The sequence below is a fragment of the Aurantimonas sp. A3-2-R12 genome, from assembly GCF_036016755.1.
Classification (GTDB): Bacteria; Pseudomonadota; Alphaproteobacteria; order Rhizobiales; family Rhizobiaceae; genus Aurantimonas; species Aurantimonas coralicida_A.
In genome coordinates, this window is the sequence record NZ_JAYXIH010000006.1 from 1 (window position 1) to 55844 (window position 55844).

General features: G+C 64.1%; 55 protein-coding genes and 1 other RNA gene (1 of these 56 running past the window's edge). 32 read left to right on the forward strand and 24 right to left on the reverse strand.

Annotated elements, in window-relative coordinates; translation table 11 throughout:
- Positions 1-105 precede the first annotated feature (105 nt).
- Both VSX60_RS04685 and hemF read right to left on the reverse strand, forming a co-directional pair.
- Complete coding sequence (locus VSX60_RS04685; RefSeq protein WP_327622989.1) at positions 106-282, reverse strand: DUF1059 domain-containing protein; 177 nt, start codon at positions 280-282, stop codon at positions 106-108.
- 87 nt (positions 283-369) lie between these two features.
- On the reverse strand, positions 370-1278 hold the full coding sequence (gene hemF / locus VSX60_RS04690; RefSeq protein ID WP_327622990.1) for an oxygen-dependent coproporphyrinogen oxidase: 909 nt from the start codon (positions 1276-1278) through the stop codon (positions 370-372).
- A gap of 305 nt (positions 1279-1583) precedes the next feature.
- Here hemF and VSX60_RS04695 point away from each other — a divergent pair, with 305 nt between their 5' ends.
- Complete coding sequence (locus VSX60_RS04695) at positions 1584-1856, forward strand: hypothetical protein (protein WP_327622991.1); 273 nt, start codon at positions 1584-1586, stop codon at positions 1854-1856.
- Between the two features lie 23 nt (positions 1857-1879).
- Here VSX60_RS04695 and VSX60_RS04700 read toward each other — a convergent pair whose 3' ends face one another.
- From VSX60_RS04700 to VSX60_RS04710, 3 genes are all read right to left on the reverse strand, one after another.
- A complete protein-coding gene (locus tag VSX60_RS04700) occupies positions 1880-3805 on the reverse strand; it encodes a putative bifunctional diguanylate cyclase/phosphodiesterase (protein WP_327622992.1) in 1926 nt (641 codons plus the stop codon).
- Between the two features lie 57 nt (positions 3806-3862).
- On the reverse strand, positions 3863-4642 hold the full coding sequence (locus tag VSX60_RS04705) for a substrate-binding domain-containing protein (RefSeq protein WP_327622993.1): 780 nt from the start codon (positions 4640-4642) through the stop codon (positions 3863-3865).
- 311 nt (positions 4643-4953) lie between these two features.
- Entirely contained in the window at positions 4954-5481 is a 528-nt protein-coding gene (locus tag VSX60_RS04710; protein WP_327622994.1) for a tRNA (cytidine(34)-2'-O)-methyltransferase, read from the reverse strand.
- A gap of 179 nt (positions 5482-5660) precedes the next feature.
- Here VSX60_RS04710 and VSX60_RS04715 point away from each other — a divergent pair, with 179 nt between their 5' ends.
- The 9 genes from VSX60_RS04715 (at position 5661) to VSX60_RS04755 (ending at position 14487) form a co-directional block, all read left to right on the forward strand.
- On the forward strand, positions 5661-7541 hold the full coding sequence (locus VSX60_RS04715) for an ABC transporter ATP-binding protein (RefSeq protein ID WP_327622995.1): 1881 nt from the start codon (positions 5661-5663) through the stop codon (positions 7539-7541).
- A complete protein-coding gene (locus tag VSX60_RS04720; RefSeq protein ID WP_327622996.1) occupies positions 7538-9415 on the forward strand; it encodes an ABC transporter ATP-binding protein in 1878 nt (625 codons plus the stop codon). Before VSX60_RS04715 ends, VSX60_RS04720 begins: the two co-directional genes overlap by 4 nt.
- Before the next feature lie 84 nt (positions 9416-9499).
- Entirely contained in the window at positions 9500-9754 is a 255-nt protein-coding gene (locus tag VSX60_RS04725; protein WP_327622997.1) for a type II toxin-antitoxin system VapB family antitoxin, read from the forward strand.
- The gene (locus tag VSX60_RS04730) at positions 9751-10143 is read left to right on the forward strand and encodes a type II toxin-antitoxin system VapC family toxin (RefSeq protein ID WP_327622998.1); all 393 of its coding nucleotides are present in this window, start codon (positions 9751-9753) and stop codon (positions 10141-10143) included. Before VSX60_RS04725 ends, VSX60_RS04730 begins: the two co-directional genes overlap by 4 nt.
- Positions 10144-10526: 383 nt before the next feature.
- Complete coding sequence (gene petA / locus VSX60_RS04735; protein WP_327622999.1) at positions 10527-11108, forward strand: ubiquinol-cytochrome c reductase iron-sulfur subunit; 582 nt, start codon at positions 10527-10529, stop codon at positions 11106-11108.
- A 19-nt stretch (positions 11109-11127) separates the two neighbouring features.
- The gene (locus tag VSX60_RS04740) at positions 11128-12444 is read left to right on the forward strand and encodes a cytochrome b (protein ID WP_327623000.1); all 1317 of its coding nucleotides are present in this window, start codon (positions 11128-11130) and stop codon (positions 12442-12444) included.
- Between the two features lie 27 nt (positions 12445-12471).
- A complete protein-coding gene (locus VSX60_RS04745) occupies positions 12472-13488 on the forward strand; it encodes a cytochrome c1 (protein ID WP_327623001.1) in 1017 nt (338 codons plus the stop codon).
- Positions 13489-13607: 119 nt separating this feature from the next.
- Positions 13608-13925: an antibiotic biosynthesis monooxygenase family protein gene (locus VSX60_RS04750; protein WP_327623002.1), complete on the forward strand. Its 318-nt coding sequence runs from the start codon at positions 13608-13610 to the stop codon at positions 13923-13925.
- Positions 13926-13956: 31 nt separating this feature from the next.
- Positions 13957-14487, forward strand: coding sequence for an adenine phosphoribosyltransferase (locus VSX60_RS04755; RefSeq protein WP_327623003.1), 531 nt, complete (start codon positions 13957-13959; stop codon positions 14485-14487).
- Positions 14488-14530: 43 nt separating this feature from the next.
- Here the strand turns inward: VSX60_RS04755 and VSX60_RS04760 are convergent, their stop codons facing one another.
- Positions 14531-15847, reverse strand: a complete 1317-nt coding sequence (locus VSX60_RS04760; RefSeq protein ID WP_327623004.1) for a putative bifunctional diguanylate cyclase/phosphodiesterase — start codon at positions 15845-15847, stop codon at positions 14531-14533.
- Positions 15848-15865: 18 nt separating this feature from the next.
- On the opposite strand from VSX60_RS04760, the gene VSX60_RS04765 reads away from it, so the two are divergent.
- Positions 15866-16579 carry a hypothetical protein gene (locus VSX60_RS04765; protein ID WP_327623005.1) on the forward strand — a complete coding sequence of 238 codons (714 nt, stop codon included), beginning with the start codon at positions 15866-15868 and terminating at the stop codon, positions 16577-16579.
- 563 nt (positions 16580-17142) lie between these two features.
- Here VSX60_RS04765 and VSX60_RS04770 read toward each other — a convergent pair.
- The 5 genes from VSX60_RS04770 to VSX60_RS04790 all read right to left on the reverse strand — a co-directional run bounded on the left by VSX60_RS04770 (position 17143) and on the right by VSX60_RS04790 (position 20753).
- Positions 17143-17613 carry a MaoC family dehydratase gene (locus VSX60_RS04770; protein WP_327623006.1) on the reverse strand — a complete coding sequence of 157 codons (471 nt, stop codon included), beginning with the start codon at positions 17611-17613 and terminating at the stop codon, positions 17143-17145.
- Positions 17610-18062 carry a MaoC family dehydratase gene (locus VSX60_RS04775; RefSeq protein WP_327623007.1) on the reverse strand — a complete coding sequence of 151 codons (453 nt, stop codon included), beginning with the start codon at positions 18060-18062 and terminating at the stop codon, positions 17610-17612. Before VSX60_RS04775 ends, VSX60_RS04770 begins: the two co-directional genes overlap by 4 nt.
- A 73-nt stretch (positions 18063-18135) precedes the next feature.
- The gene (gene ychF, locus VSX60_RS04780) at positions 18136-19239 is read right to left on the reverse strand and encodes a redox-regulated ATPase YchF (RefSeq protein ID WP_327623008.1); all 1104 of its coding nucleotides are present in this window, start codon (positions 19237-19239) and stop codon (positions 18136-18138) included.
- Between the two features lie 54 nt (positions 19240-19293).
- Entirely contained in the window at positions 19294-20028 is a 735-nt protein-coding gene (gene pth / locus VSX60_RS04785; protein ID WP_327623009.1) for an aminoacyl-tRNA hydrolase, read from the reverse strand.
- Between the two features lie 47 nt (positions 20029-20075).
- Positions 20076-20753, reverse strand: a complete 678-nt coding sequence (locus VSX60_RS04790) for a 50S ribosomal protein L25/general stress protein Ctc (protein ID WP_327623010.1) — start codon at positions 20751-20753, stop codon at positions 20076-20078.
- Between the two features lie 385 nt (positions 20754-21138).
- Between VSX60_RS04790 and VSX60_RS04795 the strand changes: the two genes are divergently transcribed.
- Positions 21139-22395, forward strand: coding sequence for an adenylate/guanylate cyclase domain-containing protein (locus VSX60_RS04795; protein WP_327623011.1), 1257 nt, complete (start codon positions 21139-21141; stop codon positions 22393-22395).
- 56 nt (positions 22396-22451) lie between these two features.
- On the opposite strand, the gene VSX60_RS04800 is transcribed toward VSX60_RS04795, so the two are convergent.
- The 7 genes from VSX60_RS04800 to lgt form a co-directional block, all read right to left on the reverse strand.
- A complete protein-coding gene (locus tag VSX60_RS04800; RefSeq protein WP_327623012.1) occupies positions 22452-22979 on the reverse strand; it encodes a hypothetical protein in 528 nt (175 codons plus the stop codon).
- Positions 22980-23086: 107 nt separating this feature from the next.
- Complete coding sequence (locus VSX60_RS04805) at positions 23087-24019, reverse strand: ribose-phosphate pyrophosphokinase (protein WP_327623013.1); 933 nt, start codon at positions 24017-24019, stop codon at positions 23087-23089.
- A gap of 182 nt (positions 24020-24201) precedes the next feature.
- Complete coding sequence (locus VSX60_RS04810) at positions 24202-25008, reverse strand: hypothetical protein (RefSeq protein WP_327623014.1); 807 nt, start codon at positions 25006-25008, stop codon at positions 24202-24204.
- Positions 25009-25145: 137 nt separating this feature from the next.
- The gene (locus tag VSX60_RS04815) at positions 25146-26294 is read right to left on the reverse strand and encodes a M24 family metallopeptidase (RefSeq protein WP_327623015.1); all 1149 of its coding nucleotides are present in this window, start codon (positions 26292-26294) and stop codon (positions 25146-25148) included.
- Positions 26295-26297: 3 nt separating this feature from the next.
- Positions 26298-27107, reverse strand: a complete 810-nt coding sequence (gene pgeF / locus VSX60_RS04820) for a peptidoglycan editing factor PgeF (protein WP_327623016.1) — start codon at positions 27105-27107, stop codon at positions 26298-26300.
- A gap of 44 nt (positions 27108-27151) precedes the next feature.
- Positions 27152-28261 carry a class I SAM-dependent methyltransferase gene (locus tag VSX60_RS04825; protein WP_327623017.1) on the reverse strand — a complete coding sequence of 370 codons (1110 nt, stop codon included), beginning with the start codon at positions 28259-28261 and terminating at the stop codon, positions 27152-27154.
- The gene (gene lgt / locus VSX60_RS04830) at positions 28258-29139 is read right to left on the reverse strand and encodes a prolipoprotein diacylglyceryl transferase (protein WP_327623018.1); all 882 of its coding nucleotides are present in this window, start codon (positions 29137-29139) and stop codon (positions 28258-28260) included. Before lgt ends, VSX60_RS04825 begins: the two co-directional genes overlap by 4 nt.
- Before the next feature lie 283 nt (positions 29140-29422).
- On the opposite strand from lgt, the gene VSX60_RS04835 reads away from it, so the two are divergent.
- A complete protein-coding gene (locus tag VSX60_RS04835; protein ID WP_327623019.1) occupies positions 29423-29890 on the forward strand; it encodes an EF-hand domain-containing protein in 468 nt (155 codons plus the stop codon).
- 85 nt (positions 29891-29975) lie between these two features.
- Here VSX60_RS04835 and VSX60_RS04840 read toward each other — a convergent pair whose 3' ends face one another.
- The 6 genes from VSX60_RS04840 to VSX60_RS04865 form a co-directional block, all read right to left on the reverse strand.
- On the reverse strand, positions 29976-31205 hold the full coding sequence (locus VSX60_RS04840; protein ID WP_327623020.1) for an extracellular catalytic domain type 1 short-chain-length polyhydroxyalkanoate depolymerase: 1230 nt from the start codon (positions 31203-31205) through the stop codon (positions 29976-29978).
- A gap of 228 nt (positions 31206-31433) precedes the next feature.
- A complete protein-coding gene (locus tag VSX60_RS04845; RefSeq protein WP_327623021.1) occupies positions 31434-32111 on the reverse strand; it encodes a type 1 glutamine amidotransferase domain-containing protein in 678 nt (225 codons plus the stop codon).
- A 20-nt stretch (positions 32112-32131) separates the two neighbouring features.
- A complete protein-coding gene (locus VSX60_RS04850; protein WP_327623022.1) occupies positions 32132-33169 on the reverse strand; it encodes an NADP-dependent oxidoreductase in 1038 nt (345 codons plus the stop codon).
- 64 nt (positions 33170-33233) lie between these two features.
- Entirely contained in the window at positions 33234-33812 is a 579-nt protein-coding gene (locus VSX60_RS04855) for a TetR/AcrR family transcriptional regulator (RefSeq protein WP_327623023.1), read from the reverse strand.
- Positions 33813-33939: 127 nt separating this feature from the next.
- On the reverse strand, positions 33940-35127 hold the full coding sequence (locus VSX60_RS04860) for a lytic murein transglycosylase (protein WP_327623024.1): 1188 nt from the start codon (positions 35125-35127) through the stop codon (positions 33940-33942).
- Positions 35128-35201: 74 nt separating this feature from the next.
- A complete protein-coding gene (locus VSX60_RS04865) occupies positions 35202-36014 on the reverse strand; it encodes a glycoside hydrolase family 25 protein (protein WP_327623025.1) in 813 nt (270 codons plus the stop codon).
- A gap of 323 nt (positions 36015-36337) precedes the next feature.
- On the opposite strand from VSX60_RS04865, the gene VSX60_RS04870 reads away from it, so the two are divergent.
- From VSX60_RS04870 to ftsA, 19 genes are all read left to right on the forward strand, one after another.
- Entirely contained in the window at positions 36338-37051 is a 714-nt protein-coding gene (locus VSX60_RS04870) for a DnaJ family molecular chaperone (RefSeq protein ID WP_327623026.1), read from the forward strand.
- On the forward strand, positions 37048-37836 hold the full coding sequence (locus tag VSX60_RS04875) for a peptidoglycan recognition protein family protein (protein ID WP_327623027.1): 789 nt from the start codon (positions 37048-37050) through the stop codon (positions 37834-37836). The genes VSX60_RS04870 and VSX60_RS04875 overlap by 4 nt, the downstream gene beginning before the upstream one ends.
- Positions 37837-38003: 167 nt before the next feature.
- Positions 38004-38513, forward strand: coding sequence for a lytic transglycosylase domain-containing protein (locus tag VSX60_RS04880; protein WP_327623028.1), 510 nt, complete (start codon positions 38004-38006; stop codon positions 38511-38513).
- Between the two features lie 170 nt (positions 38514-38683).
- Positions 38684-39130: RNase P RNA component class A (rnpB, locus tag VSX60_RS04885), an RNA gene on the forward strand.
- A gap of 509 nt (positions 39131-39639) precedes the next feature.
- Positions 39640-40101, forward strand: a complete 462-nt coding sequence (mraZ, locus tag VSX60_RS04890) for a division/cell wall cluster transcriptional repressor MraZ (protein WP_327623029.1) — start codon at positions 39640-39642, stop codon at positions 40099-40101.
- Positions 40098-41132, forward strand: a complete 1035-nt coding sequence (rsmH, locus tag VSX60_RS04895) for a 16S rRNA (cytosine(1402)-N(4))-methyltransferase RsmH (protein WP_327623030.1) — start codon at positions 40098-40100, stop codon at positions 41130-41132. Before mraZ ends, rsmH begins: the two co-directional genes overlap by 4 nt.
- Before the next feature lie 5 nt (positions 41133-41137).
- Positions 41138-41494, forward strand: coding sequence for a cell division protein FtsL (gene ftsL / locus VSX60_RS04900; RefSeq protein ID WP_327623031.1), 357 nt, complete (start codon positions 41138-41140; stop codon positions 41492-41494).
- Positions 41494-43230, forward strand: a complete 1737-nt coding sequence (locus tag VSX60_RS04905; RefSeq protein ID WP_327623032.1) for a peptidoglycan D,D-transpeptidase FtsI family protein — start codon at positions 41494-41496, stop codon at positions 43228-43230. The genes ftsL and VSX60_RS04905 overlap by 1 nt, the downstream gene beginning before the upstream one ends.
- 109 nt (positions 43231-43339) lie before the next feature.
- Positions 43340-44788 (forward strand): UDP-N-acetylmuramoyl-L-alanyl-D-glutamate--2,6-diaminopimelate ligase, encoded by a 1449-nt coding sequence (locus tag VSX60_RS04910; protein WP_327623033.1) that lies wholly within the window; start codon positions 43340-43342, stop codon positions 44786-44788.
- Positions 44785-46260: a UDP-N-acetylmuramoylalanyl-D-glutamyl-2,6-diaminopimelate--D-alanyl-D-alanine ligase gene (locus VSX60_RS04915; protein ID WP_327623034.1), complete on the forward strand. Its 1476-nt coding sequence runs from the start codon at positions 44785-44787 to the stop codon at positions 46258-46260. The genes VSX60_RS04910 and VSX60_RS04915 overlap by 4 nt, the downstream gene beginning before the upstream one ends.
- Positions 46257-47339 (forward strand): phospho-N-acetylmuramoyl-pentapeptide-transferase, encoded by a 1083-nt coding sequence (mraY, locus tag VSX60_RS04920; RefSeq protein WP_327623035.1) that lies wholly within the window; start codon positions 46257-46259, stop codon positions 47337-47339. Before VSX60_RS04915 ends, mraY begins: the two co-directional genes overlap by 4 nt.
- A gap of 4 nt (positions 47340-47343) precedes the next feature.
- Entirely contained in the window at positions 47344-48756 is a 1413-nt protein-coding gene (gene murD / locus VSX60_RS04925; RefSeq protein WP_327623036.1) for a UDP-N-acetylmuramoyl-L-alanine--D-glutamate ligase, read from the forward strand.
- On the forward strand, positions 48753-49907 hold the full coding sequence (gene ftsW, locus VSX60_RS04930; protein ID WP_327623037.1) for a putative lipid II flippase FtsW: 1155 nt from the start codon (positions 48753-48755) through the stop codon (positions 49905-49907). Before murD ends, ftsW begins: the two co-directional genes overlap by 4 nt.
- A gap of 233 nt (positions 49908-50140) precedes the next feature.
- Positions 50141-51235: an undecaprenyldiphospho-muramoylpentapeptide beta-N-acetylglucosaminyltransferase gene (gene murG / locus VSX60_RS04935; RefSeq protein WP_327623038.1), complete on the forward strand. Its 1095-nt coding sequence runs from the start codon at positions 50141-50143 to the stop codon at positions 51233-51235.
- Between the two features lie 34 nt (positions 51236-51269).
- The gene (gene murC, locus VSX60_RS04940; protein WP_327623039.1) at positions 51270-52685 is read left to right on the forward strand and encodes a UDP-N-acetylmuramate--L-alanine ligase; all 1416 of its coding nucleotides are present in this window, start codon (positions 51270-51272) and stop codon (positions 52683-52685) included.
- Positions 52685-53644: a UDP-N-acetylmuramate dehydrogenase gene (gene murB, locus VSX60_RS04945; RefSeq protein WP_327623040.1), complete on the forward strand. Its 960-nt coding sequence runs from the start codon at positions 52685-52687 to the stop codon at positions 53642-53644. The genes murC and murB overlap by 1 nt, the downstream gene beginning before the upstream one ends.
- Before the next feature lie 145 nt (positions 53645-53789).
- Entirely contained in the window at positions 53790-54713 is a 924-nt protein-coding gene (locus VSX60_RS04950) for a D-alanine--D-alanine ligase (RefSeq protein ID WP_327623041.1), read from the forward strand.
- Positions 54701-55615, forward strand: coding sequence for a cell division protein FtsQ/DivIB (locus tag VSX60_RS04955; protein WP_327623042.1), 915 nt, complete (start codon positions 54701-54703; stop codon positions 55613-55615). Before VSX60_RS04950 ends, VSX60_RS04955 begins: the two co-directional genes overlap by 13 nt.
- Positions 55612-55844 carry the start of a cell division protein FtsA gene (ftsA, locus tag VSX60_RS04960; RefSeq protein ID WP_327623043.1) on the forward strand. 1096 nt of this gene lie beyond the right edge of the window, so only the first 233 of its 1329 coding nucleotides appear in the window; the start codon lies at positions 55612-55614; its stop codon lies beyond the right edge, outside the window. The genes VSX60_RS04955 and ftsA overlap by 4 nt, the downstream gene beginning before the upstream one ends.

Genomic DNA, 55844 nt, shown 5'->3' on the forward strand with positions numbered 1-55844 from the left:
GATCTCTGGCGTGCAGTCGGCAACATCTGCGACCTGTTCGAGCCCGAAGAATGTTGGAACTACCTCAAGGCCGCTGGCTATGTTGCTGATTAATCGCCTGACGCTCTAGTTCAACAGCTCTTGGGTCTTCATCCGGAACGAATCCAGCATCGTCAGTGAAATCCGATCGACGCCGAGTTGCTTGGCCTGGACGACGGCCCGCCGGACCACTTCGGCCTGGCTTTCCGCGCGGATGACACGATGGCAGCCGGGAATGATGCCGGCACAGTCTAGTTCGTACATGAACGATCCTCCCTGATCAGCTACACATACGATTCGCGAAACGCCGAATCAATGAAACACCTTTACATTTCGTTAAAAAATTACAAGTCAGGGCCACTTCACAATCGGCGGCATCGACGACAGGATCGAGGCGACGTTGCCACCGGTCTTGAGGCCGAACAGCGTGCCGCGGTCATAAAGCAGATTGTATTCGACATAGCGGCCGCGGCGGATCAGCTGCTCCTCCCGATCCGCCTCGGTGTATGGCTGGACGACGTTGTGGCGCACGATGTGCGGATAGACCACCAGAAACGCCTTGCCGACGTCGCGAGTGAAGGCGAAGTCGGCGTCCCAGCCGCCTTGCTCCTCGGACGAGTGCAGCCAATCATAGAAGATGCCGCCGACGCCGCGCGCCTCGCCCCGGTGCGGCAGGTAGAAATATTCGTCGCACCATTCCTTGAAGCGGGTGTAGTCGGCGACATCCCCGTGCCGTTCGCAGACGAACTTCAGTGCTTTGTGGAAGGCGAGGGTGTCGCGATCGTCGTCGGTGCGGCGCCGTTCGAGCGTCGGGGTCAGGTCCGCGCCGCCGCCGAACCACTGCCGGGTCGTCACCACCATGCGGGTGTTCATGTGGACCGCCGGCACATTGGGATTGCGCATATGGGCAATCAGCGAGATGCCGGACGCCCAGAAGGTCGGATCCTCCTCGGCGCCGGGGATCTGCTTGCGGAACTCCGGGGAGAATTCGCCAAAAACCGTTGAGGTGTGGACGCCGACCTTCTCGAACACCCGGCCGTGCATCATCGACATCAGGCCGCCGCCGCCATCGCCCTCCCGCGACCATTCGGCGCGTTCGAAGCGGCCGGCCGCGAGCCCGGTTTCTTCGCCGAATTCAGCCTCGATCTCCTCGAAAACGCCGCAGATTCGATCGCGCAATACCTCGAACCAAGCCTGTGCGGTTGCCTTTTTGGCTTCGATGTCGTCCGGCAGCCCTTCAGGCAGGTTCGGCTGTTCCATGGGGTGTCACTCTCATGCGTCGGGGCTGGGCCCACGATCCATCCTTTTCACGGCACGGCGCTGGACATTTCCCCGGCGGTGCCACCTGTTGCAGGGCAATGGCATCCGGCAGCCGCCCGCGCAATGCCAAGTTCATGAAGCGGCAAAAGGGGTTTGCCAAACCTAGCGGAAAAGCTGCGCAAAAGATCGTCCGAATTTATGGCCCAGGCTGCTCGCCATGTCGCGGCATGGGCGCCGATTCGCAAAAACCACGGCGGGCCGCTATCTTTTCCGTCCGTGTCCGATTGCGATCACAGAGATAGTCCATGTCCCGGCTTATCCGCCCGCCGCTCGACGGCCTTGCCAAACGCCTGCACGAAACCCGCGACGATAGGGCGGCGGGACGGATTCGCGGGCAGGGCGGCGACAGCTTCGTGCGCGAGACCTTTAAGCTGCCGCGCGAGGCCGCGCGCACCAAGGCGCGGGAGTGGTTCGACCGCTATCCCAAGGCTGCCTACTGGACCTCGGTGGAAAGCTGGCGGCAGCTGCCCGAGGGCGAGATCGAATTCACCATGCGCCGGCTGCCAAGCGCCGACTGAAGCCTGAGCCGACAAAAGGCGGATTAAGCGCCCGCTACCTCCGTAGGTGCGGAAAAGGAGACGCCTTTCGCAGCGTCGTCCTCCCGCGCGTCGTCCTTTGACGAAGCGCTTGTACTGTCCGCCACGGCTCTCCTGCCGGCGGACGGGGCCACAGCTGTTGCATCGCCATTCTGAAAGGATTGAACGAGGGCGTCGATGTGCTCGCCGGCCATCGGCCGCCCGAAGTAAAATCCCTGAACTTCCTCGCATCCCTGCGCTCTCAACAGGTTGGCCTGCTCGATCGTTTCGACGCCCTCGGCGTTCGATTTCATGCCGAGGGCCCGGCCCAGACTGATCACAGCGTTGATGATACTGTCGGCGTGATCGTCACGGCCCATATCGGCGATAAAGGATCGGTCGATCTTGATCTTGTCGAAGGGAAATCGCCGGAGATAGCTCAAGCTGGAGTAGCCTGTTCCAAAATCGTCCATGGCGATCTTTACGCCCAACTCTTTCAGCGCGGTCAAGATGGCGATGGTGGCGTCGGTGTCTTGCATTAGGACACCCTCGGTGATTTCCAACTCCAGACGTCCAGCATTCATACCGGTCTCTTCGAGCGCATGCCGGACCACCGCCACGAGATCGCCGCGGCGAAACTGCACCGGCGAGACATTGACCGCGACTTTTAAAGACGGCCACGCCTGGGCCTGGCGGCAGGCCGTATGAATGACCCAGTCGCCGATCGGCAAGATCAGCCCCGTCTCTTCGGCAAGGGGAATGAAACGATCTGGCGCAATCATCCCCTGCTCCGGATGATTCCAACGTATCAGGGCCTCGACGCCGATGAGCGCGCTTGTCGCCAGATCGATCTGAGGCTGGAAGTGCAACTGCAACTGGTCGTTTGCCAACGCCCGGCGCAGGTCGATTTCCATCGTCTTGCGCTCCAGCAAGCGGCGATTCATCTCCTCCTCAAAGAATTGGTAGTTTCCGCGTCCGCCGCTCTTGGCGCGATAAAGCGCCATATCGGCCTGCTGAAGCAGGTGGGATGGATCGGCTTGTCCACCGGGCTCGCAAATCGTGATCCCGATGCTCACGCCAATCATCGCTTCCTGCCCTGAAAGATCGAATGGCTCTGCGAATATGGCGATCAGTCTCTGGGCCAGCTGAGCGGCTCCGTCGGGCTGGGCGATCCGCTTCTGGATGATGGCGAATTCATCTCCGCCTAGCCGCGCCAGCACGTCGTTCTGGCGTAAGGTCTCGCTCATTCGGTCACTGACCTGCTTCAGCAACTCGTCCCCGGCTGCGTGACCCAAGAGATCGTTGACCTCCTTGAAGTGATCGAGATCGAGAAAAAGCACGGCGGCGGGCGTTCCGTCACGCGCGACATCGGCAATGGTGTGGGTCATCCACTCCTGAAAAACGGCGCGATTGGGCAGGTTGGTGAGGGCGTCGTGGCTCGCCAGAAACGAGGCGCGTTCGAGCATCCTGCGCAGCAAACGCAGCGGTACCGTGCGCAAGGCGATGAAAATGCCCGCGCCGAGAAGGCCGGACAGAACGAAGACCATGAAGCTCTGGATCAACTGCGGCCGCAGCGAGCGCTCGAACTCCACACGCCCCACAATCACCCCCGCATCGTAGAGAGGGTGGCTATCGCGGATGGTGGGACTGAGAAGCGGGGTGACGCCGGTGGCGTGTTCGGCGATGAGGTCGCCATTTTCAGCGAAGACCCGTTGAATTTCCGTGTAGGTCTCGCGCGCTGCGTCGTCGAGCAGTTCCTGGATGCGGAGCGTTTCAAATTGCCACATACGAGGATTGTGGCCGATCAGCTGTGAAATCTGTTTCGCGTTGATTTCGGTCTTGGATTCCATGTTTCCGGTATTGTACTGATAAACATAATAAAAATGCAGGGCAGGCAGCACCAGGGCGACGATGATCGCTGCCGCCGCCGCCACTGCCGTGGTGAACGCCAAGGCAGAATCGTCAATCTCTTTCGATCGTTTGACCACGTTTACACCACCGGGTTTTTGTTATTCGGCCATTGGGCTATGGCCCGTACTGGCAAGGATGCTCTGACCTTCTGCAGAGTTCACGAAGGCGACGAACGCCGCCGTAGGCGGGGTGGCCTCAGGCTTCGTTACGAGATGCAGGTCTTTGACGAAGTCGTAATCGGCTTGCGCGGAGAGGGCCGCCGTCGGCATGACTCCGTCCAGCGAAAGGACCTTGAGTCGCCGGCCTTCTGTCGCGATCTGGCCGATCGCGGCGAGGCCGATCGCGCCCGGTAACCGCTCCAGCGCCTCGGCATTGTCCTGATCGTTCGTCGCCGAGACCAATCCAGGACGGCTAAAGGCGATATCGACGGCGCGGTCCATCCCGGGCGAAAGCTTGCGCAGCAGCAAGGTGTCGGTCTCCGAAGCCGGGCGCAGGACGAGGCGGATGATCGATCCGTCCGGCCAGCGCGTCGTCTCGCCGGTATAAATGGCCTCCAGTTCACCGGTGGTGATATCCTCGATGGGCGCATTGGGTGATGTCACGACGGCGAGGGGGGTGCGGGCATAGAGGTTGCTCGTCGCACCGGCCGCGCGTTCCTCGTCCGTGAGGGCGCGGGAACTGACCGCGATATCCACGGCGCCCGCAAGCAGCGCCTTGATGCCGCCAGTGCTGCCCAGGCTGGGCAGTACCTCGATCTGGCTGTCGGGGTGTTCCTTCATGTAAGACGCGCCGAGAAGTCGCATTCCGCCGAGCGCCACACCCGTCCCGCCGATCCGAAGAGTCTCGGCTTGTGCCACACCTGCGGCGGCCAGCGTCATGGCCGCAATAATAGTTGTTCTTGCAACCATAAGCACTATATTAAGTGTCATTGACAGATGACCTTGCCCGCACGACTTTACGTTTTGGTTGGGGAAGTTACGTGGAAAACGTTTACGATTTGATCGGTCGTTTTTGCTGTGACAATAAGTCGCTTGCTCTAGCCATGAGCGGTCGCGGATCGGAGTCCGTCCAGCGCGTTTGACGACGTTCGCCCGCACCACAAAGGCTTCGACCCACAATAGGCCGTCCGCTACATCGGTCGCCCACTAAGCCGGCGTTCTCGGCGATGGCGTTCCCGAAACCGGCGCGATCACCGCGCCGAACCGCCCCACTTGACCTGCCGCAACGCCTCTCCCGCCGCCATGCCCGCGGCGACGGCAAGGTTGAGCGAGCGGCCGCCGCCATCCATCGGGATCGTGACGGCCGCGTCGGCGAGCGCGTGGACGCCGTCCGGCACGCCGGCGCTCTCGCGGCCGAACAACAGGATGTCGCCGGCCCGAAAGGCGAAGTCAGTGTAGCGGGTCGACGCCTTGGTGGTGAACAGGACGAGCCGCCGCCCGGCCGCCCGGCGCGCCGCCTCGAAGGCGGCAAAATCGACATGGCGGACGAGGCGGGACATGGCGAGATAATCCATGCCGGCGCGCTTCAGGGCGCGATCGGAAAGGACGAAGCCTGCCGGCTCGATGATGTCGACGGTAAGGCAAAGACAGGCGCCGAGCCGTAGGATCGTGCCGGTGTTGCCGGCGATGTCAGGCTGATAGAGGGCCAGCGAGATCGGCCCGGCCCCCGTCGGGGCGGCCGTCCTGTCCGGCTCCTGGTTGTCGCGATCCTGCGTCATCGGTGGCCTTGCATGTCGTCGTGAGGGGCAGCGTGCCGCTCCCGGCGTCGCCGAGACCGTGAATCGGCCTCGGTTTGTCCTATATCGAAGGGGCCGCCTCGCCACAGCCGGTTGTCGTCCAAAAAAGCCCGGGCCTGCCTGATTCGTTGAACGGGCGTCCGATTCGATGGGAAGTTTTGATGTTTTCGTTGTTCGAGCGGATGGTCGAGCCGTTTCCCGACCAGGAGCTTGAGACCCCGCCGGGCGGCGGGTTGGCCCGCTTCGTTTGGTTCTACGCCAAGCCCGCTTGGCCTTTGCTTTTGGCGATGGCGGTGCTCACCGCGCTGATCTCGATCGTCGAGGTGTCGCTGTTCGGCTTTCTCGGCCAGATCGTCGACTGGTTCTCCGGCGTTTCGCGCGAGACATTTCTGGCCGAACGCGGCTGGGCGCTAGCGCTGATGGGCTTCGTCGTGCTGGTGGTGCTGCCGGGGCTGGTCTTCCTGTCCGGCCTCGTGACCTTCCAGGCGCTGGCCGGCAATTTCCCGATGCGGTTTCGCTGGATGGTGCATCGCTGGCTGCTCGGCCATTCGATGAGCTTCTTCAGCGACGAATTCGCCGGGCGGATATCGACCAAGCTGATGCAGACCGCGCTGGCGGTGCGCGAGACGGTGATGAAGGCGCTCGACGTCCTTTTGTATGTCGCGGTGTATTTCACCGGCGTCGTCGTGCTCGTGGCTGCGGCTGACTGGCGGCTGGCACTGCCCTTTCTCGGCTGGCTCGCCCTCTACGCGCTGATGCTGTGGTATTTCGTCCCGCGCCTGGGCGTGATCGCCGAGCGGCAGGCAGGCGCCCGCGCCGAAATGACCGGCCGCGTCGTCGATGCCTACAGCAACATCGCCACGGTCAAGCTGTTCGCTCACACCCGGCGCGAGGCCGATTTCGCCCGCGCCTCGATGCATGGGTTTTTGACCACGGTGCACGGCCAGATGCGGCTGGTGAATCTGTTCCAGCTCTCGCTCTATCTCCTGAACTCGCTGCTGTTGGCCGCCGTCGGCGCGCTGGCGATCCGGTTATGGCTCGCAGAACTCGTCACGGTCGGGGCGATTGCCGCCACGATCGGCCTTGTCCTGCGCATCAACGGCATGTCGCAATGGATCATGTGGGAAGTCGCCGCGCTGTTCGAGAATATCGGCACCATCCGCGACGGCATGGCGACATTCTCCCGGCCGCAATCGATCCTGGATCGGCCGCAAGCGCCCGCGCTTGCCGTCCCGAAGGGCGAGATCGTCTTCGACCAGGTGTCCTTCAACTACGGCAAGGGCGGCGGGGTGTTGCACAATTTCGACCTTCGTGTCCGGCCGGGCGAGAAGATCGGCCTGGTCGGGCGCTCGGGTGCCGGCAAGTCGACGATCCTCAACCTTCTCCTGCGCTTCCACGACGTCGAGGCGGGACGGATATTGATTGACGGGCAGGACATTTCGGACGTGACGCAGGCCTCACTGAGGGAACAGATCGGCATGGTGACGCAGGATACATCGCTGCTGCACCGCTCGATCTGCGACAACATCCGCTATGGCCGCCCGGACGCGAGCGAGGCCGAGCTGACACGGGCCGTCGAACGGGCGGAGGTTGCCGGTTTTATCGAGGAGTTGCGCGACGCCGAGGGACGGCATGGCCTCGACGCCGAGGTCGGCGAGCGCGGCGTCAAGCTCTCGGGCGGCCAGCGCCAGCGCATCGCGATTGCCCGCGTCATGCTGAAAGACGCGCCGATCCTGTTGCTTGACGAAGCCACCTCGGCCCTCGACTCCGAGGTAGAGGCGGCGATCGCCGCCAATCTCTATCGGCTGATGGCGGGCAAGACGGTGATCGCCGTCGCCCACCGGCTGTCGACCATCGCCGCGCTCGACCGGCTGGTGGTGCTCGATCGCGGCCGCATTGTCGAAGAGGGCATGCATGCCGAGCTCGTCGACCGGGACGGGCTGTATGCCCAGCTTTGGGCGCGGCAGGCCGGCGGCTTCCTGTATTGTGACAAGCCCGAGGACGGGGCGGGCGAGGTATCGGATCTGAGGGCGGCGGAATGATGGAGCGGTTTCTCCAGCGCTTCGAGACGCTGCTCGACCCGTTCGACGATGAAGGCGATGGCACCGGCCATCTGGCGCCGCTGCCAGACGAGACCAACCGCTTCATCTGGCATTTCGCAAAGCAGGCGAAATGGCCGCTACTGGGTCTTCTGGCGACCGGCGGACTGACTGGCGGCATCGAGGCGGTCATGTATACCGGTGTCGGCTGGCTGATCGACGCGCTGGAACGGTCGTCGCCGGCCACGCTGTTCGCCGAGCATTTTTGGCTGATCGTCGGGCTCGCCTTGCTGACGCTGGTGGGGCGGGCGGCCGTCCTGCTGGTGTCCTCGATCCTCGAGGAACAGGTGATCTCGCCAAGCTTTTACAATCGCATTCGCTGGCAGAGTTATCGCCGGCTGATGGAGCAGCCCTACACCTTCTTTCAGAACGATTTCGCCGGCCGGCTCGCCCAGAAGGTGCAGCAGGTCGGGGCGGCGACCGGCGACTTTGTCACCACGATCCTGCAGACCTTCTGGTCATTCGTCACCTTCATCGTGCTGACGGTGACGATCCTCGGCGCCATCGACTGGCGCATGGCGGTGGTGCTCGCCATCTGGGCGCTCGGCTATGTCTGGATTGTCCGCAATCTTCTGCCGAAGATCCGCAAATACGGCCGGGCGTCCGCCGACGCGCGCTCGATCGTATCGGGCCGGGTCGTCGACAGTTTCACCAACATCCTGTCGGTCAAGCTGTTCGATTCGGCGCGCAGCGAGGATTCCTTCGTCAAAGCGGGTTTCTCCCATCTGGTCGACGCGACCCGCCGGATGACGCGGGCGCTGACCGAAGTGCGCATCGCGGTCGCCGTGCTCAACGGTGTCATGATGACCGGCGTCGGCGCGGTGGCGATCATCGGCTGGCGGGCCGGCGGCATCACCACCGGCGGCGTCGCCACCGCGCTCGGCCTGGTGCTCAGGCTCAATCAGATGTCCGGCTGGATGATGTTCAACATCAACGGGTTGGTGCGCAATTATGGTACCATCCAGGACGCCGTCGCGACCGTCGGCCAATTGCCGACGCTGATCGACGAGCCGGGGGCCGAGCCGCTGGAGGCGTCACGCGGCGAAATCCGTTACGAGAATGTCCGCTTCCACTATGGCAAGGGTGGCGGCGTGGTGGAGGGTCTGTCGCTGGCGATCCGGCCGGGTGAGAAGATCGGGCTCGTCGGCCGCTCCGGCGCCGGCAAGACGACGCTGATCAATCTGCTCTTGCGCCTCTACGACCTTGAGGGTGGACGCATCCTGATCGACGGCCAGGATATTTCCGGCGTCACCCAGGCCTCGCTGCGCGGCGCCATTGGCGTCGTCACCCAGGATACGTCGTTGCTGCACCGCTCGATCCGCGACAACATAGCCTATGGCCGGCCCGGCGCCGACGAGGGCGACATCCTGTCGGCGGCCGAGCGGGCCAATGCCGAGGATTTCATCCCGACCCTGCGCGATCCCAAGGGCCGCACCGGCTACGACGCCCATGTCGGCGAGCGCGGCATCAAGCTGTCCGGCGGCCAGCGCCAGCGCATCGCGATTGCCCGTGTGCTGTTGAAGGATGCGCCGATCCTGGTGCTCGACGAAGCCACCTCGGCGCTGGATTCGGAGGTCGAGGCGGCCATCCAGGAGAATTTGGCGAAGATGATGGAGGGCAAGACCGTCATCGCCATCGCCCACCGCCTGTCCACCATCGCGGCGATGGACCGGCTGATCGTGCTCGACGAAGGCCGGATCGTCGAGGAGGGCCGCCACGCGGAGCTGGTCGCGCGGGACGGGCTCTATGCCAGCCTCTGGGCCCGGCAGTCGGGCGGTTTCCTGTACGGGCAACGGGAAGAGGAAGCGGCCGAGTAGGAGGTATTCTTATGGCGACTGCCATTGCCCGAAGCGACGGTGTCGCTTAGATGGTAGAAAGATAGAGAATTTTATAGAAAGCAGATGTCGGTGAGCCTCAATATCAAAGATCCGGAAGCCCATCGCCTCGCTCAGGCCATCGCGCGAGCGACGGGGCAGAGCATGACAAAGGTGGTGACCGAGGCACTGCGCGAGCGTCACGCCCGCTTGGACGAACGCCGTGGGCGGGCCGACGTCGCGGAGATCCTGGCGATCGCCGAGCGCGTCTCCGCGAAGGTCCAGAAGCCTTATGCCCCTCACGGTGAGGTGCTGTATGATGAGTCGGGCCTGCCGAAGTGATCCTCGACACGTCGGCAATCATCGCTATTCTCTACGGCGAACCGGAACGGGAACGGTTCGCCCAACTGATCCAGGAGGCCGACCGATGCCATGTGAGCGTGGCCAGTCTTCTGGAGCTCTCGATGGTGGTCGAGAGCCAGGCCGGACCGGATGCCGCCCGCCAGATCGATGTCCTCATCCGTCGCGCCGGCGTGGTCATTGAACCGGTTTCGCTCGAACAAGGCGCGCTCGCCCGCCAGGCGTTTCTGGATTTCGGCAAGGGCCGTCACAAGGCCGGGCTCAATTTCGGCGACTGCTTTTCCTACGCGCTGGCGAAGGCGACCAACGAGCCTTTGCTATTCAAGGGCAACGATTTCGCGCTCACCGATATCGAGCCGGCGGATAACTGATGCCGCCCTCAGTTGATCGCGCGCTCGACGAGAGCTGGATCGTCGAGGAGGGCAGCCACGCGGAGTTGGTCGCGAGAGACGGGCTTTACGCCAGCCTCTTTGCCATTATTCGGACTACGCTCCCTGAACGGCAGCGGGGCACCCGACTGGGTGGGTTGCTCGCCAGTGCGGGACAATCGTTTCCGACTCACCCAGGCCACACGTAGCCCTCACGCCGCCCTTTCGTCTGGACAAGCGCCCGGCTTCCCGCCTAAAACCCGCGCGAAATCGCGATCTTTCTGGGAGTGCGGCGAAAATGCGTCGCGTCTCCCCTTGCCGCGCGGGGTTAAATCCGCAAGAAGCGGTGCGATCCGCGCGAGACCAGTCAAGGAGTGGCAGCCGCCGTGAGCGTCAACGAACACGCCGACCCGAACCGGGAACAGTCCGATCCGAATCGCCGGGACTTTCTCTATATTGCCACCGGCGCCGCCGGCGCGGTCGGGGCCGCCGCCTTCCTGTGGCCGTTCATCGACCAGATGAACCCGGACGCGGCGACGCTGGCGCTCTCGGAGATCGAGGTCGACGTCAGTCAGGTGGCCGAAGGCCAGTCGATCACCGCCAAATGGCGTGGCAAGCCGATTTTTATCCGCCAGCGCACCCCGGTGGAGATCGAGGAGGGCAAGGCGGTCCCGCTTGCCGACCTGAAGGACCCCTTGGCGCGCAACGCCAACATCGCCGGCGACGCCGAAGCGACCGATGTCAATCGTGCGGCCGACGGCAAGGAAGCCTGGCTCGTGATGGTCGGCGTCTGCACCCATCTCGGGTGTATCCCAATTGGCCAGTCCGGCGACTATGACGGCTGGTTCTGCCCGTGCCACGGCTCGCATTATGACACCGCCGGGCGCATCCGGAAGGGACCGGCGCCGGAAAACCTGGCGATCCCGCCCTTCGAATTCACGTCCGACACGACCGTGCGCATCGGCTGACAGGGAGAAAGTTCGAACTATGAGTGGTCATTCTTCCTATGTGCCGACGAGCGGCTTCATGCGTTGGCTGGACGCGCGGCTACCGCTGCCGCGTCTCATGTATGATTCCTTCGTCGCCTATCCGGTGCCGCGCAATCTGAATTACGCCTACACCTTCGGCGGCATTCTTTCGATCTTCCTGGTGCTGCAGATCCTGACCGGCGTCGTGCTTGCCATGCATTATGCCGCGTCCTCGCCGATCGCTTTCGAATCGGTCGAGAAGATCATGCGCGACGTCAACTGGGGCTGGCTGCTGCGCTACATGCACGCCACCGGCGCGTCGTTCTTCTTCATCGCCGTCTACATCCATATCTTCCGGGGGCTGTATTACGGCTCCTACAAGCAGCCGCGCGAGGTCCTGTGGATTCTCGGCGTGATCATCTTCCTGTTGATGATGGCGACGGCGTTCATGGGCTACGTGCTGCCCTGGGGACAGATGTCGTTCTGGGGCGCCACCGTCATCACCAGCTTCTTCACCGCATTTCCGCTGATCGGCGAGCCGATCCAGCAGCTTTTGCTCGGTGGTTTCGCCGTCGACAACGCCACGCTGAACCGCTTCTTCTCGTTGCACTATCTCTTGCCGTTCATGATTGCCGGCGTGGTGATCCTGCACGTCTGGGCGCTGCACGTAACCGGTCAGACCAACCCGACCGGCGTCGAGGTCAAGTCGTCGAAGGATACCGTGCCGTTCACGCCGCACGCGACGATCAAGGACGGCTTCGCCATGATCGTCTTCCTGGCGATCTTCGCGTATTTCGTCTTCTACATGCCGAACTTCCTCGGTCACCCCGACAACTACATCGAGGCGAACCCGTTGAAGACGCCGGCGCACATCGTGCCGGAATGGTACTTCCTGCCATTCTACGCCATGCTGCGTGCCATCACCTTCAACATCGGCCCGATCGATTCCAAGCTCGGCGGCGTCCTGGTGATGTTCGGCTCGATCCTGGTGCTGTTCTTCGTGCCCTGGCTCGACACCTCGCGGGTGAAGTCGACGGCGTTCCGGCCGCTCTACAAGATCTTCTTCTGGATCCTCGTCGCCGACTGCATCTTCCTGGGCTGGCTCGGCGCCAAGCCGGCGGAAGGCATCTACCCGATCCTCGCCCTGTTCGGCACGATCTACTATTTCGGTCACTTTCTGGTGGTGTTGCCGGTCCTCGGCCTCATCGAGACGCCCAAGAAGCTGCCCAACTCGATTTCGGAGGCGGTGCTAGGACCCGATCGCGGTATCGGCACAGGCACCGGCGGCGGCGCTGCCCCCGCACCGACGGCCTCGGCGCCGGAAACCAGAGGCTGAGCGGAGGCTTCGGAGAAAGACATGCCAATGAACAGACTATTGTCAGCCGTTCTCGCCGCAGGCGTCGTCTTTGCGCCGATGTCGGTCGCGATGGCGCAGGACGCGGCCACACCCGCTGAAAATGTCGAGGCCGCGCCGGCCACGGCCGTAGAGGGCGATCAGCCTGCAGCGGAACCCACCGAGGCAGAGCCGGCCCCGGTTGCCGAAGGCGAACAGTCGGTCGGGTCCGAGGTTGCCGCCTCTAAGGACGCGCCGGAGGAGGAGCATGCCGCGTCGGAAACGCCGCATTATCCGATCAAGAAGCCGGAGGAGCTGTCATGGAGCTTCGCCGGCCCGTTCGGCAAATGGGACATCGGGCAGCTTCAGCGCGGCCTGAAGGTCTACAAGGAGGTCTGCGCGGCCTGCCATTCGATGAACCTCGTCTCGATGCGCAATATCGAGGCACTCGGCTACAACGAGGAGCAGGTGAAGGCCTTCGCCGCCGAGTATCAGGTCACCGACGGACCGAATGCCGATGGTGAGATGTTCGAGCGTCCGGGCATTCCGGCCGATCGCTTCCCGGCGCCGTTCCCCAATCCCGAGGCCGCCGCCGCCGCCAACAATGGCGCCGCGCCACCGGACTTCTCGCTGATCGCCAAGGCGCGGGCCGCCGAACGCGGCTTCCCGACCTTCGTCTTCGACATCTTCACCCAATATGCCGAGTCCGGGCCGGACTATATCCATGCCCTGCTCACCGGTTATGGCGAGGAGCCGTCGGCTGAAATCGAGTTGCAGCCGGGAACCTATTACAACCCATATTACCTGGCCGGACCGGCTCTGGCTATGGCGCAGCCGATCTTCGACGATCAGGTGGATTATGCCGACGGCGCGCCGCAGACCATCGACCAGTATTCTCGGGACGTCTCGGCTTTCCTGATGTGGGCGGCCGAGCCGCATCTCGCCGAGCGCAAGGCGACCGGGCTCGTGGTGATGCTGTTCCTCGTCGTCTTCGCTGCGCTGATGTTCCTGATCAAGCGCCGGGTCTGGGCGGGCACGCCGCACTGAGCCGGTATTTCTTATACGCATAACTGAAAGAGGGGGCTCACCGGCTCCCTTTTTTCTTGCTCGAAACGTACCATGTCGCCGGACGTAGGGTAGGCGGCGACCAATGGGAGTGAGCCACGATGTACATCGCGATGAACCGCTTCAAGGTGCTGCCAGGTGCGGAAGCCGAGTTCGAGACGCTGTGGCTGAACCGTGATTCGAAACTGCGCGACGTCCCCGGTTTCGTCGAATTCCATATGCTGCGGGGACCGGAGCGTGATGGCTACACGCTCTATTCCTCCCATACGATCTGGCAGAACCTCGCCGCCTTCCAGGCCTGGACTAAATCAGAGGCGTTCCGCGCCGCCCATGGCAGCGCCGGTGGCACCCGACCACTCTATGCCGGGCATCCCGAATTCGAGGGTTTCGAGGTCATCCAGACGATCGGAGCCGCTTGATTTTCGCCCCTTCCGAAAGGCCTGTCACCGCATGAACGACTTCGCCGCCGCCATCCGTACCATCGCGGACTATCCCAAACCCGGCATCCAGTTTCGCGACATCACCACGCTGCTGGCCGATCCGGCGACATTTCGCGCCGCCGTGGACACGTTGGTCGCCCCCTACAAGAACGAGGGCGTCGACCATGTGGCAGGAATCGAGGCGCGCGGCTTCATCCTCGGTGGGGCGTTGGCCCACCAGCTATCGGCCGGCTTCGTGCCGATCCGCAAGAAGGGCAAGCTTCCGCACACGACCATCCGGGTCGCCTACAGCCTGGAATACGGGGTCGATGAGATGGAGATGCATCGCGACGCCGTCAGCCCTGGCCAGCGCGTACTGTTGACTGACGATCTGATCGCGACTGGCGGCACCGCCGAGGGCGCCGTCAAGCTCTTGCGCGAACTCGGCGCCGAGATCGTCGCGGCGTGTTTCGTCATCGATTTGCCGGATCTTGGCGGGCGCAAGAAGCTCGAGGCGCTGGGCGTGGACGTGCGGACCCTGGTGGAATTTTCCGGCCACTGAGGCGTGGTCGGGGTTTCGTTGGTGTGCGGAGACGGCGCAGGCGTCAGTCGCCTGCCGCTGACTGAGAGGCCAGCGAAAGAGGGAAGGCGGCGCGGTGGACGATGGTCGAGCGCCGGAATTCGTTGAGGAGATATCCGCCCACATCGGCCTCCGCCATCGGCCGGCTGAAATAATAGCCCTGCAACTGGTGGCAGTTCAGTCGGCTGAGGATGTCGAGTTGAGCGTCGTCCTCGACACCCTCGGCGATCACAGACAGGTTGAGGACGCGGCCGAGGATCATGATCGTCTCGAGAATACCGTGGGCTACCTCGTCGTCCTTGATGGCGCTGACGAAGGATCGGTCGATCTTCAGCTTGTCGAACGGGAACCGGCGAAGGTAGGACAGACTGGAATAGCCCGTGCCGAAATCGTCGAGGGCGATCTTGACGCCGACGTTTCGCAGTTCATGCAGGATCTCGACGACCTGCTGCGGATCGTCGATCAGAACGCTTTCGGTGATTTCCAATACCACACGGGAAGGCCGCAGGCCGGTTAGGTCCAGAGCCTCCTGCACCACCGAGATGATGCCGCCATGCTTGAACTGGTGGGCCGAGACATTGATCGCCACTGACAAATCGTCGGGCCAGGACGCCGCGGTCCTGCATGCCTGGTGGATGACCCAGGCGCCGATCTCCGTGATCGCGCCGATTTCCTCCGCCAGCGGGATGAACTGGTCGGGGGCTATGCGCCCGCGTTCGGGGTGTTGCCATCGCAGCAGCGCCTCGAAGCCGGCTGTCCTGCGCGTGCCGTTGTCGACGATCGGTTGGTACTCAATGTACAGTTCTCCATTACCGATCGCGTCGCGAAGGTCCTGTTCCAGTCGGTGACGTTCGAGGCGCTGGCGCGCCATCGCGAGGGTAAAGAATCGGTAGGTCCGCTTGCCTTCCTCCTTGGCGTGATAAAGGGCGAGATCGGCGCTCTTGAGGAGATGTTCGGTGGTGGTGCCATCCTTGCCCAGAAAGGCGATGCCGACAGACGATCCGACGCTTGCCGTTTCGCATCCGAGATCGAACGGCTTGGCGAAGCTCTCCAGGATCGCCGTCGCCAACTGGGCCGCAGCGTGTTCATCCTGGGCGCTCCGGGCTATAATAGCGTATTCGTCGCCGCCGATACGCGAAACCGTATCGTTGGGGCCAACCACGGCTTTCAACCTGACGCCGACTGCCTTCAACAGCCGGTCGCCCATCGTGTGTCCCCGCGTATCATTGACGGATTTAAAATTATCGAGGTCCAGGTAGAACACGCTGCAGACAGGGTCGGCGCTGCCGCTCACCTGAAAAATTGCTTCGATTTCTTCCGCGAAATGCGCGCGATTGGCCAATCCCGTTAGGCTGTCGTGATGGGCGAGATAGACGATGCGGGTTTCGGCTTCGCGGACGGCGGTGATATCAGAAGCAACGCCGCGAAAGCCGGTAAAGTCGCCGCTGAAGTCGAAGATCGGTTTGCCCGAAATCGAAATCCATCGCGAGTTTGGCTGCTCGGCGACTTCGACGATCTGATCGCGAAATGGCGTCCGGGCGGTCAGATGGCCCAAAATCGCGGCGAGACCATCAGTGGCCCGGCCAGCGGATGCGAGAACGGATTCCAATTGCATGTCACCGTCGGGCCGAATGTCGTCGGTGCTCCGACCGCAGAACTGCAAAAAGCGCTCGGTTCCGCGGCCCAAATTGCCGAACGAGTCGATTTCCCACAGCCAGTCGCTGGTCCCTTCCTCGAACTCGCGCAGCAAGAGTTCGATGATGGCCGACTGTTCGGCGAGCTTCTGCCGATCATCGAAATTCTCCTTGATCAACCGCCCGCGACCGATTCCGCTTTGAACGACGATAAAAGAGAAAGCACAGAGCAAGACCGCGAACAGATAATCGTGCGGCCTTCCAGACAGAAACAGGGCGAAGGCTCCACCCGCGATAATCGGAACCATGTAATTCATCATCGCCGGTCGGAGCGCGCACAGCGAGAAGGCGCCACCGGAGATCAAACCCACCATGATCGTGGCGACGATCGCCTTCCCATCGCTGCTCGCCGCGGGATAGATGAGGATGGCGGTCAGTGACCACCAAGACCCCAGCAGCAACGCCGATACCCTGGCGCGATTCAACGCGCGCTGCGAAGCGGTTTCCAGACCGCCCCGCTCACGAATGCGATCTGACGACCGGATAGCCGTCGCTACAAAATAGAGAAGCGGTACGCACCAAACCAGAAATATCCACGCCAGGCCGGCATTGAACGCCACGGGAAATGTGATGGCCGCACTGACCACGTTGCCGAGCATCATGATCGGTGTGAATTTTAGAATGTTATTGATCTGAACGCCGCGAAAGCGGCGCAGTACGACCGAATCTGTGTCTGTCGATTTCGAACCATTCCGGCCGGTGAAGATCGTAAGCATAGAGAATTACCGTCATGGTCCCCAGGTACTGGGTTGCATAAAAGCCGATGACGCACTAAGAAGTCGTGAATTATATTCGTTTTATCTTGCAACTGCCGTAGCGAATCCAAGGCAGTTGCCGGGCAGCCAGGATGCTGGGGTCGCAACAAGTTCCGCCCCGGTCGCCGAGGAAGCGAATGAGATGCAACCGCAACGTTTGAGCGGCTTGCCGGGCTCACTTGCAGACATCAATCGGTGCCGCTGAATGCCGCTCCGTCGAAGGAAAACACCGGCTCGCCATGCTGGTTCACGCCAAGCGTGGTGAATTCCAGGACGCCCCAGCCTGGGCGGCTGGCGGCTTTCCGCTTCGCCGTTACGGTTTGACGGAAGGTCACGGTATCGCCGGCATAGACCGGTTTCAGCCAGCGAAGGTTCGTGACGCCGGGGGAGGGGCCCATTTTCGGTGCCGGATAGCCCGCGGCGATCCATTCGCGGGCGTGGGCGGCGCGGGTATCGACATTGAGCCGCATGCACACCGCGGCAGTGTGCCAACCGGAGGCACAGAGTCCGCCGAATATCGAAGCCTTTGCGGCCTCCTCATCGAGATGAAAGCTTTGCGGGTCGTACTTCGCCGCGAACTGCTTGATGGCGTCCGCATCGAAGCTGTGCGAGCCGAGTTCGATCGTTTCGCCGACGGTGATCGTCTCCCAGTAACTCATGCCGCCGCGGCCTCGCGGGTCAGGAGAAACAGCGTGTGTTCGCTTTCCAGAACGCTTTCGTCCCGTCCATTGCGCAGTTCGGTGGAAATACGGGCGAGGCCGATCGTCGGACGTTTGGCCGACAGGCGCGTGGAGAGTACACGGGCTGTTCCGGACAGGGTGTCGCCGGGGCGGACGGGACGCCGCCATTTGACGAAATCGACGCCCGGCCCCCCCTGCGAGGTGGAATCGAGCACATAGGCGTCGGCCATCATCCGCATCATCATTGCGCAGGTGTGCCAGCCTGACGCCGCCAGACCGCTGAGCATGCTCGCCTTCGCCGCTTCTTCGTCCAGGTGGAACGGCTGCGGATCGAACTCGCGGGCGAATTCGATCACCTCCTCCTTCGTGACCTCGTAGGGGCCAAGCGGAATCTCCAGCCCTTCAGTGAAATCCTCGAATGCGCGCACTGTCGTCCTTTCCTACATCAGCCTCTGGCGGCCACAACGGAGGCAATCGCGAATCAAAACCAGTCAGTTGGTTTCAATTGTTGAATTTGAACATCAGCACGTCGCCGTCCTGGACGACATATTCCTTGCCCTCGTCGCGGGCCTTGCCGGCTTCCTTGGCCGCGGTCTCGCCGCCGAGCTCGACAAAATCGGAAAAGCCGATTGTCTGGGCGCGGATAAAGCCTTTTTCGAAGTCGGTATGGATGACGCCGGCCGCTTGTGGCGCCTTGGCACCGCGCTTGACCGTCCAGGCGCGCGCTTCCTTGGGGCCGGCGGTAAAATAGGTGATCAGGTCGAGGAGCTCGTAGCCGGCCTGGATCAGCCGGTCGAGGCCGGGCTCGGTCAGCCCCATCGCCTCCAGATAGTCGCCGACTTCCTCGGGTGGAAGCTGGGCGATCTCCGACTCGATCTCTGCCGAAATCACCACGGTTCGCGCTCCCTGGCGCTCGGCCATCGCGGCCACCGCCTCGGAATGCGCGTTGCCGGTGGCCGCGTCGTCCTCGGCGACGTTGCAGACATAGAGGACAGGCTTGGAGGTCAAAAGGTTGAGGTTGCGCAATTCGCGTCGCTCCTCCGAGTCCATCCCAGCGAGCAGCACGCGCACCGGTTCGCCGGCCTGCAGCTTCTCCAGCGCTGCTTCCATGACCGGGAGGGCCTGCTGTGCCTCCTTGTCCTTGCCGGCGGCTTTCTTGCGGGTGGCGACCGTGCGTCGCTCAAGACTCTCAAGGTCCGACAGCATCAGCTCGGTCTCGACGGTCTCGGCGTCGGCCACCGGGTCGATCGTGCCCTCGACATGGACGATGTCGTCATTCTCGAAGCAGCGCAGCACATGCACGATCGCGTCGACCTCGCGGATATTGGCGAGGAACTGGTTGCCGAGTCCTTCGCCCTTCGACGCGCCGCGCACCAGGCCGGCAATGTCGACGAAGGTGATCCGCGTGGCGATGATCGCCGCCGACTTGGCGATCCGGGCGATATCCTTCAGCCGTGCGTCCGGCACCGGCACGTCGCCGGTATTCGGCTCGATGGTGCAGAACGGATAATTGGCGGCCGCCGCGGCGGCGGTCTTGGTCAGGGCGTTGAACAGCGTCGATTTGCCGACATTCGGCAGGCCGACGATACCGCATCTGAAACCCATGGGTTCTGGTCCTTGTCTTCGTGCGGGGCGATCCCGGCAGAGCTTCGGCCCTGCTCAGTCCTTCGACCCGAAAATTCGTTTCAGCATCTCGGCCATCGGGCCCTTGTCCGGCAGCTTCACCGCCGGGCCGCTGCCGCGCGCCTGGCGGATATGGCTATGGCCCTTGCTGTTGCTCTTGGTTGGCTGCGCCGACGCGCCCTTGGCGCCCGCCGGCTCACTCGACCCGGTGGCAATGCTCACCTTGTTCATAAACAGGGCATCATCGCCCGCGACCAAACTGTCGACGTGACGGGCGATCGACTCGATCAGCGGATCGAGCCATTCCCGGTCCACCTTGGCGAAGTCTCCGAGGACGTACGGCGTGACGGCGTCCTTGCTGCCGGGATGGCCGATACCGAGGCGCACGCGCCGGTAATCCTTGGTGCCGAGATGGGCGTCGATCGATCGAAGCCCGTTATGGCCGCCATTGCCGCCGCCGGTTTTCACCCGCAGCTTGCTCGGCGCCAGATCGAGTTCGTCATGGATGACGACGATGTTCGCGGGCTCGATCTTGAAGAAGCGCGCCGCCTCGCCGACCGAGCGGCCGGACTCGTTCATGAAGGTCTGCGGCTTGACGAGAAGCACCTTCTCAGCCCCAATTTGGCCTTCGGCGATCTCGGCGGAAAATTTCTTCGACCAAGGGGAGAAGGACGGGTCCCTGGCGATCTCGTCGACCGCCATGAACCCGATATTGTGGCGATTGCCGGCGTAGCGGGAGCCGGGATTGCCCAATCCTGCGATCAGCAACATCGCCCGGCTCCTTTTTCTCGTGAACGTGGCTCGGTGGAGCCGGCCGCTTACTTGTCCTCGCCGGACTCGTTCTCGGCGTTGCCATCAGCAACCTCGGTCGCCTCGACTGCGTCAGCCGCCTCGGCTTCCGCCGCTGCCTCATCTTCTTCCGACCGGAGCGCGGCCGGGGCCGCGATCGTCGCGATGGTGAAATCGCGGTCCGTAATGGTCAGATCGACGTTCTTCGGCAACGTCAGCGCCGACGCATGGATCGACGCACCGATCTCGAGGCCGGTGAGATCCAGGGTAAACGCCTCGGGAATGGCGCTTGCCGGCGCGACAACCTCGACCGTATAGCGCACGACGTTGAGAACACCGCCGCGCTTCAGGCCCGGCGCATCGTCCTCGTTCTCGAAGTGAACCGGAATTTCGACGGTCACGCGGGTCTTTGCGGAAACGCGCAGGAAGTCGACATGCATCAGAAAATCGCGGATCGGCTCCAGCTGATAGTCTTTCGGCAGCACCTGGATCTTCTTGCCGTTCAGCTCGATCGTCGCGACATGGGTCATGAAACCGCCGGCGTGCAACGCCAGGAAGGTTTCCTTGTAGGGGATGGCGATCGGCTGCGGATCTTGCTTGTCGCCGTAGATGACGGCGGGAATCATTCCGGAGCGGCGAAGATGTCTGGCGGCCCCCTTGCCGACCTTGTCGCGCGCCTCGGCTTTGACCGTAAAGGTCTCGCTCATGGCTATATCCTTTTGTTTGCGAGGTGGTCGTGCGGACGTCTTGTCCGAAACGACGAAAAGCGGACCCGTCGGCAAAAGCCGACCAGACCGCTCAACTCCGCGCTGCCTCCAAGGGTGTCTGCGCGGACGGGGTGCCTATAGCGCAAGGCGCGGGGAGGAGCAAGGCGCAAGGCCAAGAGGTTATTCTGCGCCTTGCCCTATCGGGGAATAACCCAATTCAGAACAGACTATCTAGCGAGATACCCTGTGGTCCGATATCCAGATTCGCCTGGATGCAATGAATTCGCTACGCTCTTATTCCGTTACGAAAAGTTCTGCATCATCGTTGCCATCACAGGCCGGCCGAGCGGTGCTTTTCAACGTAGGCCGAGGGAGCTGCGGTGCCATGCCAGAATCCCTTTTGTTCCGCGGCATTGCCGATTGGCTGCTGGACCGGGCGCTACACGATGGCGATCTCAGCGAAACGGTGCGCGAACTCGGCCGGCGGCTGATCACAGGCGGCGTACCGGTCTGCCGCATCAATGTCGACGGCCTGCTGCTTCATCCCGTTCTCGGCGCCCTTGACATGACATGGGATATGGCGAGCGATACTTGCCGAAGCCAGTCAATTCCGCGCGCGGCGGCGAAATCGTCGCAATTCCAGAAGGCGCCATTCTACCAGTTGGTCAAGCATCAGGTCCGGTTCCAGCGGACGCGGCTCGACGACCCCAAGGCATGTGAGCAGTTTCCGCTCTTCGTAATGCTTCGGGAGGCGGGCATGACGGATTACATTGCATGTTACGAGAGCTACGGGCGAGCCGATCCACTAGACTGGGCCGACCTGCCGGCCGGCACGGAGGGATCCATGGTGTCCTTTTGCACCCGGCGGATCGGCGGCTTTTCCCGGTCGGAAGTCGACAATCTTCGCGGGCTTTCCGTAGCGATCGCGCTCACGGTCAAAATGGCCAGTGACCGCAACCTCGCCGAAGTCCTGCTGGAGACCTATCTCGGCACACTGTCCGGGCGCAGCGTTCTGGCCGGATTGGTTGAGAAGGGCGACGGCCGGGTGATTGACTGCGCCCTCTGGTTCAGCGATCTCAGGGGCTCAACTACGCTCGCCGCACAGCTCAGTATCGACGACTATTTCGCGACGATCAACGATTATTTCGACTGTACGGCCGGAGCCGTCATCGATCATGGTGGCGAAGTGCTGAAATACATCGGCGATGGCGTACTGGCGATTTTTCCGTTCGAGACCACCACCCGGCCGGCAGCGGAAATGTGCATGGCGGCGATGATGACGGCGCGCGAGGCGCTCTCCCGCGCCGATTGCAAGAACAAGATGCGGGCAGAACAGGGGATCGATCCTATTGCCTTCGGAATAGGCCTGCATGCCGGCAAGGTAATCTACGGGAATGTCGGGACCGAACGGCGACTTGACCTGACGGTGACCGGGCCGGCAGCCAATGAAGTCACCCGGCTGGAATCACTCACCAAGAGCCTCTCCACGCCTGTCGTGGCGTCGCGCGCGTTCGATGATCTATATCAGGGCGATCTTGTTTGCCTGGGACGGCAGGCGGCGCCGGGCATCAAGGCGAGGATCGAGGCGTTCGCCGTTCCAGGCATCGGGACAGCGGCCCCCGCAATCGCTGCGCAGTCCTGATCAAAGCTGCTGCTCGGTGTGGCAAATCCTGGATCGACCACGCGACACCGGCCGTGTCATTCCGGGCTCGGCGCCTTCCAGCCGTCCGGCAGGTCAGGGTTGCGCGTATAGCCCGGCCCGATGGTCAGCGGGGCGGGCGGCATGACGACGTCGGACATTTGCGAGGCAACGGTGAACGCGTCCTCGAACAGCACCGCGTCGTCGCCATTTTGAACGAGACGTACCGTCACGCGGTAGGGCTTGTCCTTTTCGATGCCGCTGAGAGGCGGAGAGCGCAGGCCGTACCGCTTGCTGCGGGGTGTCAGCTTGGTGCTGACGAGAAACGGCGGTCCACCGGCGGGGTCCTCGAACGACGCTTCGATGCGCGAATAGTTTCGCACCGGCTTCTCGACGATGGCGGTGAAGCCGTAATAGGCGTCCGCGACACGGTAATTGAAGATGAAGCCAGAGCCGGCGATGGTCAGATACGGCTTGTCTGCGACGTTCTCGCGGGTTGCCAGGCCAATGGCCAACAGGATCACGACGAGGCCGATGCTGGCGAAGAACACCTGCCGGACGCTGATCTGGTCGAGGCGGTTGAGCATGGCCCGTCTCCCGGTTTCGGGGGGCAGGCTGGTAATATTACGCCGAAAATCGCTGCACGGCCAGATGCGATCGGGCGCTGAACCATCGCGCCGGCGCTGCCAGCCGGTCAGTCGAACAGGCTGGAGACCGATTCCTCGGATGCGGTGCGGGCGATCGCCTCGCCGAGAAGGTTCGCGGTGGTCACGACCCGGATGTTGTGGGCGGCAAGGATCGCCTTAGTCGGCTGGATCGAATCGGTGATCACCAGTTCCTTAAGGCTCGAGGCGGTGATGCGGGCGGCGGCCCCGCCCGACAGGACGCCGTGGGTGATGTAGGCCGAGGCGCTGTTGGCGCCGGCCTTCACCAGCGCGTCGGCGGCGTTGCAAAGCGTGCCGCCGGAATCGATGATGTCGTCGATCAGGATGCAGTTGCGGCCGGTGACGTCGCCGATGATGTTCATCACCTCCGAGTCGCCGGGCCGGTCGCGGCGCTTGTCAACGATGGCAAGCGGCGCGTCGAGGCGCTTGGCCAGCGCCCGCGCGCGCACGACGCCGCCGACGTCCGGCGAGACGACCATCAGGTTCGACAGATCCTGATGCGCCTTCACATCGCGCGCGATCAACGGCACCGCGAAGAGATTGTCGGTCGGAATGTCGAAGAAGCCCTGGATCTGCCCGGCATGGAGATCCAGCGTCATGACGCGATCGGCGCCCGCCTCAGTGATCAGATTGGCGACCAGCTTGGCGGAGATCGGCGTGCGGCCGCCGGCCTTCCGGTCCTGCCGGGCATAGCCGAAATAGGGGACTACGGCGGTGATGCGGCGGGCCGAGGCCCGGCGCAGGGCATCGATCATGATCAGCAGTTCCATGAGATGGTCGTTGGCCGGATAGGCCGTCGACTGGACGATGAAGACATCCTCGCCGCGCACATTCTCCTGGATTTCGACGAAGATTTCCTGATCGGCGAAACGCCGGACCATGGCGTCGCCGAGAGGCAATTCCAGGTAGCGTCCGATGGCTTCTGCGAGAACGCGATTGGAATTGCCGCTGAACAGTTTCATCGCGTTCTTTCCGGTAATCGGACCACCGATTGGGCAAGCGCTATGGCATGCCGTATCTGGGCGGTGTCCTTGGCGAGGCCGATCGATGGAGGGGCTCATAACAACATCGCGCGAATCGTCAACCCGCGCGGTTTCGCAGTGCGGCAAGAATCACCCAAGCGGCACGCAAGGCGAGACGATGCTCAGCCAGCGCGGGGCGCTAATTCCGAGGCCTCGCTGAGGGTCCGCCTGGCGACGGTCTGGAAGGTGGTCAGATCAACCGCGGCCCAGGGGTCGTCCGTCTTGCCGGGAATGGTCTCCTGGCCCTGGATGCGCTTGATGCGCTGGTCGTTGGCGTCGAGCACGTCCCAGACATAGACGAGCGTGGTCGTGGAGCCGTCGTTGAACGCCGAGAAATAGCCCTTGAGCCGAACATCCGCGACCGATTCCGAGGCGGGCCGGATCCGCAGGCCTTGCGCCGCCGCCGTGTCGGAGAGCGCGCGGGCGAGCAATTCGGCCTTGTCCTGAGGCGCCCCGACAAGTGGCAGGAATTGGATTTCGCCCGTGGTTCGGACTGCGGCGGTGGCGGAGGCGGGCATAGCCGCAGGCGGTGGGGTGGCGGCCACTTGAGTCGGCGGCGGGGCGAGTGGCTCGGATGCGAGCGTTGTGGGAGGAGGAGCGAGCGGCGCGGACGCGACCGCGGCACGCCGGGGCGTGAGCGGCTCGGACGCGGCAGGCGGATAGGCTGCGGCCGGAGAGGCGGTGGCGGGATAAGCCGCGACCGGATACTGGGCCTGCGGCGCGGGCGGCGGTGCCCATATGCTATCGCCGGCTGCCGCGGACATCGAGCCCACGGGCGCTCCGAGCATGCTTGTTGAACCGATGTCGATACTCGGCACCGGGCCATTCTGTCCCATGCCGATGGTGCCGTCGACGCCGGTACAGGCGGTGAGGACCGCGGAAAGGCTGACGGCAATGACCGGCGCGCGACGGGCGTTGCGGGTTTTCACGGGAGCTGTTCCCTTGCCGTTGTCAGGTCTGGCGTTTCCACCAGTCGAACGTCAGCAACCTCTTGCAGGGAAATCTTAAAAAACCCTCGAAAATGACGCTTTGGCCCGGTCGATGCGCGCGATTCGATTGTTGTGCTTTACAGAACAATAAGATCGAGCGGCAGGCGCGATAGCGGCTCCGGCTCGGCCGTCGTCGTCAGATAGGTGCGCCCGAGCGTCATCGCGGTCTCGCTATCGGAATCCATGATGATCATGTGGGCGAACAGCGTCATGCCTGGCTCGATGACCGCCGCATTGCCGGAATGGAACATCGGCGTGTCCATCCAGGACGGGGCGTAGCGTGCGCCGAGCGAATAGCCGCAGGCGCTCAGCCGGTGGCGCGCCAGCTCGTGCGCCTCCATGACGGCGGCATGGGCGTCGAAGACATCGCCGAACGTATGACCGGGCTGCATGGTCGCCTCCACCGCTTCCAGCGCCTCGCGGGCGGCGGCATGCAGTTCGAGGTGCCGGTCGGAGGGCCTACCGACGATCACGGTCCGCATCAATGCCGCGTGGTACTGGGCCTTGACGCCGGCCCATTCGAGGGTCAGCTGGTCCGCTTCGTCGAGCTTTCGACGGCCGGATTTGTAGCGGCAGAGCAGGGCGTCGCGGCCGGACCCGACGATGAAGGGGTTGGCGGGATAGTCGCCTCCCTGTCGAAGGATCTCGCCTTGCATCGCCGCGAGGATTTCGGCCTCGTCCGCCCCCGGCCGGATCAGCGGCCGGGCCGCGTCGAAGGCGTCGTCGGCGAGGCGCGCGGCTTCGCGGACCATGTCGATCTCGGCCGGGCTCTTGACCGCCCGCAACATCGGGATAAGCGTCGAGGCGTCCTTCAGTGTCGCGAACGAGCCGAGCCGTTCCCCAACCTGCTGGCCGTTGGCTGCGGTAAGCCCGTGGGTTGCCCATTCGACGCCGATGCGCGCCCCGAGCAAACCCATCTCGTCCAGCATGTCGCGCAGCTCGATGACGGGATCGGCGCTGCCTCGGTCACGCCAGACCGTGATCGCATCGAGTATCGACGTATGGCGAGCCTGGCGAAGATCGGCCGAGCGGGTCAAAAGGCGCATCTCGCCGTCCGCTTTCACCACGAGGCACTGGAAGAAGCAGAATCCGAACGAATCGTAACCCGTCAGCCAATACATCGAATCCTGGGCGAACAGCATCATCGCATCCAGCTTTTGCTCGCCCATTTCGAGGATTAGCCGGTCCCGCCGGGCCTCGAATTCGTCCCGTCCGAAATGCAGCATCGGTCAGCCTCTCAGAGCGATGGCGGATAGCTGGCGGCCGTAGTCGGGCTCGCCGCGATGGGTGGTGCGCCGGTAGGAAAAGAAACGGTCGGGGTCGGCGTAGGTGCAGGTGCCGACGAAACTCGCGGCGACCCCGCTGGCCCGCAATTGCGCCAGGATGAAGCCCGGCAGGTCGAACTGGCGTTTGTCGGGCGAGGCTCCGCCGAGGAAGAAGCGCTCTCTCGTCGCGTCGCCGTCGAGGAACTCGGTCATCATGTTGACGCCCACCTCGTAGTTGGGCTGCGTGATCGTCGGCCCCAGCACGGCCGCGATCGAGTCCCGGTCCGCGCCGGCTCTCTCCATCGCCGCGACCGTGGCTTCGAGGACGCCGCCGAGCGCCCCGCGCCAGCCGGCATGGGCGGCGCCGATCACGCCGTTCCTCGGGTCGGCGAAGAGCACCGGCCCGCAGTCGGCGGTCACGACGCCGATGGCGAGCCCGGGGCGGCCGGTCACGATGCCGTCGACGCGTGGTCGTTCCCCCGTGAACGGTCCATCGACCACGACGGCTTCTCCGGAATGGACTTGCCAAGGGGTCGCGAGATTGTCCGGTGTCGCGCCCAGCGTGGCGGCCGCTCGGGCGCGATTTTCCTCGACATCTTCGCGCCGGTCGTTCGAGCCGGCACCGACGTTCAGACCCTCATAGATGCCTTCCGATACCCCGCCGAGGCGCGTGAAAAAGGCATGGCTGACGCACCCGGCACCGGTCAGGCGGTCCGAGCGGATGATCGCCGTATCGGCGAGGGGAGTAGCGGGGCTTGCTCGGGTATCGGACATGGCGCGGGATGGTGGTGGAGGGTTCGGGCGAAGTCAATGCGGCGTCAATCGACCCCGGCCAGCCCGAAAGGCGGTAAAGACAATGGGCGAGAAGACGCTGACAATACCTTGAAAAGAATCCCCATCTCTTTCTCGCTGGTGCCTGCCAGCCGCGCCACCGCGGCCCGGATTTCCTCCTGCCCCGCCTCGTCCATTCCACTGCCGAGAGTGCCGGCGCGTTCGAGGAGACCAAGGGCGAGCAGACATTCACCCTGGGGCGCGGCGGCAGAGACTGCCAGCCCTGCATGTCGAAACGGCGCAGCGATCCGCGCGAAATCGACATGGCTGGTGAGGTCCGCTTCGCCCGGCCGGTCGAGCGGATCTGCGAAGGCATGGCCGTGGATCGCCTGTAGCGTGTCCCCGAAGCCGGTCGCGGCATGGCCGTAGTCGATGAACAGCCCGGCACCGCCGTCCTCGGCCAGGCGCTGGGCGATGGCCGCCGCCAGGGTCTCGCGCGCCGGCGAGACTTCGAGGACCGCGCCGGCCATCGGCGGGTGCGGCAAAGTCGCGGCGATCTTGCCAGGCGTTTCCGACCTTGCCTGGCACAGCACGAACTCGAACCGCCCGCTATCGGCAACGGCGACGCAGCGCTCGCGCCAGCTCTCGCCGTCGAAGACGAATTGGCGGATGGCGAGTGCGTCGAAGAGTTCGTTGGCGACGAGAAGCAGTGGCTCCCGTTCCAGATCCGCGATCCGTCTGACCCTGCGGATCGGCAGATCGAACCGGTCGAGCGTCGTCATCTGCTCGGCGGCGAGCCGGTCGCTGGTTTCCACCAATCGGACCTTGGCGGCCTTGAGGCAGTCCGGGGCGACCGACCGCAAGGTGCGCAGGATGTCGGCCATCAGCGTGCCGCGTCCCGGCCCGATCTCGGCGAGCAGGAACGAAGCTGGGGAGCCGTGTTCGCGCCACGCCGCGGCGATCCAGGCGCCGATCAGTTCCCCGTACATCTGGCTGATCTCCGGCGCGGTGATGAAATCGCCGGTCCGGCCGAACGGCTCGCGCGCGGCGTAATAGCCGTGCTCGCGGTCGAACAGCGCCAAGTCCCAATAGCGATCGAGGCCGATCGCCCCCTCGATGCGGATCAACTCCGCGATCTTGCGGGCGAGCGGGTTCAAGATTGTGCGGCGCCGGTTCCCGCGTCCTCCACGGAACGCGGCTCGTAGGCGCGCGGCTTGGCGGTCGCCATGCCCCAGATGCCGATCAGAAGCATCGGGATCGACAGCACCATGCCCATGGTCAGCCAGCCGCCGTACAGATAGCCGAGCTGCATGTCCGGCATGCGGAACAGCTCCACGAAGATGCGGGCGCAGCCATAGCCGAACAGAAACAATCCTCCGACAAAGCGGGGGCGGCCGAGCATCTTGAAGTGATGGGTGGCAATCCTGAGGATCAGCCACAACACGATGCCCTCAAGTGCCGCCTCGTAGAGTTGGCTCGGGTGCCGGGGCAGCGCATCGGGGGCGTCGGGGAACACCATCGCCCAGGAGACGCTCGTCGGGGCGCCCCACAGCTCGCCATTGATGAAGTTGGCGATGCGTCCGAAGAATAGCCCAAACGGCACCGATGCGGCGACCACGTCGATCAGGCTCCATACTGGCACCTTATAGACCCGGCAGAAGATCAGCATGGCGACGAAGACCCCGATGAGGCCGCCGTGGAAGGCCATGCCACCCTCCCAGACCTTGAAGATGGCCAGCGGTTCGGCGGCGTATCGTTCGAAATCGTAGAAGAACACGGAGCCCAATCGCCCGCCGATGACGATGCCGAGGGTGAGGTACAGGATCAAATCGTCGATATGGGTCTTGGTAATCGGCGAGACGCCGTTCGGCCAGAGCTTGGTGTTGCCGACGAGATAGCGCCCGTAAAGCCAGCCGCAGAGAATGCCGGCGACATAGGACAGGCCGTACCAGCGCAACTGGACCAGTCCGAGATCGAGAAAGACCGGGTCGATCTGCGGATAGGTCAGGACGCCGAGAGTGGGAAGGGTGAGCATCGAACCGCCGTTACAAGATTGCCGGCGCATAACGCCGCTTGGAATGCGGCGGGACATAGACCTTGTCCCTACTGGAGGGTCAAGGGCGCCGCTGGATGATTACAGCATCGCGTGAAGCTTTGATTTGCGTCAATGCCGCGGCAGGCCACAAAGCCGATAACGTCATCATCGCCTATGTCGCCAATCGCGGTCTCGGACGAACCTCAGACTCGGTTTAGCGCGTGACAGTGCCCGGCAACGAGGCTCGATGCCGGCCGTGCCGGCGATCAAAGGGAGACCACCGATGTTCAAGTCGATAATGGCGTTGACGACATCCGCGTTGATCCTGGCCGGCAGCGCCATGGCCGCCAAAGGCGACCAGAACCATGGCGCCGCCGGACAGCAGGATCGAACAGGCAAGATGATGCAGCAGCAGGACGACGACATGATGCGTCCGGGCGGGCAGCGGTCGGAACGTGCGGAGGAGGACGACAGCAAAATGCGGCCGGGGCGGCAGCGCTCGGAGAGCGACGACGAGCGGTGGGGCATGCCGGGCGGTATGATGGGTCCCCGCATGGGCGACGCTCACATGATGCGGATGATGATGATCCTGCTCGATACCGACGGCGATGGCGCGTTGTCGCTCGAGGAGGTCCAGGCCGTGCAGGCGCGGGTCTTCAAGGCGGTCGATGCCGACGCGAATGGCAAGGTCGCGATCGAGGAATTGCAGGCCTTCATGTCACCCATGGGCGGCAGCGCGGGTCGCCAGTAGGCTTGTCGGTATTACGGGATGCCGGGCGCCACTGGTTGCGCCCGGCATCCTGCATGGTTTTTAGCGTACCGCTCCGTCGTGGCGTTCAGCCGCGCGTTGCCCCGGCTTGCTCGCGGAAGAACCGCAGCATTTCGCGGCTGGCGTCGGGGCCTTTCGGCTCCGTATAGGTACCGGCGGGACTGCCGCCGGACCATGCGTGGCCAGCGCCATGCAGGACCCAATGTTCCAGCGTCGCCCCTCGCTCTTCGTCGGCGTGGATCGTATGGGTATAGCGTATCCCGCCGGGGGCTTCGCCCTGACGAATCTCGGTCTGGACGCCGGCGGCGGCCTTCGCCTGTTCAATCACATGCTCGCCATTGACGGGATGGACGGTAGCGTCGCGATCACCATGGAAAACGATAGTCGGGACGAAGCCGCCGGACCGCGACGTCTGGGAGTCGGGGGCGGCGCCTTTGCGCATCGCTGCGAAGGCGGACCCCATGTCGCGCGCGGCCCCGCGGGCGAGGCCCGAATGCACGCCGACGGCGGTGAAAAGCTCGGGATAGGTCGCCCCCATGATCGCCGCCGCGGCGCCACCAGCGGACAGGCCGGCGACGTAGACGCATTCCGGCTCGACGGAAAATTCGTCGATGATCTGTCGGGTGATGCCGGCGATCAGCGACGGCTCGCCGCGATCGCGCTCCTGATCGCCCGCATTGAACCAGTTCCAGCATTTGGAGGTGTTGGCCGAGCGGGATTGGGCGGGATATGCCACCAGGAAGGTCTGCTCCTCGGCCAACTCGTTCATCCGTGTGCCGGCGGCGAAGTCGTCGGGCGACTGGGTACAGCCGTGCAGCATGACGACGAGTGGCACTGCCTGCCCATTATATCCGCTCGGAACATAGATCTTGTAGTCGCGGCTTCCCGCCGCGTTGGCGTAGGTGCGGGCGGAAAATCGGGCACCCTCGGGCAAGGGACCTGTGTCGGGAGCGACCGGCGAACCGCCGAGACCCTCGAACCCTTGCGTCCCGATCCGGTCGAGAAATCCACGCAGTACCTGCGGGATCGCGGATTTTTTCGGCTCGATCCGCGGGTCTCTGTCCGGGGAAGGTGATGCGGTCCGGGTCTTTGAAGCCACGGCGGGCGGGGTGATGTCGATGACGGAAGCTGGGTCACCTGCAGGCCGGCGATCCTTGTCGTGCTGTGCGTCGAAACCCGCGGCCGACGAGGCCTCGTCCGAACTCAACCCTTGCAGAAGGGCCATCGCTTCCTGGAGTTGCCCGTTTCGGGTCAGACGGGTCGCCTCCATCATGGTGGCCTTGGAAAGTGGTTTCATGGATTGAAATCCTGTGGGGAGGAGCCCGCCGCCCGGAGCCCCCGGTTTGGGAGAAGAACGCGAGTGCGGTGAATGCGAAGGAGGAATGCTGCATTGCAGCATTTGGTTCCCGATGACGGCGACGAACACCGTTCCCCTTAGCGTCTCGCCCGAAACGCCACCCGTCATTTCCAGCCGGATGCCGCCCTCCAACGACCGCGAGGGGCCGATGGAGGGCAGCGGTTCGGTTTATTTCAGGAGCTTTAGCAACTCTTTCGCGGCCTCTTCGGACGAGGCCGGGTTCTGGCCGGTCACGAGCTTGCCGTCGACGACGACATAAGAGCCCCAGTCGGCGCCCTTTTCGTAAAGGCCGCCATTCGCCTTGAGCATATCCTCGACCAGGAATGGTACAACGTCGGTGAGCCCGACGGCCTCTTCCTCGCTGTTGGTGAAACCGGCGACACGGCGGCCGGAAACCAGCGGCTTGCCGTCAATTCCGGTGGTGTGGCGGAAGATCGCCGGGGCATGACAGACTGCGCCGACCGGGCGGTCGCTGGCGGCGAACGCCTCGATCAAGCGCTTGCTGTCGGCGCTCTCGGCGAGATCCCAGAGCGGGCCGTGGCCACCCGGATAGAAGACGGCATCGAAGTCCGCCGCGTCGATGTCGGCGAGCTTCACGGTCGACGCGAGCGCCTGTTGTGCCACCTCGTCCTTTTTGAAGCGTTCGGTGGCTTCGGTCTGGGCGTCCGGCGCATCGCTCTTCGGGTCGAGTGGCGGCTGGCCGCCCTTTGGCGATGCGATGGTGATCTTGGCGCCAGCGTCGCGCAGAACGTAATAGGGCGCGGCGAATTCCTCCAGCCAGAAGCCGGTCTTTTCGCCGGTGTCGCCGAGGGTGTCGTGGGAGGTGAGGACCATCAGAATGTTCATGTGTCTATCCTTGAGATTGATTATTTCGTGTTGCCGACGCGGATCACCCGCTTGCCGAAATTCTCGCCCTTGAGCAGGCCGAAGAGGGCCTGAGGTGCGTTTTCGAGACCGTCGATGATCTCTTCGCGGTAGTGAATCTTCCCCGCTTCGATCCACGCACTCATCGCTTTGGCGAATTCGGGATAGAGGTGGACGAAGTCGTTGAAGATGATGAAGCCGCGCACGGTGAGCTGCTTGCGCAGTATCTGGCCCATCAGCCAGTTCATCCGGTCCGGCCCGTCGGGCAGGCTGGTGGCGTTGTATTGCGAGACCAGGCCGCAGACCGGAATGCGGGCGCCGATATTGAGCAGCGGCACGACCGCGTCGAGGACCTTGCCGCCGACATTCTCGAAATAGATGTCGATGCCGTCAGGCGTCGCGGCTTTCAGCTGTTCGGCGAAATCCCCGGATTTGTGATCGATGCAAGCGTCGAAGCCGAGCGTGTCGACGGCGTAGGCACACTTGTCGGGACCGCCCGCAATGCCGACGACGCGGCAGCCCATGAGCTTGCCGATCTGGCCGACCGTGGCGCCCACCGGACCGGTAGCCGCGGCGACGACGAGGGTTTCCCCAGCCTTCGGCGCGCCGATCTGGGTGAGCCCCGCCCAGGCGGTGAAGCCGGGCATGCCCATGATGCCGAGCGCCCAGGATGGATGCTTGGGATCGCGGCCCAGCGCCGTTACGCCTTGGCCGTCCGACAGCGCGTAGTCCTGCCAGCCATTGAAGCTGAGCACCCAGTCGCCCGTGTCGAAACCCTTCAGCTTGGATTCGACGACCTTTGACACCGTGCCGCCGACCATGACCTCGCCAACCGCGACCGGCGGGGCATAGGAGGGCGCGTCGCTCATGCGGCCGCGCATATAGGGATCGAGCGACAGGAACTCGGTGCGCAACAGCATCTGGCCATCCGCGGGAGCGGGGATGTCGATGCTTTCGAGCTTGAGTGTGCTGTCCGTCGGCTCGCCCTTGGGGCGCTCGGCGAGGACGATACGGCGGTTGGCGTTGTCGGTCTGGGACATGATCAGCTTTCGATTGGAATGTAAGGGAGGGCACGCGGTTATTCGCCCGGCGCACGAAACAGTTTCAGGGCCGACGGATCAGCCTCTCGGTCGCCGCCATGGCGACCTCGAAGGGAGAGCCGTCCCGTGCCAGACTGGCCATGAGGCTCGCACCGAGCCAGATCTGGTAAAGGGTCGTGGCAAGGGCTTGCGGATCGTCGGTCGGGCCGATCGACCCGTCGCTGGCGCCTTGGCGTAGAACCGAGGCCAATTTGGCCACGATGGCACCGATCCCGTCCTGCAGGATCGCGCTCATGCCGGGCGACAGGTCGGCGACCTCGGCGGACAGCTTGACCACAAGGCACCGATCCTCCGACCGGGAGCTGCATTGTTTCAGCCGCCAGTCGGAAAAATAGGCAAGCAGGCGCTCGTTCGCCGACAGGGCGTTGTTGTCGAGTGTGTGGGTGAGATCGGCCTTGTAGCCTTTCACGAAGCTTTCGAGCAACGCGCAGCCATAGGCCTCCTTGGAGGGGAAGTAATGGTAGAATGACCCCTTCGGCACCGCGGCCGCCTTCAGAAGTTCCTGAAGCCCCACGGCCGTGAATCCCCGCTGGGCGGCGAGCCCTCTTCCAACGGTCAGAAGATGCGTTCGGGTATCGGTCATGGCCAACATATTGGGTCGATTAGACCGGTCGTCTAGTAGGGAGGGCCGAAAAAGGTCGTCGAGAGCATCGGCGAAAAAATAAGAAGCCGGGTCGCCGGGAATAAGGAACCCGCGACCCGGACGAGCCTCAGAGCGCCGAGAGGAGATCCCGCGTCGGCCAACCGTCCGCCGGAAGACCGAGCCGCTGCTGCTCGCGACGCACGGCCGAGCGGGTGTTCTCGCCGAGGATGCCGTCGACGCCGCCGACATCATGGCCGAGCTCGACGAGTCGCTGCTGCAGTCGCTTGGTCTGATCGAGGTCGAGGCCCGGCTGCGGATGGCCCATGTCGATCGGCGGGACACCGGCGAGGCGGGTGGAGAAATACGCCGCGGTCAGCGAGTAGACCAGCGACTTGTTCCATTTCAGATAAATGTCGAAGTTCGGATAGGCGAGGAAGGCCGGGCCGCCGCGCCCCATCGGCAGGATCAGCGCCGCTGGCAGCTCGTCGGCGGGTAGCGGCGAACCATCGGCCTTGGCGACGCCGAGCGCGGCGAAGCTGGAGCGCGGTTCCTTGTTGACGAGGGCGGCACGGTCCCAGGGGAAAGCTGCCGGCACTCGCACGGCTTCCAGCCACGGCTCGCCGCCGCGCCAGCCGAGCGACTGGATGTATTTGCCGGTGGTGACGAGGACGTCCGCGGCATCCTTGCGCAGATCGACGCGGCCATTGCCGTCGCCGTCGGTGCCGAAGGCGATATATTCCTCCGGCAGAAGCTGGGTCTGGCCGATCTCGCCGGCCCAGGCGCCCTTCATCTCCGACGGGGTGAGGTAGCCGCGATCGACGATCTCGATCGCGCCGATGAGATGCGGGCGGAACAACTCTGGCCGCCGGCAGTCATGGGCGAGCGTCGCCAGAGCCGCCAGCGTGTCGAAATTGCCGAGCACAGCGCCGTAGTCGGTCTCCAACCCCCAGAAGGCGGCGATCACCGGACCGGGAACGCCCGTCTCTGCCTCCACCTGGGCAAGGACGCTGGCGTATTTTTGAAGGTTCGCCTTGCCCTGGGTCAGCCGGTGACCATTGACCATGCGAGTGGCAAATTGCTGCCAATCCTGGGCGAAGACGCCCTGCGCCCGGTCGGCGGCGAGCACCTTCTGGTCGATTCGCATGCCGGCGAGCGCCGTATCGACGGCAGCCGGCGACAAGCCCTTAGCGAGCCCCTCGGCCCGGACCCCGTCGAGGAACTGCGAAAAGTCGCCGCCGCACTGCTGCGCCGCCGCGAGGCTGGTGCCCGACAGGAGCAAGGTCAGGGTCAGGGCAAGACGGCGGGCTCGAAGCATCGCGGGGATCCTTTTCTCTAAAGACGGCGAGGGCGCACGCCGAGTAGCCATTCAAGATGGCGGATTGAAGAAATTCAGCGCGAGAGATTCGCTTCCAGCCACTTTTTCCAGTCCTCGCGGGTTCCGGCGAACGCGTTGCGGTCGACCTCGCCCTTTATGCCCGGCACGGTGCCCTTCTCGGTGTATTGCCAAAACCGGAATCGGCGGTTCTCATAGACGTTGTCGGGATGATCCCGCACTGCTCGCACCCAGACCTCATGGCGCGGGAAGGCGCCGACCAGCCGGTCGCGATGCACGTCGATCGGGATGTAGAGCAGCGGGCGCTGGCCATAATGGCGTTCGAGGGCATCGGCCATTGCCGTTACCTCGCGGACCAGATCCTCGCGGGGCGGGCGCTTGGTGCAGGTCGGCGAGAAGGGCGTCCATTCGATGTCGATCACCGGCGGCAGCGCCAGGCGATCTTTTGGGACGGCGTTGATGAAGGCCCGTGCCTGCTCGATGCCCGGCCGGCAATGATACCAGAAATGATAAGCGCCGCGCGGTATGCCGACCGCCCGGGTTTTCCGCCAGTTTTCCGCAAACCGTTCGTCGACCCGGTCGCCGCCCTCGGTCGCCTTCAGCCAGGCAAAGGCGACACCGCTGTCGCGGGCCGCGTCCCAGTCGATCGCGCCTTGATATTTCGAGATGTCGATGCCGTGGACCGGGTATTGATAGGCCGACTCAGCGGCCATGCCAGTGAGGCCGAGCTCCTTGACGTCGAGGGCGGTGGAGCGGCAGCCGCCGACCAGCAGCGCCGCCGCTATGCCGGCCAGGACAAGCGCCTGCCTGCCCAGACCGCGGCGCGCTCGGGTCGATGGGGCCGGGTGGGTTGGAAAAAAAGGCTTCATCGTCGGCTCGGATCGGTTCGAGGGGGCCATCATGATGGCGGGTTGGGGCAAATCGCAAGTGGCGCCGGCGTAGGCGTTCGCGAGTCTGGCAATGGACGCGGACGGCTGCCAAGCCGATCGGGGCGCACCGACGCAATCCAGGACGAAATTTGCGCAATCTCACTCCGATCAGATCAAAGTGAGCTTGACCGAAGCTTGCCGGCGTCATTTACAGGGTCACGAGCGATCCCGGCCTTGATGGCGGCAGGGTGCGGTGTGGCATTTGCCTCGCCGGGAGCAATCGCCGATAATTGCGAATCGACAAAGGGCGGCGAGCCTCCGCAATGCAGATATTATCCAACCTCAATACCCTGCTCCAGGCAATCCCGGCCGGTGGCCGAGCCAGTCTTGAGGCGATTCTGGAAAGCATCCGGGCGTTGTTCGGCGGCGACCGGGAGACCCGCCGCCGGGTCGCCTTCGGTGTCGCGGTGATCGCCCTGTCCGCCAAGATGGCGAAAGCCGACGGCATCGTCTCCCAGCAGGAAATCACCGCGTTCCGGCAGATACTTGAAATTCCGCCCGAGGAAATGCGCAATGTCTTTCGCCTCTATGACATTGCCCAGGAGGACATTGCCGGCTTCGAGATCTATGCCGCGCGTCTGCGGGCTTTGTGCCGTGACGAGGACGGGGATTGCCAGTTGCTGGCGGATGTCCTCGACGGCCTGTTCCACATCGCCAAGGCGGATGGCCTGGTGCATGAGCGCGAGCTGGCGTTCCTCGCCGAGATCGGCCGGATCTTCGGTCTGACTGAGCAGGAATTCGCCCGGATCAAGAACCGCCATATCCTGGGTGCCGAGAACCCCTATGCGGTGCTCGGGCTCGATCCTGACGCGCCCCCGGCGGAGACCCGCGCGCGTTATCTGTCGCTGGTGCGCGAGAACCATCCCGACCGGCTGTCCGCCCGCGGCGTACCGGACGAGTTCATGTTCATCGCAACGGAACGGATGAAGGCGATCAACGCCGCTTATCACTCCATCTCGGGAAAGACCGCGGCTTGAAACCCGACGTCGCGCGCATCGACGAGATCCGGCCGTCGCCCAACCACACCGAACGCCGGTTGTCGGGCGGCCCGGACATGCTGATCCTCCACTATACCGGGATGGGCACGGGCGAGGGCGCGGTGCGTTGGCTGTGCGATCCGCAAAGCGGGGTGTCGTGCCACTATCTCGTGCATGAGGACGGCCGCGTCGTCCAGATGGTGCCCGACGAGCAACGCGCATGGCACGCCGGCGAAGGCAGTTGGCGGGGACGCGGCGACGTCAATTCCCGTTCGATCGGCATCGAGATCGTCAATGTCGGTCATGGCAACGGCTACCCGGATTTTCCCGCCGCGCAGATCGCCTCCGTCATCGAATTATGCAGGGAATGTGTCGGCCGCTGGCCGATTCCGCCTGAATTCGTGCTGGCACACTCCGACATTGCGCCCGCGCGGAAATCAGATCCCGGCGAAAAGTTCCCTTGGGATCAACTTTTTTTTGCGGGCATCGGACACTTCGTCGTGCCGGCTCCGTTGCGCGGTGGCCGATTCTTCGGCCGGGGTGATCGGGGCGAGCCAGTCAGCGCCTATCAGTCGCTGCTGGCCGCCTACGGTTACGCGGTGCCGATCGACGGCGTATTCGAGGATACGACCCATTTCGCGACGGTCGCCTTCCAGCGTCATTTTCGTCCCGAACGGGTCGACGGCGTCGCCGACGCTTCGACGATCGAGACCCTGCATCGGTTGCTGACGGCTTTGCCCCGTTCACCCTTCGACCGGGATGCTAGGGCACCGAGCGTCGCCTGATCCGGGACGCAATATTTCAATATGAAATGTTGCGTGACAGCAATGCCACATTCCCGATCATATTGCGCTGCACACCACGGCTCGCCGAAGCCGCGATGCATTTGTGGCGAGGGGTAAAAGCCGCCTGCACAAGGGGTTGGGCGGCCTTCGATCAATTTGGGGTATTCATGCTTAGACTGACTGCCGCGGCGCTCGCCGCGACGATTTTCCTCGGCCAGACCACTGCCATCTTCGCTCATCAGACCGAGTCCGAACACGCCGAGACCGCCGGGGTTCAGGTGGCCTCGCTGGAGCGCCTTTCCGAGCGGCCCTATGCCGCGATCATCGCCAAACATGCCAAGGCCAATGGCGTGCCGATCGCTCTGGCGCATGCCGTGGTGAGTGTCGAAAGCCGCTACCGCGCCAAGGTGACCGGCGCCGCCGGCGAGGTCGGGCTGATGCAGATCAAGCCGGCGACGGCGCGCGGCATGGGCTACAAGGGCAGCACGAAGGCGCTCTACAATCCCGATACCAACATCAAATGGGGCATGCGCTACCTGGCCGGCGCGGTGAAGCGCGGCGGCGGCACCACCTGCGGCACGATCCTCAAATACAATGCGGGCCATTACGCCAAGCGGATGAACCCAGTGTCCAAGCGCTATTGCTCGAAGGTCAAGGTGGAGATGGCGCGGGCGTAAGCCGCTTCGTCATCGCTTCGAATGGAAAACACCCGGCGTGGGGGCGCCGGGTGTTTTGCGTTTTTGGGGGCGCTTGAAAATTGAACAGGGTGGCGGCGTCGCCAGCATTCCGGCAACGCCTACTGTCTTTCCCATTGACTTCCGTTCCTCGCGCGGACACCTACGGCGTGCCAGTCGGCTGGGCGACCGCTCCCGTCATACGTCGAAAGACGGCGGGGGAGGAAAGTCCGGGCTCCACGGAGAAACGGTGCCGGATAACGTCCGGCGGGGGCGACCCCAGGGAAAGTGCCACAGAAAACAGACCGCCCCGCCTATAGTGCGGCTCGACCCGCGCAAGACGCTCGGCAGCGGAGCCGCAGTATTGGCGGGGTAAGGGTGAAACGGTGGGGTAAGAGCCCACCGCGCTTCCGGCAACGGCAGCGGCACGGTAAACCCCACCGGGAGCAAGACCGAATAGGGACGACGCGGCGGTTCGCCTTCGGGTGATATCGCCAGCCCTTCTCCGGGCCTGTCGTCCGGGTGGGTTGCTCGAGGCGGTTCGCAAGGACCGTCCCAGAGGAATGGTCGCCAGGCGGCTTTGCCGCCTACAGAACCCGGCTTACAGGCCGACTGGCTCTTTCTTTTCTACGTTTCTGGCGAATTTCAGCGCCGCTACCGGCAGTCGCGACCGAACTGCTCCGGTTGAATTTTGGGACGCGCCCACACCGCGCGTGAATTTGTCTGCAATCCTTTGTTTTCGCTGCCTTCGTGAGACTGCGGCCCCCACCCCGGAGGCCCGTCACCAGACTGCGGTGATGCTGTGGGGGCAATGCGTGAAGTTGCCAAAATATCAATATTAATAGGACGTTAAGAGTGATTGTTTAAAAATTGGGCATGTCTTTCAACAGGCGTTGTGTAGGTCAATCCCATTGACGCCCAAGAGTGCCCATGCTATCCGGTAATCCATCATTAGGGGCTCGGTCAGTGCCCCATTTCGAACATCGCAGGCCGGGCCTCGGACGATCCGAGGCTCGCGACGAGTGCTGTATGGCACCCTTCGCCGTGGCGGAGCTGTGTCGGTGGGGCGGCGGGCGAGCGGGGGTCTTGATGGAATGCGAACCGGTCGCTTCAAAGCATTCGCGAACTGATGGACCGGTTTCTCTCCAACTGGGTGAACAATGTCGACGCCAAAGGGCGCGTGTCGGTGCCGGCCGCGTTTCGGCAGGTGATCGCGACGCGCGGCATTCGCGAACTGTTTGCCATGCGCAGTCTCGGTCAGCCGGTGATGGATGTCGGCGGTCCCGATCTCCTGGAGCGTTTCGAGCGGCAGATGGATGCGACCAGCCCGTTCAGCGAAACGTTTCAGGATTTGTCGGTCTTCGCTTTCGGCGACGGGATGTATCTGAAATTCGACAGCGAGGGGCGGATCACCATGACCGACTTCGTGCGTTCGCATACGGGGATCACCGATCAGGTGGCCTTCGTGGGTGCCCGCGATTTCTTCCAGCTTTGGGAGCCGTCGCGGTTCGAGGCGTACCGGGCCGAAGCGAGGGCGCGTCTTTTGGCGGCGCGTGGTTCGGTCGGCACGTCAGCGGGATCACCGGAATGATGGCGGGCAACGGCGGGGGCGAGGATCCTGTCGTTGGCGGACCGGCTCGTCATGTTCCGGTGCTTCTCGACGAGGTTCTGGCGGCACTTGCCCCGCAGCCGGGCGAGACGATCGTCGACGGCACCTTCGGCGCGGGCGGCTATACGCGTGCCATTCTGGATAGCGGTGCCAGTGTCGTGGCCATCGACCGCGACCCTTCGGCGGTGGCGACCGGACGCAGGCTCGCCGAAAATTACAACGGCCGGATGACGATGGTCGAGGGACGCTTCGGCGACCTTGAGACGATCGTTGAAAATCATGGCGGCGCCGTCGACGGCATTGTGCTCGACATCGGCGTGTCGTCGATGCAGATCGACGCGGCAGAGCGCGGCTTTTCCTTCCAGAAGGACGGACCCCTCGATATGCGTATGGGCGCATCCGGGCCGACCGCCGCTGACGTCGTCAACCGGCTGAAGCTGGGCGATCTGGCGCGCGTTCTCGGATTCCTGGGCGAAGAGAAGCAGGCGGGGCGCGTTGCGCGGGCGATCGAGGCGCGCAGGGCGGAAAAGCCGTTCACCCGGACCCTCGATCTTGCCGCGGTCATCGGTCGGGTAGTGGGGCGCTCGCCCAAGGACCGGATCGATCCCGCAACCCGCAGTTTTCAAGGGCTACGTATCTTCGTCAATGACGAACTGGGCGAGCTCGCTCGCGCATTGGTCGCGGCCGAGCGGGTGCTGAAGCCCGGCGGTCGTCTCGTTGTCGTGACCTTCCATTCGCTCGAGGATCGCATCGTCAAGCGCTTCCTGCGCGATCGCTCGTCGCCGCCGTCGGGATCGCGACACCTGCCGGACATCGCTCCCGCCACGCAGACTTTCGAGGCCCGCAACAAGGCGCTGGCCGCCTCCGATGCGGAAGCGGCGCGCAACCCGCGCGCCCGTTCGGCGAAGCTGCGCCACGGCGTGCGGACTGCCGAGGCGCCGCGCGGCGAGAACGACGCGCTCGCTTTCGCCGCCCTGCCATCGCTCGCCGACCTTCCTCAGACCGGAGACTGACAGCCATGTTGAAGACCCTCGACATCGTTCTCATCGCGGTCATGATTTCCGCCGCGGCCTGGACCTACAAGATCAAGCACGAGGCTGAACTGCTCGAGGCGGAGGTCGCCAAGGTCGAGCGCCGGATCGCGCTGGAGCGTGAGACCATCGCCCTGCTCGAGGCCGACTGGAGCCTGCTCGATCAGCCGAGCCGGCTCCAGCGCCTGGTCGACGCCTTCGCGTCGGATCTCAAGCTGCAGCCGATGCGGCCGGATCAGATCGTCGAGCCCGATCAATTGCCTGCCCGGCCGGTGAACTTCCTTCCCGATCAGACCAACACGCTCGGCGGCTATGCCGACAACTCGGAAACGGTGGTCCGGTGATGCGCATCGCAAATCCCTTCAAACGGGCCATACCGACGGCACCGGTGCCGGCGGCTTCCGAGCTCGATGTCTTCGCTCGTCAGGGCCGCCGCCGCGTCGCCCCGACAAATCGCAGCCGCTTCACCATCGCCATTGGCCTCTTCGTGGCCGTTTATGGCGTCATCGGCGGCCGTCTCGTCATGTGGGGTGTCGCGCCGGCCGAAACGGCTTCGTCCAGAGGCGCAAGCGACCTGATCATGGCCGCCCGGCCGGATCTCGTCGACCGCAACGGCGAAGTGCTCGCCACCGACATCAAGACCGCATCGCTGTTCGCCGAGCCCCGGCGCATCATCGATCCGGACGAGGCGAGCGAACTGTTGCTCTCGGTCCTGCCCGATCTCGATCCCAAATGGCTTTATCGCCGGTTGGCCAGCGAGGCCGGCTTCATCTGGCTACGGCGCGAGCTGACGCCGGGCCAGCAGCAAGCGATCCTCGACCTCGGCATTCCCGGCATCGGATTTCGCACCGAAAAACGCCGCTTCTATCCCGGCGGCAGCACGGCGGGCTTCATCGTCGGGACTGTCAATGTCGACAATCAGGGCATTGCCGGGATGGAGAAATACGTCGACGACGCGGGCTACCGCGCGTTGCAGAACACCGGCCTGGCCGTCGACACCGATTTGCAGCCGATGCGGCTGTCGATCGATCTGCGCGTCCAGCACATCGTGCGCGACGAGGTCGCGGCGGCCATGAAGCGCTACCGGGCGATCGCGGCCGGCGGCGTCGTTCTGGATGTCGAGACGGGCGAAGTCATCGCCATGACCTCGCTGCCCGACTACGACCCCAACGAGCCGAAGCAGGCGCTCGAAAAGGATCGCATGAACCGCATGTCGGCGGGCCTTTACGAAATGGGGTCGACCTTCAAAACCTTCACCACCGCGATGGCGCTCGACTCCGGCAAGGTGAAGATCACCGATTCCTTCGACGCGACGAAACCGATCCGTATCGGCGGCTTTACCATCACTGACTTCCACGGCAAGCGCCGCGTGCTGAGCGTTCCGGAAGTCTTCATCTATTCATCCAATATCGGCACGGCCAAGGAGGCTGAGGTCGTCGGCGTCGCGGCTCACCAGGAGTTCCTGACCCGGCTGGGCCTGCTCAGCAAGATGCGGACCGAACTCCCGGAAGTGGCGTCTCCGACCCAACCCAAGGAATGGAAGCAGATCAACTCGATCACGATTTCCTTCGGTCACGGCGTCTCGACGACGCCGCTCCAGACAGCGGTGGCCGCGGCCGCGCTGATGAACGGCGGCAAACTGATCCCGCCGACCTTCCTGCCCCGCACCCGCGAAGAGGCGGAGGCCGTTGCAACACGGGTGGTCTCGCAAAAGACCAGCGACCAGATGCGCTATCTCTTCCGCCTCAACGTCGCCGACCAACGCGGTTCCGGCAACCGAGCCGACGTGCCCGGCTACAAGGTCGGCGGCAAGACCGGCACGGCCAACAAGGTGGTCAACGGCCGCTACTCCGACACCAAGAAATTCAACGCCTTCCTGTCGGCCTTTCCGATCGACAAGCCACGCTACGTCGTTCTCGTCGTCGTCGACGAGCCGAAGGCGGAGGAAGGTCAAGTTTACGCCACGGCCGGCATGAACGCGGCGCCGACGGTCGCCAACATCATTCGCCGTTCGGCGACGCTGTTGAAGGTCCGTCCGGATTTCGGCGAGGACGGAAAGTCGCTGCTCGTCTCCTATTAGCAACTGTGAACGTCCAAACCGACCTTCACCAAGCGGCCCGCAAGTTATAGAAGTCCGACGAGTCGGCGAGGGATGCGCCGGCCATTCGGTACAGCGCGGATATTGGTGAATGAAGCTATCCCAACTCGCAGACGGCCTGGCCATGACCGGCGGTGCAGACGATCCGGAGATCGCCGGACTGTCGGCTGATTCCCGCAGCGTCGGCGACGGATTTCTGTTCGCGGCTTTGTCGGGAACCCGGGCCGATGGCGCGCGATTCGTCGCCGCGGCCGAGGCGAGCGGCGCGGTCGCCATTCTCGCGGCGAACGACGCGGCGATCGAATCACGCCTGCCTATCCTGCGTGCTGACGATCCGCGTCACGCCATCGCCGTCATGGCCGCCAGGTACTATGGCGCGCAGCCCGAGCAGGTCGTCGCCGTCACCGGCACGGCCGGCAAGACCTCGATCACCACCTTCGTCCGCCAGATCTGGGCCAGCCAGGGGATCGCCGCCGCTTCGATCGGCACGACCGGCGTCGTTTCGCCGAGACGCGACGAATACGGCACGCTGACGACGCCCGATCCGGTCGCGCTTGCGAAGCTGATGGCCGACCTGGCGGCCGAAGGCGTTACCCACGCGGCGATGGAAGCGTCGAGCCACGGCCTCGATCAGCGCCGACTCGACGGTGTCCGGCTCGCGGCGGCGGGGTTCAGCAATCTCGGCCATGACCATCTGGACTATCACCCCGACGCCGAGTCCTACTTCGGCGCCAAGATGCGGCTGTTTACGACCCTCCTGCCGAAGGGGGCTCCGGCAGTGATCTTCGCCGACGACCGCTGGTCAGGCCGGGCGATCGAGGTCGCAACAGGTGTCGGCGCGAACGTGTTGACCGTCGGGCGAAACGGCGGCTTTCTCACATTGAAAAGGCTCGAGCACCAGCGGCATTGCCAGGTCGCGGAAATCGAGGCCGAGGGTCGTATCCATCGCATCGTCCTGCCGCTGGCGGGCGAGTTCCAGATGTCCAACGCCCTGGTGGCCGCCGGGCTCGCAATCGCCACCGGCGTTGCGACAGGTGCCGCGCTGGCCGCGTTGGAGACCTTGAAAGGCGCGTCCGGCCGGCTGGATCTGGCCGGCACGACGGCTGAGGGGGCTCCGGTCTTCGTCGATTACGCGCACAAGCCGGATGCGCTCGAGAACGTGCTGGCGTCGGTGCGCCCTTTCACCACCGGCCGTGTCGTCGCGGTCATCGGCTGTGGCGGCGACCGCGATCGGGCCAAGCGCCCGATGATGGGCGAAATCGCCGCGCGACTGGCCGATGTGGTCATCGTCACCGACGACAATCCGCGCTCGGAAGACGCGGCGGCGATCCGGGCAGCGATCATGGCGGCGGCCCCTGGCGCGACCGAAATCGCCGATCGCCGCGCGGCCATTCGCGAGGCGGTCCGGCAGGCGCATTCCGGCGACACGGTCGTGGTCGCCGGCAAGGGGCACGAGATTGGCCAGACCGTCGGCGACGTTACCCACCATTTCAGCGACCATGAAGAGGTTCGCGCGGCGATCTCGGAGGCGGGCCGATGAGCGAAGCGCTTTGGGAGACATCCGCCTTGATCGCGGCAATGAACGCGCGACCGGTCGGCGACCTGCCAGCCTCGATCTCTGGCATTTCCATCGATACCCGGACGCTCGGTGAGGGCGAGGCCTTCTTCGCCATCCAGGGCGAGCGGTTCGACGGCCATGACTTTCTGACGGCAGCGACGAAAGCCGGAGCTGCTCTGCATGTGGTCGCAGAGCACAAATTGCCGGCGCTGGGCAGCGTTCAGTCACCGTTGCTGGTCGTCGACGACGTATTGCATGCCCTGTCGCGCCTGGGCGAAGCCGCCCGCGCCCGCTCGAGCGCGAAGATCATCGCGGTGACCGGCAGCGTCGGCAAGACGACCACCAAGGATGCGCTGCGCCACGGCCTTTCGGCGGTCGGCCGCGTCCATGCGAGCGCGGCTTCGTTCAACAATCACTGGGGCGTGCCGCTGAGCCTGGCCCGGATGCCGGCCGACAGTCGCTTCGCGATCTTCGAGATCGGCATGAACCATGCGGGCGAAATTCGGCCGCTGGTCAAACTAGTGCGGCCGCATCTGGCGATCATCACGCTGATCGCCCCCGCTCATCTCGGCCACTTCCGCGACCTTGAGGAGATCGCCGAGGCGAAGGCCGAGATCTTCGAAGGGCTCGTCACGGGCGGCACCGCGATCCTCAATGCCGATGATCCCCATTGTGGACCGCTGGCGACCATGGCCCGCAAGGCGGGCGTCACCGCGATCGCGACCTTCGGCGAGGCGAGCGGCGCCGATTTCGCGTTGGCCCGCTTCGAAACGACGGCTGAGGGCGCGGCGATCGAGGCGGTCATCGGTGGCGAACCGGTCCGGCTGCATCTGACCTCCAGCGGCCGGCACATGGCACAGAATATCCTTGCCGTGCTCGGCGCGGCCAAGCTTGCCGGTGCGGATGTCCAGACGGTGGCGGCGGCGCTGTCGAGCTGGCACGCGGTCAAGGGACGCGGCGCGCGCTCGCAGCTGCCGATGCCGGGCGGCGGTTCGATCGAACTCATCGACGACAGCTACAACGCCAACCCGGCCTCGATGCGAGCCGCGCTCGACGTCTTGAAGGCTGCGGCGGTCGGGGAGGGTGGTCGCCGCATCGCTGTTCTTGGCGACATGCTGGAACTGGGCGAGCACGCGCCGGCGCAGCACGCCGATCTCGCCGCGCCGATCGCCGAGGCGGGCGTTGATCGGGCCTTTCTCGCCGGGGATGAGATGAAGGCGCTCGACGACGTGCTGGAAGGTCGGGTCGACCGCGAATGGCATGACAGCGTCGACGAACTCCTTAAGAGCCTGTTGACGATGATCCGCGCTGGCGACGTCGTTATGGTAAAGGCCTCGAAAAGCATCGGCTTCACCGCCTTGGTGGATAGGATGCTGACGACCTATCCGCCGCAGACATCCACCGGCGCGGCGCCGGTCCCTGACAAGATCGACCCGGCTGGAGCTGCCCGATGATCGCTTATCTCGGCCAGTTCGGCGCCGACTTTCCACTCTTCAATGTCTTTCGCTACATCACATTCCGAACCGGTGCGTCGATGATCACCGGCTTCATCGTTGTGTTTCTGTTCGGCCCGGCGATCATCGCCAATTTGCGCATTCGGCAGGGCAAAGGCCAGCCGATCCGCGCCGACGGCCCGCAGACCCATTTCAAGAAGTCCGGCACGCCAACTATGGGCGGGCTGATGATTCTTTCGGGTTTTCTTGTCTCAGCGATGCTGTGGGCGGATCTGAGCAACCTCTACGTCTGGACGGTGCTGCTGGTCACGGTCGGCTTCGGGGCGATCGGGTTTTACGACGACTATCTGAAAGTGACGAGGCAGAACGACAAGGGTTTTTCCGGCAAGTCTCGCCTGGCTCTGGAATTCCTGATCGCGATCGCGGCGTCGGTCCTGATCGTCTATGCTGGAACCGGCAGTTTCGCCACGTCGCTGGCTTTCCCCTTCGTGAAATCCTTTCTCCTGGATCTTGGCTGGTTCTATGTCGGCTTCGCGGCTTTCGTCGTGGTCGGATCCGCCAACGCGGTGAACTTGACCGACGGGCTGGACGGGTTGGCGATCGTGCCGATCATGATCGCGGCCGCCGCCTTCGGCCTCATCGCCTATATCGCCGGCAATGTGAACTTCTCCAATTATCTGCAGATCCACTATGTCGTCGGCACCGGCGAACTGGCGCCGCTCTGCGGCGCGGTCATCGGCGCCGGACTTGGCTTCCTGTGGTTCAACGCGCCGCCGGCGGCGATCTTCATGGGCGACACCGGCTCGCTCGCCCTCGGCGGGATGACCGGCACGATCGCCGTCGCGACCAAGCATGAACTGGTGCTGGCGATCATCGGCGGCCTGTTCGTCATCGAGGCGCTGTCGGTGATCATCCAGGTCGCCTCGTTCAAGCTGACCGGCAAGCGGGTCTTCCTGATGGCGCCGATCCACCATCATTTCGAAAAGCTCGGTTGGACCGAAAGCCAGGTCGTCGTGCGCTTCTGGATCATCGCGTTCATGTTGGCCTTCGTCGGCCTGTCGACCCTGAAACTGCGGTGAGACGATGATCCCGGCGCGTTCCTTTTCCGGACAATCGGTCGCCCTGTTCGGGCTCGGCAGCTCCGGCCGCGCGACGGCACGCGCGTTGGTCGAGGGTGGCGCAAACGTTGTCGCCTTCGACGACAATCCGGCGAGTGTCGAAGCCGCGCGCGCCGAGGCAATCCCGACGGGCGATCTGCGCGACGCCGATTGGTCGCGTTTTAGCGCCTTTGTCCTATCGCCCGGTGTGCCGCTCACTCATCCCAAGCCCCACTGGACCGTGGAACTTGCCCGCGCCGCCGGCGTCGAGGTGATCGGCGACATCGAGTTGTTCAGTCGCGAGCGCCGCGCGATCGCGCCGACATCGCCTTTCATCGCGATCACCGGCACCAACGGCAAGTCGACGACCACCGCATTGATTGCCCATTGCCTGCGCTGGAGCGGGCGGGACACGCAGTTCGGCGGCAATATCGGCGTCGCCGTAATGACGCTCGAACCGCCGGCGCCCGAGCGCCACTACGTTGTCGAGTGTTCGTCTTATCAGATCGACCTGGCGCCGACGCTGGAGCCCTCGGTGGGCATCCTGCTCAACCTGACGCCTGACCATCTCGACCGGCATGGATCGATGGGCAATTACGCCGCGATCAAGGCCCGCCTCGTCGCCGGTTCCGGTCTGGCCGTCGTTGGCGTCGATGACGCGCCGTGTCGGCAGATCGCCGACGAACTGGAATCCGATGGCAGGACCGTCGTGCGGATTTCGCAAGGGGAATTGCAAGGCCCCGGGGTCGACTTCGACGGTCGGGTTCTCCGGCGCCGCGTGAGGGGAACTGAGGAGGCCTTCTTCGACCTTTCCGCGATCGGTTCCCTGCGCGGTCGCCATAATGCCCAAAACGCCGCCGCGGCGGTTGCCGCCCTGACCGCTGTTGGATTGTCGGGCGCGGAAATTCGCGCGGGTCTGGAAAGTTTCCCAGGGCTGGCGCACCGCATGGAGGAGGTCGGGCGTCGCGGCCGGGTTCTCTTCGTCAATGATTCCAAGGCCACCAATGCCGAAGCGGTCGCGCCGGCGCTCGCGGCCTTCCCGCGCATCCACTGGATCGCCGGGGGACTGGCGAAGGACGGCGGTATCGCGGCGCTGGCGCCGTTTTTTCCACGGATCGCCAAGGCCTATCTGATCGGCGAGGCGGCGCCTGCCTTTGCCGCGACTCTTGGTAAACGAATTCCTTACGAAATCTCCGGTACGCTTGCCATCGCGGTCGAACACGCGGCGGCCGACGCCGAGGCGAGCGAAGGTGCGTCCGGGCAGGAGAGCGTCATACTCCTGTCCCCGGCCTGCGCCAGTTTCGACCAGTTTCGCAATTTCGAAGTGCGGGGCGATGCGTTCCGCGAGGCGGTGGGCGCGCTCGCGGGCATCGAGATGGCGCACAAGGGGGAATCATGACGAGCCGGGTCAAACGAGGCGTGATCAGCGAGTGGTGGTGGGGCGTCGATCGCTGGTTCTTGGCGGCCTTCCTGATACTTCTGGTCGGCGGCCTGGTGTTTTCCTTCGCCGCCAGCCCCCCGGTCGCCGAGCGCATCGGCGTCGAACCCTTCCACTTCGTCAAGCGCCATGCCGCCTTCCTCATCCCAACGGCTTTGGTCATGTTCGGTTGTTCGCTGCTAAGCTCGCGTGGTGTGCGCCGCGCCTCGTTGCTGATTTTGGCGGCGTCGCTCATGCTGATGGTGTTGGCGCTGTTCGTCGGCATGGAGATCAAGGGCTCGCGCCGCTGGATCGATTTCGGTCCGCTCAACATCCAGCCGTCGGAATTCATGAAGCCGGCCTTTGTAGTGATCTGCGCCTGGCTGTTCGCCGAGAAGCAACGCCGCCCCGAGATTCCGGGCAATCTGTTCGCGCTGATCCTGCTTCTCGTGGTCGTCGCGCTGCTCGTGGCGCAGCCCGACCTCGGCCAGACCATACTCGCGACGGCCGCCTGGGGCGGCTTGTTCTTCATGGCCGGCATGCCATGGTTGTGGATCGCGCTGCTCGGGGGCGTCGCCCTCGGTGGCTCTTTTCTCGCCTATGTCGCGTTTCCCCACGTTGCCAGCCGCATCGATCGGTTTATGACCGGCGAGGGCGACACCTTCCAGACCGACACCGCGCGCGAGGCGATCATGCGCGGCGGTTGGTTTGGCCAGGGTCCGGGCGAGGGCACGGTCAAACGCATGCTTCCCGATAGCCACACCGATTTCGCGTTTGCGGTTCTTGCCGAGGAATTCGGCATTATCGCCTGCATGCTGGTGGCCTCGATATTCGCCTTTATCGTGATCCGAGGCCTATCCTCGGCGCTCGCCCAGCGCGATATCTTCGACCGGTTGGCGATTTCCGGTCTGGTGCTGCTCATTGGCTTGCAGTCGATCATCAACATGGCGGTGAATCTGCAATTGATGCCGGCGAAGGGCATGACGCTGCCCTTCATTTCCTATGGTGGCTCGTCGATGCTGGCGATCGCCATATCGGCGGGGTTCATCCTTGCGCTGACGCGGCGACGGCCGGAGAACCGCTCGCATACCGACCGGCTGATGGAGCGGACCTTCCAGTTGCACGCCGCGTGAGGCAAGGGGCGGGGACCGGCTCTAGCCCTTGAGCGCCCGTTTTCGAGCGCTTGAGCGCCCGTTTTCGCTGATACTGTGAGTCGGATGGCTCTCCGCTTTTATCAATCCTGGGCGGAACGGCTGGCGCGCTTTCGCATTGTGTGAGCGAGTTGGTCGCGTTCTCTGCGGTTTTAGCCACACGAAGCAATGGCAACGAGGCCAACTCCGACCCGAAGAGGCGACCTTTTTCCGCAATGACAACGATCCTTCTCTCCGCTGGCGGCACCGGCGGCCATCTCTTTCCGGCCGAAGCCCTGGCACATGAGCTCGTTGCGCGCGGCTTCGAGGTTCATCTCGTCACCGACGACCGTGCCGGCCGTTTCGCCGAGCGTTTTCCGGTCAAGGCCGTGCATCGGGTGCGCTCGGCAACCTTCGCGTCGAAAAACCCGCTCAAGGTCGCATCCGCCCTGTGGACGCTGTGGCGGGGCTTCCGCGAAGCCGGCGATCTGGTGCGTCGTCTGCGACCGGCGGTCGTCGTCGGATTCGGCGGTTATCCGACGGTGCCGCCGCTGATGGCAGCGCTCCGCGCCGGCCGGCCGACGCTGATCCATGAACAGAACGCGGTGATGGGCCGGGCGAACCGCTTCCTCGGCTCCCGCGTCGATCGCATCGCCGCCGGGATTCCGCAGGACAAGGCCGATCCGGCGATCGCCGCAAAGATCACCGTGACCGGCAATCCGGTACGCTCGCCGATCCTGGAGGCCGCGAAGACGCCATACCGGCCGGCCGAGCCGGATGGGCGGTTCAACCTGGTGGTCTTCGGGGGAAGCCAGGGCGCGCAGTTCTTTTCCGAGCGCATTCCCGCAGCCATCGAACGCCTGCCCGAGGAACTGCGAAAGCGGCTGGTCGTCACCCAGCAGGCGCGCAGCGACGACGAGGCGAGCGTACGACGCTTCTATGAAGAGCGCGACATTCCGGCGACCGTCGCGCCGTTCTTCACCGACATGGCCGAACGACTGGGCGCCGCGCATCTGGTGATCAGCCGCTCGGGCGCCTCTACGGTGTCCGAATTGGCGGTGATCGGGCGACCAGCGATCCTGGTGCCTTATCCCTATGCCCTCGACCACGACCAGGCCGCGAATGCCGCCAAGCTCGAGGCCGAGGGTGGCGCGCTGGTCGTGCGGCAGACGGAGCTTTCCGCCGGCCGGCTGGCCGGCCTCATCGCGGAGATTGCCAGCGATCCGCAAAGGGCTTCAACCATGGCCGCGGCGGCGAAGGCGACCGGCATCCCCGATGCCGCGCGGTTGCTTGCCGACCTCGTTGCGGCTATGCCCCGGGCCGGCGATTGAACCGAAATTCTTTATAATACAGGGGGATGCGGCCATGAAAATGCCGCCGAACATCGGACCGGTCCACTTCATCGGGATTGGCGGTATTGGGATGAGCGGCATCGCCGAGGTGCTGCTTAATCTCGGCTACACCGTCCAGGGTTCCGACCAGAGCGAAAACGCCAACGTTCAGCGCCTGCGCGAACTCGGCGTCCATGTCGCCGTCGGCCACGCAGCCGAAAATCTGGGCCTCGCCGAGGTGGTGGTCGTCTCGACCGCGATCAAGCGCTCGAATCCGGAGTTGGAAGCGGCCCGGGAACGGCTGTTGCCGATCGTTCGGCGCGCCGAGATGCTGGCCGAGCTGATGCGCTTTCGCCAGGCGATCGCCATCGGCGGCACCCATGGCAAGACCACCACGACCTCGATGGTGGCGACGCTGCTCGACGCCGGCGGCCTCGACCCGACCGTCGTCAATGGCGGCATCATCAACGCCTACGGCACCAATGCGCGGATGGGCGACGGCGACTGGATGGTCGTCGAGGCGGACGAATCCGACGGCACCTTCCTGAAGCTGCCGGCCGATGTCGCCGTCGTCACCAACATCGATCCCGAGCATCTCGACCATTATGGCACCTTCGACGCGGTGCGAGCGGCGTTTCGCACATTCGTCGAGAACGTGCCGTTCTACGGTTTTGCGGTGATGTGCATCGACCACCCAGTGGTGCAGACGCTGATCTCCGAGATCGAGGATCGCCGGGTCATCACCTATGGCGAGAGCCCGCAGGCCGACGTGCGGTTCGAGAACCTGCAGGTCGAAGGCCCGAAATCCCGCTTCGACATTACCATTCGCGATCGGGTGACAGGGGCCGCCGAGCAGATCGAGAACCTCGTCCTGCCGATGCCGGGCCGCCATAACGTTTCCAACGCGACGGCCGCGATCGCAGTGGCGCATCGGCTGAACATCCCGGCGGACGCGATCCGCAAGGGACTTGATGGCTTCAGCGGCGTCAAGCGCCGCTTCACCCATACAGGCAATGTCGGCGGCGTGGACATCTACGACGACTACGGCCACCACCCGGTCGAGATTCGTGCTGTTCTGGCTGCGGCGCGAGCCTCGGCGAAGGGGCGGGTCATCGCCGTCGTGCAGCCGCATCGTTATTCTCGGCTGCAGGCGCTGTTCCCTGATTTCGCTGCTTGCTTCAACGACGCCGACACGGTGATCATTGCGCCGGTCTACGCCGCCGGCGAAGAACCGATCGGTTTTGTCAGCTCGGAAATCCTGGTCGAACGGCTCAAGCTCGGCGGCCACCGCGACGCCCGCCTGATTGGTGGGCCAGAGGACCTTGCGCCGTTGATCCATGGGATAGCCAAGTCAGACGACATGGTCGTTTGCCTTGGCGCCGGCTCGATCACCCAGTGGGCCTATGCGCTGCCGAAGGAGCTGGCCGCACTCAACGGAGGCGGCCGCTGATGGATGGCGAGACAATGCTGGCAGGGCTCGGCGATCGGCTCAGCGGTGTTCGCGGCAGGCTGACGCCAGGCGCGGGCATGGACAAGATCACCTGGTTTCGGGCCGGCGGCCCGGCAGAACTGCTGTTTCAACCAGCCGACGAGGAGGATCTCGCCGCGTTTCTGGCGGCCTTGTCCGACGAGGTGCCCGTCCTTGTCGTCGGTATCGGCTCTAACCTGTTGGTGCGCGACGGCGGCGTGCCCGGCGTCGTCATCCGGCTGTCGGCCAAAGGCTTCGGCACCGCCGAGGCGATCGGCGAGACGGCGATCCGCGCTGGCGCCGCGACGCCCGACAAACGGCTTGCCGCGACGGCGCTGGAAGCTGGCATCGGCGGGTTTCATTTCTATCACGGCATTCCCGGCGCGGTCGGCGGGGCGCTGCGCATGAACGCCGGCGCCAACGGCGTCGAGACCTGCGAGCGCGTCCGCGAAGTCCGCGCGCTTGATCGCAAGGGCAATGTCCATGTCCTGACAAATGCCGAAATGGGCTATGCCTATCGCCATTCCGATGCGGCGCCCGAGCTGATCTTCACCTCGGCGATCTTTGACGGTTATGCAGCGGACAAGGACGATATCCGCGCGAAGATGGAGGAGGTCCAGGAACACCGCGAAACGGTCCAGCCGATCCGCGAGAAGACCGGTGGCTCGACCTTCAAGAACCCGCCGGGCACCTCGGCCTGGAAGGAAGTCGACAAGGCCGGTTGCCGCGGTCTCGTTGTCGGCGGGGCGCAGATGTCGGAACTGCACTGCAACTTCATGATCAATACCGGCACTGCCACAGGCCACGATCTGGAATGCCTCGGCGAGACCGTGCGTGCGCGGGTGCTCGAGACCTCCGGCATCCGGCTCGACTGGGAGATCAAGCGGCTCGGCCGCTTTGCCGAAGGGCATGTTGTGGAGCCGTTTCTCGGACGGGAGTGAGGCGGTACGAGCCTGTCGGCAGTTGCTATCAGAAACCATCTCCTTACGAAAATCTTGCTTTTGCCACAGTCGGTTAACCGCCGCTTAACCATCCGCCTGCGATGAATGGCCTCTAGCCTCGTTTGAGGAACGGATTGGGCGATTCATGGCCAAGCATGTGGCGGTATTGATGGGTGGATTTTCGTCGGAGCGGCCGGTCAGCCTCGCTTCCGGCAACGCCTGCGCCGACGCGCTTCAGGCTGCCGGCTATGCGGTGACGCGCCTCGATGTCGACCGCGATGTCGCCGACGCACTGGTCAAGCTGAAGCCCGATGTCGCCTTCAATGCCCTGCACGGCCCCTATGGCGAGGACGGCACGATCCAGGGCATCCTCGAATATCTGGCGGTTCCGTATACCCATTCCGGCGTGCTCGCCTCGGCGCTCGCCATGCACAAGGAACTGGCAAAGACCGTCGCCAAGGCGGCGGGCGTGCCGGTAGCCGAAGCCAAGGTGTGTCATCGCCTCGACGCCGCCAGCAAACACGTCCTGTCGCCGCCCTACGTGGTCAAGCCGGTGGCCGAGGGCTCCAGCTTCGGCGTGCTCATCGTGCGCGAAGATCAGGCTCATCCGCCGCAGGAACTCACCAGTGACGAATGGCCTTATGGCGACATCGTCATGGTCGAACGCTTCGTCGCCGGACGGGAACTGACCTGCGCGGTGATGGGCGACGTGGCGCTCGAAGTCTGCGAGATCACCACCGAGGGCCACGTCTTCTACGATTACGACTCCAAATATGCCCCCGGCGGCTCCCGCCATGTGGTCCCGGCGGAGATCCCCGCCAAGGTGGCGCGGCGCATTCAGGAATGGTCGCTCGCGGCGCACAAGGCGATCGGCTGCCGTGGCGTATCGCGGTCTGATTTTCGCTACGACGACCGGTTCGGCGAGGGCGGTGAGGTGATCTGGCTGGAGGTGAACACCCAGCCTGGCATGACCGAGACCTCGTTGGTGCCCGATATCGCCGCGGCCTCCGGCCATTCCTTCCCCGAGCTTCTGACCTGGATGGTGGAGGACGCCTCATGCAATCGCTGACCGCCGACCGCCGTCAGGGCGACGTACGAGGCGGTACGCCCAGCCAGCTGACCTTGCGTGTGCTACGCGCCGGGCGCCGGGCTTCCAGCCTCGCTACCAGCGTCGCGAGACTGCCGATACCGCGTTTCGGGCCGCTCGCCGCCGTGGTGATCGGCTCGACCCTGGTCTACGGCATGTCGGTGGGCGGCCATACGGTGACCGTCATCGACAATATTGCTCAGCCGCTCGGCTTTCCGATCGAAGCGATCGACGTCACGGGCAATTCGGAAACCTCCGAGATCGACGTTCTGCAGGCGCTCTGGCAGACCGGGTCACAGAGCCTGTTTTCGCTCGACCCGGCCGCGGCTCGCCAGACACTGGAAGCGATGCCTTGGGTCGACCGCGCCTCGGTCGCCAAGATCTTTCCCGATCGGGTCAGGATCACCCTGTCCGAACATCGTCCTTACGCCGTCTGGCAAAAGGGGCGTGAGTTCGTCGTGGTCAACCGCGAGGGCAAGGAGATCGTGCCCTTTGAACCCGGCCGCTTCGCCAATCTGCCGATTGTCGTGGGGACCGGCGCGGCCACCCACGCCGCTGCGCTCCTCGACGAACTGGAAGTGTTGCCCGAGCTTCGCGCAAGGGTGAAGGCGTATATTCGGGTGGGAAATCGTCGGTGGGATTTGCGGCTCGAAAACAGCATCGCGATCGAGCTCCCCGAGGATGATCCGGTGGAGGCACTCGCCGAGGTGGCGCGGATGGATCGGGAGAACGGGCTTTTGTCGCGCGATATCGCCGCCGTCGACATGCGGCTCGCCGACCGGATCGTGATCAAGCTCACGCCCGACGCTCTGGTTCGGCGCAATGCCGCTCTGAAGGAGCGGGAGAAAATTTTCAAGCGTAGCCGGAAGGATGACCCGGTATGAGTGTATTTCAACGTGGCCGGGACGAGCTTCCGCGTATCAAGGCGCTGCCGAAGCGCCGTTCGCGGGTCATCTCGGTGCTGGATGTCGGTTCGGAAAAGGTGTCCTGCCTGATTGCTCGGCTGACGCCGCGCGTTGCCAGCGAAATGCTGCCCGGCCGGACCCATACGATCGAAGTGATCGGCGTCGGTCACCAGCGCTCGCACGGCATCAAGTCGGGCGTGGTCATCGA

What these genes read in the sequence shown, in the direction of transcription:
- VSX60_RS04765 (WP_327623005.1), top strand. Translation starts at nt 15,866, where the DNA reads ATGGGCGAGATAGACGATGCGGGTTTCGGCTTCGCGGACGGCGGTGAT.
- pth (WP_327623009.1), bottom strand. Translation starts at nt 20,028, where the DNA reads ATGTTGCTGATCGCAGGATTGGGCAATCCCGGCTCCCGCTACGCCGGC.
- VSX60_RS04795 (WP_327623011.1), top strand. Translation starts at nt 21,139, where the DNA reads ATGCCAGAATCCCTTTTGTTCCGCGGCATTGCCGATTGGCTGCTGGAC.
- VSX60_RS04720 (WP_327622996.1), top strand. Translation starts at nt 7,538, where the DNA reads ATGATGGAGCGGTTTCTCCAGCGCTTCGAGACGCTGCTCGACCCGTTC.
- VSX60_RS04715 (WP_327622995.1), top strand. Translation starts at nt 5,661, where the DNA reads ATGTTTTCGTTGTTCGAGCGGATGGTCGAGCCGTTTCCCGACCAGGAG.
- murB (WP_327623040.1), top strand. Translation starts at nt 52,685, where the DNA reads ATGGATGGCGAGACAATGCTGGCAGGGCTCGGCGATCGGCTCAGCGGT.
- ychF (WP_327623008.1), bottom strand. Translation starts at nt 19,239, where the DNA reads ATGGGTTTCAGATGCGGTATCGTCGGCCTGCCGAATGTCGGCAAATCG.
- VSX60_RS04915 (WP_327623034.1), top strand. Translation starts at nt 44,785, where the DNA reads ATGAGCGAAGCGCTTTGGGAGACATCCGCCTTGATCGCGGCAATGAAC.
- VSX60_RS04905 (WP_327623032.1), top strand. Translation starts at nt 41,494, where the DNA reads ATGCGCATCGCAAATCCCTTCAAACGGGCCATACCGACGGCACCGGTG.
- VSX60_RS04770 (WP_327623006.1), bottom strand. Translation starts at nt 17,613, where the DNA reads ATGAGTTACTGGGAGACGATCACCGTCGGCGAAACGATCGAACTCGGC.
- VSX60_RS04880 (WP_327623028.1), top strand. Translation starts at nt 38,004, where the DNA reads ATGCTTAGACTGACTGCCGCGGCGCTCGCCGCGACGATTTTCCTCGGC.
- pgeF (WP_327623016.1), bottom strand. Translation starts at nt 27,107, where the DNA reads ATGTCCGATACCCGAGCAAGCCCCGCTACTCCCCTCGCCGATACGGCG.
- VSX60_RS04860 (WP_327623024.1), bottom strand. Translation starts at nt 35,127, where the DNA reads ATGCTTCGAGCCCGCCGTCTTGCCCTGACCCTGACCTTGCTCCTGTCG.
- VSX60_RS04725 (WP_327622997.1), top strand. Translation starts at nt 9,500, where the DNA reads ATGTCGGTGAGCCTCAATATCAAAGATCCGGAAGCCCATCGCCTCGCT.
- VSX60_RS04815 (WP_327623015.1), bottom strand. Translation starts at nt 26,294, where the DNA reads ATGCTGCATTTCGGACGGGACGAATTCGAGGCCCGGCGGGACCGGCTA.
- VSX60_RS04790 (WP_327623010.1), bottom strand. Translation starts at nt 20,753, where the DNA reads ATGAGCGAGACCTTTACGGTCAAAGCCGAGGCGCGCGACAAGGTCGGC.
- hemF (WP_327622990.1), bottom strand. Translation starts at nt 1,278, where the DNA reads ATGGAACAGCCGAACCTGCCTGAAGGGCTGCCGGACGACATCGAAGCC.
- VSX60_RS04950 (WP_327623041.1), top strand. Translation starts at nt 53,790, where the DNA reads ATGGCCAAGCATGTGGCGGTATTGATGGGTGGATTTTCGTCGGAGCGG.
- VSX60_RS04835 (WP_327623019.1), top strand. Translation starts at nt 29,423, where the DNA reads ATGTTCAAGTCGATAATGGCGTTGACGACATCCGCGTTGATCCTGGCC.
- VSX60_RS04695 (WP_327622991.1), top strand. Translation starts at nt 1,584, where the DNA reads ATGTCCCGGCTTATCCGCCCGCCGCTCGACGGCCTTGCCAAACGCCTG.
- mraZ (WP_327623029.1), top strand. Translation starts at nt 39,640, where the DNA reads ATGGACCGGTTTCTCTCCAACTGGGTGAACAATGTCGACGCCAAAGGG.
- ftsL (WP_327623031.1), top strand. Translation starts at nt 41,138, where the DNA reads ATGTTGAAGACCCTCGACATCGTTCTCATCGCGGTCATGATTTCCGCC.
- VSX60_RS04845 (WP_327623021.1), bottom strand. Translation starts at nt 32,111, where the DNA reads ATGAACATTCTGATGGTCCTCACCTCCCACGACACCCTCGGCGACACC.
- VSX60_RS04750 (WP_327623002.1), top strand. Translation starts at nt 13,608, where the DNA reads ATGTACATCGCGATGAACCGCTTCAAGGTGCTGCCAGGTGCGGAAGCC.
- murD (WP_327623036.1), top strand. Translation starts at nt 47,344, where the DNA reads ATGATCCCGGCGCGTTCCTTTTCCGGACAATCGGTCGCCCTGTTCGGG.
- ftsW (WP_327623037.1), top strand. Translation starts at nt 48,753, where the DNA reads ATGACGAGCCGGGTCAAACGAGGCGTGATCAGCGAGTGGTGGTGGGGC.
- VSX60_RS04850 (WP_327623022.1), bottom strand. Translation starts at nt 33,169, where the DNA reads ATGTCCCAGACCGACAACGCCAACCGCCGTATCGTCCTCGCCGAGCGC.
- mraY (WP_327623035.1), top strand. Translation starts at nt 46,257, where the DNA reads ATGATCGCTTATCTCGGCCAGTTCGGCGCCGACTTTCCACTCTTCAAT.
- VSX60_RS04745 (WP_327623001.1), top strand. Translation starts at nt 12,472, where the DNA reads ATGAACAGACTATTGTCAGCCGTTCTCGCCGCAGGCGTCGTCTTTGCG.
- rsmH (WP_327623030.1), top strand. Translation starts at nt 40,098, where the DNA reads ATGATGGCGGGCAACGGCGGGGGCGAGGATCCTGTCGTTGGCGGACCG.
- VSX60_RS04870 (WP_327623026.1), top strand. Translation starts at nt 36,338, where the DNA reads ATGCAGATATTATCCAACCTCAATACCCTGCTCCAGGCAATCCCGGCC.
- VSX60_RS04840 (WP_327623020.1), bottom strand. Translation starts at nt 31,205, where the DNA reads ATGAAACCACTTTCCAAGGCCACCATGATGGAGGCGACCCGTCTGACC.
- VSX60_RS04910 (WP_327623033.1), top strand. Translation starts at nt 43,340, where the DNA reads ATGAAGCTATCCCAACTCGCAGACGGCCTGGCCATGACCGGCGGTGCA.
- murC (WP_327623039.1), top strand. Translation starts at nt 51,270, where the DNA reads ATGAAAATGCCGCCGAACATCGGACCGGTCCACTTCATCGGGATTGGC.
- VSX60_RS04855 (WP_327623023.1), bottom strand. Translation starts at nt 33,812, where the DNA reads ATGACCGATACCCGAACGCATCTTCTGACCGTTGGAAGAGGGCTCGCC.
- VSX60_RS04865 (WP_327623025.1), bottom strand. Translation starts at nt 36,014, where the DNA reads ATGAAGCCTTTTTTTCCAACCCACCCGGCCCCATCGACCCGAGCGCGC.
- VSX60_RS04710 (WP_327622994.1), bottom strand. Translation starts at nt 5,481, where the DNA reads ATGACGCAGGATCGCGACAACCAGGAGCCGGACAGGACGGCCGCCCCG.
- VSX60_RS04705 (WP_327622993.1), bottom strand. Translation starts at nt 4,642, where the DNA reads ATGACGCTGGCCGCCGCAGGTGTGGCACAAGCCGAGACTCTTCGGATC.
- VSX60_RS04685 (WP_327622989.1), bottom strand. Translation starts at nt 282, where the DNA reads ATGTACGAACTAGACTGTGCCGGCATCATTCCCGGCTGCCATCGTGTC.
- VSX60_RS04955 (WP_327623042.1), top strand. Translation starts at nt 54,701, where the DNA reads ATGCAATCGCTGACCGCCGACCGCCGTCAGGGCGACGTACGAGGCGGT.
- murG (WP_327623038.1), top strand. Translation starts at nt 50,141, where the DNA reads ATGACAACGATCCTTCTCTCCGCTGGCGGCACCGGCGGCCATCTCTTT.
- VSX60_RS04800 (WP_327623012.1), bottom strand. Translation starts at nt 22,979, where the DNA reads ATGCTCAACCGCCTCGACCAGATCAGCGTCCGGCAGGTGTTCTTCGCC.
- VSX60_RS04755 (WP_327623003.1), top strand. Translation starts at nt 13,957, where the DNA reads ATGAACGACTTCGCCGCCGCCATCCGTACCATCGCGGACTATCCCAAA.
- VSX60_RS04805 (WP_327623013.1), bottom strand. Translation starts at nt 24,019, where the DNA reads ATGAAACTGTTCAGCGGCAATTCCAATCGCGTTCTCGCAGAAGCCATC.
- VSX60_RS04740 (WP_327623000.1), top strand. Translation starts at nt 11,128, where the DNA reads ATGAGTGGTCATTCTTCCTATGTGCCGACGAGCGGCTTCATGCGTTGG.
- lgt (WP_327623018.1), bottom strand. Translation starts at nt 29,139, where the DNA reads ATGCTCACCCTTCCCACTCTCGGCGTCCTGACCTATCCGCAGATCGAC.